This is a genomic window from Arthrobacter sp. OV608, from assembly GCA_900110595.1.
In the GTDB taxonomy this organism is placed as follows: Bacteria; Actinomycetota; Actinomycetes; order Actinomycetales; family Micrococcaceae; genus Arthrobacter.
Genome location: FOEZ01000002.1, coordinates 283,164 through 338,956, shown reverse-complemented (window position 1 = coordinate 338,956; position 55,793 = coordinate 283,164). Strand labels below are relative to the sequence as shown.

The window sequence follows — 55,793 nt, the reverse complement described above, 5'->3', positions numbered from 1 at the left end:
CGCCGCCGTCCTCACAGGCCGCGGGAACCATCCAGGACAAGCTCAACAAGGAGTAAGGCCCGACGCCGGACCGGCGGCTGTTCAGCAGCGGGCAGCCGTCCCCCGAGCGCTCTCCGCGGCGCTGAACCGCCCACCCGAAATTCCGGGAGCGCCGGCGTTTCGCGGCAGCGGCAGGCGGCCCCTCAGAGGCTGGTGTAGCCGCCGTCCACGAGGTAGTAGCCGCCGGTGGAGAACGATGCCTCATCCGAGAGCAGGAAGGCCACCATGTGGGCCACCTCCTCAGCGGTGCCCAGGCGGCCCAGCGGGTGCTTGGCGGCCAGGCCGTTCCTGGCTTCTTCGTCCAGGTTGTTCTCCAGCAGCGGTGTGGAAATGTATCCGGGGCCCACGCAGTTGATGCGCAGGCCCTGGGCACCGTACTCGGCCGCGGCGTTTTTGGTCAGTCCTACCACCCCGTGCTTGGCGGCTGTGTAGGCGCCACTCATTGGTGCGGCCACCATGCCGTGGATGGATGCCATGTTGACGATCGCGCTTTGCCGGGCACCGGCGTCGAGCATGGCCGGAATCTGGTACCGCATGCCGTAGAGGATTCCGCTGAGGTTGATGCTGATGACTTTGTCCCACTCGTCCAGGTCGAAGTCTCCGGCGGGGGCAGGCTTGCCGCCGATCCCGGCGTTGTTCACGGCGTAGTTGAGCTTGCCATAGGTGTCCATCGCGAACCGGACGGCCTTTTCGTTGTCTTCCTTGCTGGCCGTGTTGGCCTGGAACGCGGCCGCGGAGCCGCCTGCGCTGCCGATCTCGCCTGCCACGCGCTGCGCAGCCTCCAGGTTCAGGTCCACCACCACCACTTTGGCGCCCTTGGCTGCCAATTCCTTGGCCGTGGCCTCGCCGATCCCCGAGCCCCCGCCTGTGACCAGAGCTACCTTATCCGTGAACTGTGCCATGCTCATCCCTCGATCCAGAGCCAGGCGGTACCGTCTGGCTCGCTGGTAGTTGTTACGTGTTTGGTTCTAAGCGCCGGGGTATCGGGACACATACGCCCCGCCGGTTGTCTCGCGGGAGAGACACCGGCAGGGCGTGCGTGCTGTTACTGGTTCGGGTCCGGGCTGCGGACATCGCGCTCGCCGATGTCCGCTGCGCCGAGCACGTCGGCTGCCGGGCTGTGGACGGGCGCGTGCTCCCGGACGCTCAGCTCAGGATGGTGCAGATCCAGCGCCGGACGTTCGGAGCGGATCCGGGGCAGGGACGTGAAGTTGTGCCGCGGTGGCGGGCAGGACGTGGCCCACTCGAGCGAGGCGCCGAAGCCCCAGGGATCGTCCACGGTGACCTTCTTGCCCCTCCGCCAGGTGATGTAGACGTTCCAGAAGAACGGGATCAGTGACGCCCCGAGCAGGTAGGAGCCGATGGTGGAGAACTGGTTCATGAAGGTGAACTGGTCCTCGGGCATGTAGTCCGCGTAGCGCCGGGGCATGCCTTCAACGCCCAGCCAGTGCTGGATGAGGAAGGTGCCGTGGAAGCCGAGGAACAGCATCCAGAAGTGGATCTTGCCCAGGCGTTCGTTGAGCATGGTCCCGGTGAACTTGGGCCACCAGAAGTAGAAGCCGGCGAACATGGCGAACACCACGGTGCCGAACACCACGTAGTGGAAGTGCGCCACGACGAAGTAGGTGTCCGATACGTGGAAGTCCAGCGGCGGAGAGGCCAGGATGATGCCCGTGAGGCCGCCGAAAAGGAACGTAATCAGGAAGCCGAGGCTCCACAGCATGGGCGTTTCGAACGTCAGCGAACCGCCCCACAAAGTGCCGATCCAGTTGAAGAACTTCACGCCCGTGGGAACCGCGATGAGCATGGTCATAAACGCGAAGAACGGCAGCAGCACTGCGCCGGTGACGTACATGTGGTGGGCCCACACGGTCACGGACAGGGCGGCGATGGCGATCGTTGCGTAGACCAGGCCCTTGTACCCGAAGATTGGCTTGCGGCTGAAGACCGGGAAGATCTCCGAGACGATGCCGAAGAACGGCAGCGCGATGATGTACACCTCGGGGTGGCCGAAGAACCAGAACAGGTGCTGCCATAGGATGGCGCCGCCATTGGCCGGGTCATAGATGTGGGCGCCGAACTTCCGGTCAGCTCCCAAAGCGAACAGGGCGGCTGCCAGCGGCGGGAATGCCATCAGCACCAGAATGGATGTGACCAGGGCGTTCCACGTGAAGATCGGCATCCGCCACATGGTCAGCCCCGGGGCGCGCATGCAGACGATGGTGGTGATGAAGTTGACCGCACCGAGGATGGTGCCGAAACCGGACAGTGCCAGGCCGAACACCCACAGGTCCCCGCCGAGCCCGGGAGTGAAGGTGGTGTTGGAGAGCGGCGCGTAGGCAAACCAGCCGAAGGAGGCGGCGCCCTGCGGGGTGATGAAGCCGGACGTTGCAATGATGGAGCCGAAGAGGAAGAACCAGAATGCCAGCGCGTTCAGCCGCGGGAAGGCGACGTCCGGGGCGCCGATCTGCAGGGGCATGATCACATTCGTGAAGCCGGCGAACAGCGGGGTGGCGAACATCAGCAGCATCGCGGTGCCATGCATGGTGAAGAGCTGGTTGTACTGTTCCTTGGTCTGCAGGATCTGCAGGCCGGGCTCGAACAGCTCGGCACGGATCAGCAGCGCCATCACGCCCGCCAGGCAGAAGAACACAAACGAGACAATCAGGTACAGATAGCCGATCGTTTTATGGTCGGTGGTGGTGAGCCAGCTGACTACAATGCTGCCCTTGCCGCGTTTGACCGCCGCCGGTGCGGCAGTGGCCGACGTTGCGCCCATGTTCTGGCCGGTGGTGGTCATTACGGTTCCGTCCTTTGTTGTGCCTGTTCCAGGGCTGGCCTTGCCGGGTTCCGGTCGTATTCATCGCCCCGGATGCCGGTGTTGCCCTTGGCCCGCAGTTCGGAAATGCGGTTGTTGTATTCCTGCTCGGTCACCACCCGTACTTTGAAAAGCATTTCGGAGTGGTATTCGCCGCAGAGTTCGGCGCATTTGCCCGTGTACTCGCCGGTGCGGGTGGGAACGATGTCGATGTACCTGTTGTACTGGTTTTCGCCGGGGTACAAGTCCCGTTTCTGCATGAACTCGACCACCCAGAACGAATGCTGGACATCGCGGGAGTTCAGCTGCAGTTCCACCTTTTTGTTGACCGGCAGGTAGAGGGTGGGAAGCCGGTCCGGCGCGCCCCAGTTGCCGTCGAGGTGGGCCTGCACGCCCGGGTCCTCATGGACGTCTTCCTTGACGTAGTTGAAGTCCCACGCCCACTGTTTGCCGCGGACGTCGATCACTACGTCCGGGTTCTCGAAGCGGTCGTCCATGGCCCGCTGGTCCCGGTCGGTAAAGACGAACAGGACCATGATGATCATCAGCGGCACGGAGAGGTAGAAGACTTCCAACGGGAGGTTGTAGCTCATCTGCCGCGGGAAGCCCACCGTATTTTTGCGCCGGCGGTAGGCGATAATGCACCAGAGGATGAGTCCCCAGGTGATAGCGCCGATAATGATGGCGGCGATCCACGAGTTAACCCAGAGGTCCGTGACCAGGGGGGTGTGGTCTGTAGTGTCCCGTTCGCCTGGAAGCCAGCCCCTCTGGACCTCGGCGGAGCAGGAAGTCAACGCCAGCAGCGCTGGGACAGAGGACAAGGCGGCCCCGCGCCGCCATCTGGAAGTGTTGCGCCTAAGGGTGTTCACCGCGTGGTTCTCCTCCGGATCTGCTCCAGAGGCCCAACTGCATGAGCCCAAAGACCCATGGCATACGGCCTGTGGGTTGTGAGCCCAGATTAGCGCGGAAAGGAGCCGCAAGAAAGGGTTCCGGATCAGTACCCGGGGTAACCTTCACGCCCGGCCTCAGGCCGACTCGCTTCGAAGTTCCTCCGCGGCCATGGCCAGGAGGCTGCGCTGGAGGGAAGGGAGGGAAATCAGTCCCTCCACATAGGCCTGCACCTCATACTCTCCGGCCATGCCGCTCATGCTGAAGTACCGCAACCAGAGTTCAGCAACGGTGATGTCGGCTGCCAGCAGCATGTGGTTGAGCTGGCGGCGTTCCTCTTGCTCGTGCGGATCGTATCCCATGGCTGTCCCCTTGCCGTGGGCGGCCACCATCAGGCCACGGCGGGATAACTGTAAAGGATGTAGTCGGCGGCCGCGGCCCCGGTCATGTGCAGGTGGCAGTCGTTCGGATTCACGCCGCACCGGAGCATGCCGGCCCGGAAAGCCTGGTCCGATTTCGCCCGGAAGCCGTGCAGCGAGGCCCAACTGACATACAGGCCGTAGAGGCAATCAGGTCCAAGGGGATGATCCGCCGAAGGGTCGGTAGTGGTGGCTTCATTAAGGAACTGCTGGAAGTGGGTGGACGGCATTTCACGCTCTATCCGGTTCTGCACCATGTGCTACCGGCCTGCTCCAGCAGCTACTCCCGCAGCCTCCGCAGGAGGGCGGCAGGAGGACGGGAATGATCCCTGTCACACTTCCGAATTTACTCGCGGCGGGAGGGTATTTTCAAGCGCGCGGTCCGGTTGAGCCGGCTGCCGGCAGCCCGGGACGGAAAAGGATCCGCGGTTCGGAAACAAGGTCTTCCCACGGGTTGATAAGGGTGCTTATTATGTTCTTCATTCGGCGGCAAGCAGGGCCCGTCAGTGCGCAGCCCCTCTGGGCTGCGCCCTATGGGAACTGGCTGAAAGGTCTTTATGCCCCTGAAATCCATATGCACCCATGCCCAGCACTGTCCGCCCGATCGCCTTTCGGGCTGGCGCTATCCCGCAGTGTTGCGGGGCAGCGCGGAATCCAGCCCGACGGCGGGCGCGGCCTTTGGTGCCCGACGCCCCAGTTCCCGCTTGAGGCGCCAGGCGGCGCCGAGGCTGCAGTCGATTGAAAGTGAGCCCCTGCCATGCATGATCCCCTGATTGAGGCCATTCACGAGCACGAGCCCCTGAGTGATCCGTTGGAAGAGATCAACCTCCGGCTGGCCATAGCCGCCACGGACGTCGCGGAGTTGCGGGCCGAGATTGCCCGGCTGGACCGGGACCTGGAGGAGTCGCGCCGGCTGAACCGCAGGGCAGTGGAACTTCTGGGGTTCCTTTACAACCATCTGGAGGGCAATGATGACGGCGGCGCAAAGTTGAGCCTGTCAGCCGACTTGGGCCGGATCGCCAATCTGGAAGGCTGAACGGCGTGCGCGAGTCGCTCCCAAAGGATCCCTCTGCGCGCATGGAATGAAACATGGTCAGCGGCTCTGACGGCATCCGGGCCGCTCTAGCCTCATTTGCCGTGCCCCATCCCGCCGACGGGAAGGGGGCTCCGCACTCTGTACCAGCGGCGGCCATCCCGGTACCGTAAAACAAGTAAGTGTGCTTATCAATAGGGTTGGCGACTTGGGGAAGCCAAGGGAAGGAGAACAGCATGACCCACATCCGGTCCATGATTGACGCATATCCCAAGGACCTCGGCGATATTGATGTCGCCACCCTGTCCGAGTGCAATAGCGCCTGCTACGAATGCGCCCAGTCGTGCACTGGCTGCGCGGACGCCTGCCTCGGCGAGGACATGGTGGCGGAGCTGGCCAAGTGCATCCGGACAGACTTGGACTGCGCGGACATCTGCGCGACCACCGGAAAGGTGCTGTCACGGCTCACCGGGTCCGACCGCACCATCACCCGGGCGCTGGTGGAAGCCTGCCGGACCGCCTGCAAAGCCTGTGCGGAGGAATGCGAAAAGCACGCGGACATGCATGACCACTGCCAGATCTGCGCCGAAGCGTGCCGGCGCTGCGAACAGGCATGCGGCGCGCTGCTGGCCTCACTGACATGACGCTGTTGACCTGACATAAGGAGTTGAACACCCATGAACCATGTACCCGAGAACAATGTCCCGCAGCACAGCGAACTTCCCCTCCCGGACTACGACCACTTGCCGGCGGGAACGCTGCCGTCGCGCATTTCCGGCCTGGAGGAGGCAGACGTAGCGCAGCTGATCACGTACGAGAAGGCCCACGGAAACCGGCTGCCCATCATGCAGATCCTGGAGAAGAGGCTCCACGACCTGCAGGGCGGCGCAGAGCCCCGCGGCCCACGGACGCCCAGTACCCCTGAGGTCAACACCGGCCAGCCGGACACCCCGCAGACGGCCAACGTGCCGGGACCTCCCGTCAACCCGCCGTCCCAGGGGGTTCCCACCAACCCGGCCCAGCCACGGTAAACCGTGGAGCAGCACCACGGCTTGCGTGACCACGACGGCGGCCGGGAGCATCCCGACGAGGATCACGACGGCGGTTCGGACCTTCACGCCTTCGTCCGGTCGCGGCAGGGCGAGTTGGAAGGGCAGCTGGCGGAGTGGGTGCGCGTGCCCGGCGTGTTGGGAGTGCCGGAGCACGCGCAGGACCTGCTCCGATCGGCCAATTGGCTGGCGGCGGCGTTCCGTGGCGTCGGTTTCCCCACGGTGGAAGTGCTGCCCACCGGGGAGTCGCATGCTGTTTACGCGGAATGGTGCGAGGCGCCCGGAGCCCCCACGGTCCTGGTCTACAGCCATCACGACGTCCGCGCCGTTAAGGCGGAGAACTGGGAGCAAACGGCGCCGTTCGAACCCGTAGTGCGCGACGGCAGGCTGTACGGCCGCGGGAGCTCCGACGCCAAGGGCCAGGTCCTGGCCCACCTGTGGTCGGTGCGCGCCCACCTGCATCAACGCTCTATCACTTCTGGCCCCCAAAACCCGGACGCCCTCTCACTTAATGCGGCCAAAACCCAAACCCTCTCTCACTCCAACGCGGTTTCGACGGGCTCAACCACCGGGGCAGGCTCAACCACCGCGCCCGCCGTCAACCTGAAGTACCTGGTCGAGGGCGAGGAGGAAGGCGGCTCGCCGCATATGGCCAAGTTGCTGGAGGAGCAGGGGGACCGGTTGCAGGCGGACGTGGTGCTCTTCTCCGACACCCTGCTGTGGCGCGAGGACCATCCCGCCGTCTGCGTGAGCCTGCGCGGCATGCTCTCCGCCAGCCTGAAAGTGTTCGGGCCGGAGCGGGATGTCCACAGCGGCGCCGTGTCCGGGAACGCCCCCAATCCTGCCTTCGAGCTGGGCCGGCTGCTGGCGCTCCTGCACGATGGGGAAGGCCGCATTGCTGTTCCGGGTTTTTACGACGACGTCGAGCCGCCCCCGGAGGACCTGCGGCAGGCGCTCGCGGAGCTTCCCTTCAGCGAGGAGGACTGGCTGAAGCGGTCCGAATCCGGCGCGGTCACGGGCGAGCAGGGGTATACGGTGCTGGAACGGCTGTGGCTGCGTCCCGCCGTCGAGGTCACGTCCCTCATCGCCGGGGACCCTATCGGGGTTTCACGTGCGGCCGTGCCGGCCGTGGCCTCGGCGGACCTGAGCTTCCGGACCGTGCCCGGGCAGCGGGTGGAAAAGGTGGCGGAGCTGTTGCGGCAGTGGGTGGAGTCCACTATCGGGGACAGCTTCGGTCACACCTTCAGCGTGGACCTGGAGACAGGGCAGGAGGCGTACCGGACCCCGGACCATCCGGCGGTTTCCGCGCTGGAACGGGCCATGGGCCGGGGCTTCCAGTCCGCCGCCGTGGGCAGGATGGGCAACGCCGGCGGTGGTCCTGCCGAGCTGCTCGCCAGGGCCCTGGATGCTCCTGTCCTGTTTTTCGGCACCGGCCTGGTGGAGGACCACTGGCACGACAGCGACGAGAGCGCCAACCTTGCGGTCCTGGTGAACGGCGCAGTCACGCTTGCAGGTTTCTGGGACGAACTGGCCCGGATGGAATGACAGAAGGACGACGGCGATGGACGGCTCAGGAGCGGAAAGCACCCCGGCGGCAACTGACGGCAGCCGCGGAGGCGAGCGCCGCCGTCGTACGTTTGGCATGGAGGAGGAACTGCTGCTGGTAAGTCCGGAGACGGGGGAGCCCGTGCCTCTGGCCGCAGGGCTGCTGGAGGGCTACAAACGCCCGGCCGGTCCCGGCGGCGGACCCGTCCTCACGGCCGAATTCCAGCAGGAAATGATCGAGGTGGTCACCCCTCCACACGCCACCATGGCAACGCTCGAGGCGGACATCATCCTGGGGCGGGCCATGGCGGACGCAGAAGCGCGCAGGGTTGGGGTGCGCGCTGCGGCCCTGGGAACATCACCCCTGCCCACTGATCCCCATCCGGTGCAGCTGCGCCGTTTTATTGCCATGACCGAGGAGTACGGGCTGACCGCCAGGGAACAGCTCACCTGCGGCTGCCACATCCACGTCGCCGTGGACTCGGACGATGAGGGCGTGGCAGTGCTGGACCGCATCCGCACCTGGCTTCCGGTGCTCAGCGCGCTCAGCGCGAATTCGCCGTTCTGGCACGGGCAGGACAGCGGTTATGCCAGCTACCGGGCGCAGGTGTGGAGCCGGTGGCCGTCCGCCGGGCCGCTGGATATCCTCGGCTCGCCGGAGGCGTACCACCAGCTGGTGCATGACATGGTGAGCACCGGTGTCCTGCTGGACGAAGGCATGGTGTATTTCGACGCGCGGCTGTCCCGGCATTACCCGACCGTTGAGATCCGGATTGCCGATGTGTGCCTGCGCCCGCAGAACGCTGTGCTGCTGGCAGGAATTGCGCGCGGACTGGTGGAGACGGCCGCCCGGGAATGGCGGGCAGGCGTCCCGCCCGTGGCCGTACCGACAGGGCTCGTGCGGCTGGCCACCTGGAAAGCGAGCCGGTGGGGGCTGCGCGGGGAACTGCTGGACCCGCTGACTTTGCAACCCGCGTCCGCGCTCGCGGTGGTGAATGTGCTGCTGGATCACATCCGCGAGGCTTTGGAGGACATGGGGGACCTGGGCCGGGTGGAGGAACTGGTCGACGACGTGCTTGCCTTGGGCACAGGGGCGTCCCGGCAGCTGGAAGTGCTGCACCGCGCCGGGGAGCTTGAGGCCGTGGTTGCCGATGCTGCGGACTGCACGGTGTGGGTGGCGGCAGAGTAGGCCGGGCAAAGAAAAGCCCGGGTGGTTGAGCCTGTCGAAACCTCGACGGGCTCAACCACCGGGGTCTTGAAGGTCAGCTGTGTGAGTAGGTGAGGCAGTCGGCGTTGTCCGCCCCGGGGCCCACACGGACTTCAGGTGCGTTGCACATCAGGTGGTCGTTGTGGACGCATTCGCTTCGCTGGCAGGCTCCGACGTCGGCGAGCACCTTGGGCAGGCCGCCGTGCATGCCGGTGTCGATGAATGTTGCGCACTGGGCGTGGTTTTCGGCGCCGCTGACGGTAATGGCTGCGGCGTTGCAGTTGGTGTGGTCATTGAAGGAACAGTTGGTTACGCTGCAGTCTGCGACGTGCGTTGTCATCTTTAAGACCCTCCGTACTTCGGCAGCCCGGGTTGGCCGTCCTGTGTTTTCCCACGGTAGGCCCGCAGGCCTAGATCAAAAAGACCCAATTCTTTGACGTAATTGCGTTGTGGTGCGGGCCGGGGCCCGTCGGCGCAGAACGGGCATGCAGGGAGGTGCCGCCGGCTACGAGCGGGAGAGCCGGAGCTTCGCCGCCCGCTCCACAAGTACGGGGACGTAGTCCCGGATGTGCCCGCCGTCGAGCAGGCCGTGTTCCTCAGCCACAATGTCCTCAATAACCGAGCGCTGTTCGTCAGGAAAGCGCGCAGCGAGCCGGTTGACCACGGCGATGAGGGCTTCGGGTTCATTCGTCATTGCCAAAGTTTGGGGGCGGCGCGGTGGAGAGTCAAGAGCCCTCTCTCCCCCGCCCGCCAACTTGCCCAAGTAGATAGCAGTAAGTGTCGTTTTCAGCCCTGAAAACGACACTTACTGCTACCTACTTGGGTTCGGGGCCTGGCAGTATCCGGATGGCGCAGGCAGCCGTGAACTCGTCCGGCAGGCCAACCGTGGAAGGGTCCAGGTCTTCAAGCTGCCAGCGCCCCTGCAGGGGCGGTTCATCAAATAGGCGGGGGATCGGCCCGGCAACATCAACCCTGGCGGGATCCCGGGCCAGTCCGGTCCCGAGAGCCTTGAGGACGGCTTCCTTGCGGACCCAGAGCCGGGTCATCAAGGCAGGCCTCAGCGCGGGCGCCACGTGCCGGAGCTTCTCACGCTCGTTTTCGGTCATGGCCACGGACTGGACTCCGTCCAAACCAGCAGAAGATTCAGCTTCGAGGTCCACGCCGACGCCGGCCACCCCGTCATCGAGGCAGGCAGCCACGAGGCACCAATCCTCTGACCTGCTGAGGCTGACTCGCAGGGGACTGGTCCGCGAGGGGACGCGATAGCCCGGAATCCCGTGCCCCGGGATGTCCCGGTTCAGGCAGGACGGACAGCTGTAAAGCGCCTGCAGCGAGCCCGGACTGTCGCCGGTCAGCGCGCCGATGTGCAGCCTGAGCGCTATCCGGCCAGCCACGAACCTGTCCCGGAGCGCCTGGGAGCGGAACATGCCCGCCCGGGCCACCTCGTCGTCGTCGAGCACATGTTCCAAGCCAAGGTCGACGCCGGACAGCCGCACCGCCGCCAGCGAAAGTCCCTGAGGGGCTGCGGCAGGGGTCATGGCAGCGGAGGGAGTGCTTCCTCGTAGAGCCACGGCGTGAGGATGGCGCGGGCACTGAATCCCCGGACTTCCGCGCAGGTACGGTCCGCAGTGTCCATAAAGTCCGCTGTTGTGACCCCGCCATGGCGGAAGCTTTCCGTCCACCGTCGAAGGAGTTCGAAGAACAGCACGTCCCCGGCTGTCCGCCGCACCGCATGGAGGGCAAGGGCGCCGCGCTTGTAGACCCGGTCATCGAACATCAACTCCGGTGAGGGGTCACCCACCAGCAGGTCCTGGGCCTGGACAGCGAGTCCCTGCCAGGCCGCCGCGGCCCGCTGGGAAGCCGGAAGGTTCCCGGAGGCCTCGGACCAGATCCATTCGGCATAGCAGGCGAATCCTTCATGCAGCCAGATATCGGCCCATGTGGTGGCAGTGAGGGAGTTCCCGAACCACTGATGGGCCAGTTCGTGGGCGATGAGCCGCTGGTCGTTCCACTGCTGGTTGAGATGGTTGGGACCGAAAACGGAAAGGGACTGGGCTTCCAGCGGGATCTCGAGCGGATCGTCGGCCACCACCACGGTATAGCCGGCGAACGGGTACGGACCGAAGCAGGCCTCGAAGGTCTCCATCATCTGGCCCTGGCGGGCGAGGGCCGCCGTGGCGGAGGACATCAGGGCCGGTGGCGCCGCGACGTACTGCGGCACAGAAACACCCAAGCCGTCCGGGACACCCAAGCCGTCCGGGACGTCAGCCCGGTGGGAAGGGGAATGGACAGCGGGGTCCAGCTGCCGGAGGTCGTAGCGCCCGATCTGCACGGTGGCCAGATACGTAGCCATCGGTTCGGCTTGTTCAAACACCCAGGTTTCCCGGCTGGCCTTCGCATGGCGGGAGACCAGCACGCCGTTGCAGACCACCCGGTAATTGGAGTCGGTGGTGATGGTGAACCCGAAGCTGGCCTTATGACTGGGGTGGTCGTTGCAGGGAAACCACGACGGCGCGCCGGTGGGCTGCCCGGCTACCAGCACCCCGTCCGTGAGCTCTTCCCAGCCCACCTCGCCCCAGTTCCCGCGCAAGGGTCCGGGTGTGCCGTCGTAGCGGATGTCCAGGCTGAAGTCCGTGCCGCCGGGCAGCGGCCTGGCCGGGACGATGATCAACTGGTTGCCGCGCTGGCTGAACCGCTGGACCCGCTGCCCGTCCAGCTGGACTTTCAGCACCCGCAGCCCGGCAAGGTTCAGGACCACCCTGTCCAAAAAGACTGAGGAACGCGCCGCGATGGCCGCATGGCCGGACAAGCGGTTCGTGGAAACGCGGTAGTCCAGGTACAGCTCGTAGCGCGAAACCTGATACTCCGCGGACCCGTGCCCCGGGGTGTAGGGATCGGGCAGGGGACCGGAGGCAGGAGAGTCCCGAACTGCGTGTACCGGCTCGTGGTGTGCGGTCACTGTGGTTGGGCCTCCCGGGCAGGAACGGTGGTGGCAGGGGAAGTCCACGGGCTGACGGGATTACCTATCCAGAAGCTTGCGGCCGGAACGGTCTCACCCCGCATCACCAGGGATGCCGGCCCAACAGTTCCACCGGCGCCGATCCGGGCAGCTGGCAGGATAACCCCGTGCGGGCCCATGGTTGCCCCAGGTTCCAGCGTAACTGTATCGATGCTCATCACTCGGTCGTGGAAGAGGTGGGTCTGGATGACGCAGCCGCGGTTGACGGTGGAGTTGGCCCCGAGCGTGACCAGGTCCGCTTCCGGCAGCCAGTAGCTCTCGCACCACGCACCGGAACCAATCCTGGCGCCGAGGCCGCGCAGCCACCAGACCAGGGCAGGGGTGCCGGCAGCGGCACGGGCAAACCACGGCGCGGTGACCATCTCGATGAAGGTGTCCACCACCTCGTTGCGCCAGATGAATGAGCTCCACAAGGGGTGTTCGCCCGCCTTGATCCTGCCCACCAGCAGCCACTTCGCAGCTACGGAACTAGCGGCGGCCACGCCGCCTGCAGCGAGGAGCACGGGTGCCCCGAGAAGGGCAGCGGCGGCGTATCCGGCGGAGCCGGCCACCCAGTCGAGGACCACCAGGATGCCGATGGCTATGGCCGCGGTGAGGACCACGGGGACAGCCCGGCACAGTTCCCAGAGCGCGCGGTAGATCTTGAGCCGCAGCGGCGGGTGGAAGGTCAGGCTCTGATCCACGTCCATCCGCGCCCGGCGCAGCCGCACTGGCGGGCTGCCCAGCCAGGACGTCCCGGACTTGGCCTTCGCCGGCGTCGCGGACAGCACCGCAACCAGCGAGTTTTTCGGCACGCTCCGTCCGGCCCCGGTCATCCCCGAATTGCCAAGGAAGGCGCGCTTGCCGATCTTCGCCGGGGCGATCCTCATCCAGCCGCCGCCGAGTTCATAGGAGGCGATCATGGTGTCATCTGCCAGGAAGGCACCGTCCCCAACTGTGGTCATGGAGGGCAGCAGCAGCACCGTGGAGGCCTCGACGTTCCGGCCCACTTTTGCCCCGAGCAGCCGCAGCCACACAGGCGTGAACAGGCTCGCGTAGAGGGGGAAGAGCAGGTCGCGTGCCATGTCCAGGACCCGTTCGGTGGCCCAGACCCGCCAGCCGGTGAAGCTGCGCACCCGGTAGTGGCCTTCGCGGAGTCCAAGGCCCAGCAGGCGGGCGACGGCGGCCGTCAGGACCATGTTGGACAGGAACCAGAGTGCGGCCGCCAGGGGGACCGCCCACAGCAGAGCGGCACCCGCCGAGTACAGGGATTCCCGGCCCTGTACGGCGGCGATGACGGGCAGGGCGCCGATGACGGCGGAGACGAACGGAATCAGTGCCAGCAGCCCTGCGGCCAGAGCGTAGGCGGCAAACGCGAGTACTGTCTTCACGCCCGACGGCGGCCGCTCTGGCCAGTCCTGCTGGGCTTTGCCGAGGCGCTGGGCAGGAGAGCCCGCGAAACGCTGGTTTGCCTTGACCTTGCCCAGGACGGCCGAGCCCGGCGCCACTTCTGCGCCCGCACCGATGCGGGCACCCGGCATCAGGGTGCTCCGCGAACCCACCGTGGCACCCGGGCCCACACTGACGTGGCCGATGTGCACCAGGTCGCCGTCGATCCACCAGCCCGAAAGATCCACCTCCGGTTCAATGGAGCACCCGGAGCCCAGGCTCAGCATGCCGGTCACGGGCGGGACGGAATGAAGGTCAACGTCCTTGCCCACCTTGGCCCCGAGCGCCCGGGCGTAGTACGGGACCCAGGGGGCCCCGGCCAGGCTGACGGCCCCGGACAGATCCGCGATCTGTTCCGCGAGCCACAGCCTCAGGTGCACTTTCCCGGCCCGGGGATAGCTGCCGGGAGCGACCCCATGGAGCAGGACGCGCGCCGCCCCAACCGAGACGGCCATTCGGCCCAGCGGGTTCACAAAAACCAGCCAGGACGCCAGGACCCACCACCAGGACACGGTAGGGGCGCCGGTCAGCACACCCCAGATGGACAGGAGATTGTTGATGGCCATCAGGTAGGTCAGCCAGCGCATGGACACCAGCACGTGCAGCGGGAACCCGGCCAGGAACTGGAAGATCTGGGATCTGCGGGCGGTGGGACGCACATGGCGTTCCAGCTGCGGCGAAGCCTCCAGGCCGCCGTCGGGCGCTGAAAGCCTGGCATATTCGATCAAGGCGCCGATCCGCGGGCGCGCATAAACGTCCGCCACGGTAATGGTGGGATACCGCACCCGGAGCGCAGAGACGAGCCGGGCCGCGGCCAGGCTGCTGCCGCCGTAGGCAAAGAAATCTGCGTCCAAACTGTCCGGCGCAGTCCCCAGGACCCCTGCCCACTGCTCCACAATCCACGCCGAAGGCCCGTCCAGGTCCGGCAGCACGTGGTCATCGGTGGCAGGTGCCGCCAGCGGCCATGGCAGCGCATGGCGGTCCACCTTGCCGCTGGTTTTCACGGGGATTCCATCGATCACCGTGAGCAGGGGGATGAGGGCAGCGGGCAACTGGGCGGCCAGCAGCTCGCGTGCCCGGTCCAGGTCCGCGGAGGTCCCCGGCGCGGGCACGAGGTACCCCACGAGGATCTGGTTTCCGGCCGCGGTGTCCTGCACCGCGGCCGCCGCACCCTGGATGCCGGGCAGGGACTGCAGGGCGGCGTCGATCTCCCCGAGTTCGATCCGGCGCCCGCCCAGTTTCACCTGTTCATCGGCCCGGCCCACAAACACCAGGCCCTCGCTTTCGTAGCGGACCAGGTCCCCGCTGCGGTAGGCACGGTCCCAGCCTAGGGTCTCCATGGGCGCGTACTTCTCGGCATCCTTAGCCGGGTCCAGGTAGCGGGCAAGGCCCACGCCGCCGATGATCAGCTCTCCGGTCTCGCCTTCGCTGACCGGGATCCCGGCAGGATCGACGACGGCGAGGTCCCACCCGTCCAGCGGCAGTCCGATCCGCACGGGGCCGGTTCCGTCCATCCGGGCCGCGCAGGCAACCACCGTCGCCTCAGTGGGCCCGTAGGTGTTCCAGACTTCGCGTTCATCCACGGCGAGCCGGGCCGCCAGGTCCGGCGGGCAGGCTTCACCGCCGAAGATCAGCAGCCGGACCGCTTCCAGCGATTCGGCAGGCCACAGCCCTGCAAGCGTGGGGACCGTGGACACCACGGTGATTCCGTTCGTGATCAGCCATGGGCCCAGGTCCATGCCGGTCCGGACCAGGGACCGGGGAGCGGGTACCAGGCAGGCCCCGTTTCGCCAGGCGAGCCAGATTTCCTCGCACGAGGCGTCGAACGCCACGGACAGGCCGGCCAGGACCCGGTCCGTGGAGTTCACCGGATTCGCCGGGAGGAAAAGCCGGGCCTCGGCGTCCACGAACGCGGCAGCCGACCGGTGGGTCACGGCCACGCCCTTGGGTTTGCCCGTGGAACCGGAGGTGAAAATGACCCAGGCGTCATCGTCGACGCCGGGCTGCCGGGGTGAGGGGAACGGGTGGTCCCTGCCCGGAATCGTGGAAATTTCACCTGCCCGCAGGACGGCCGCTACGCCGGCTTCCGCAAAAACGAGGCTCGCCCGCTCCTCCGGGTCGTCGGCGTCGACGGGCACGTAGGCTGCGCCCACCAACAAGGTGGCGAGGATGGCGATGTAGAGTTCGTTGGTTCCGGACGGGATCCGGATGCCCACCTTGTGGCCCGCTCCGATGCCGCTCTTGTGCAGCCGCAGCGCGTACTTCTTGGCGGCGGCATGCAGCTCGGCATAGCTCAGGGAGGCCTTGCCGTCGTCGAGGGCGGACGCGTCAGGGAACCGCTGCGCCGTTTCCTCGAAAACCTGCACCAGGGTACGGGGCGGTGCTGCCTTTTCCGCGCCGGCCATTTGGGGGCGGTACGTAGCCACCTTCCCATTGTGTCCGGGCGGGTGCAGATCGTCGCCGTCATCAAGGACGTTAAAGCCATGGCGGGACGAATCGAAAGCATTCACCGGCGAAAGATACGTGGCCGCGATGAACGGATGGTGAACGGGCAGCGGGCTTGCAGCCCCCCGGCGGCTGCAAGCCCGCTGGTAATTAGTTCGCTGCCGCGGTGGCGGCGTTGGACGCGCGGGTCCACGGCCCCGTGATGGCCAGGGTGAAGCCGGGGGACTGGATGTTGGCGAAGAGCCACTTGCCGTCCTTGCTGAACGCCGGGCCACAGAATTCCGAGTCGTTGAACTCGTTGCGGGCCAGCGGGTAGGACATGCCCTGGTCGGTGACGCCGACAAGGTGGGAGACGCCGTTGCCGTCCTCTGCCAGAATCAGCCCGCCCTGCGGTGCCACCGTGATGTTGTCCGGGCCGTCGAAGGCGCCGTCCTGGTCCGGATCCTGGTTGACGCCGAAGATGGTGCTCAGCGTGATGGATTCGGTGGCGGGATCGTAATGCCACACCTGGCCGTCGTGTTCGTTGACGGAACCGTCGGTGAGGCGGGCGAAGCTGGACACGAAGTAGGCCCCGCCGTCGCCCCACCACTGGCCTTCAAGCTTCCGGGAGCGGGTGATCTCGTCGTTGGTGAACTGCTTGCGCACTGACGTGGTGCGGGCGTCGCGGTCCGGCACGTCCACCCATTCCACCTTGTACCGGGTGCCCACGGTGGTGGCTTCCGAAAGGTCCTTGATGTGGGTGGAGCCGCGGAAGGCCTTCATGGCCTGCAGCCGGCCTGCCACGTCGCCGCCCGCGGACTGTGCCAGGGCGTGGAGGCTGCCCTTGCCCGGAGTGAAGCCTGCCGGCGGGGTCCAGCGCAGGTACAGGCCGTTGGGGTTGCCGGCGTCCTCGGTGAGGTAGATCTGGGTGGTTTTGGGATCGACGGCGACTGCCTCATGGGAGTAGCGGCCCAGGAACTTCAGCGGGATGTTGGCGAACCCGACGTTGGCCTCACGGCTGGCGGGGTCCACCTCGAAGACGTATCCGTGGTCCTTGGTGTTCGTGCCGGACCCGGCGCGGGCTTCGGTTTCCTCGCAGGTAAGCCAGGTGCCCCAGGGTGAGATGCCGCCGGCGCAGTTGTTGTTGGTACCGGCCACTGAGGTGTACTGGCCCACGCGGTTTCCGTCGGCGTCCACGGTGAGGGTGGAGGTGCCGCCCTTTGCGCCGGGGTCGTAGGTGATGCCGTCCACCACGGGAACCGGGAAGGGCTCATTTCCGCTGTTTTCGTGGTTGCAGATCAGTACCGAACCGCCGTTGGGGCCGTCGAAGACGCCGATGCCGTCAGGATCGGAGGGGTGCACGCCCTCGGTGGTGGCGGTCTGCCCCGAACGGGCGAGCAGCTTGTAGGAGAAGCCCTCGGGAAGCGCGAGGATGCCGTTGGGGTCCGAAACCAGCGTCCCGTAGCCGAAGGCGTTGCGGGTGGCAGCGTTGGCGGGCCGGGCGAAGGGGGCCAGGCTGCCGGCGCCGGCGAAGGCGAAGCCCAGGGCAGCGGCGCTTGCTCCGGCGCCGAGGAAGTTGCGGCGGGAAACAGTGTTGGACATGGAAAATCTCCTGAAAATGGGCATCAGTATGTTCGGAACAACCCGAGCCTGCCCTGTACTGGTGAACGCAAGGCAACATTGGCGTGACAGGAAGCCGTTGGCCAGACCTGCGTATTGACACCATCCGCTGCCGGGCGCACTCTGATACCGCTGGGTGCCAGCGTTGGCACGGCACTGGTCCCCACCTGGGCCGGCCAACGAAGCCCGGGAGCGGTCTGGGCGCTCCGGATGAATAGTTCCAATAACTCCCTATCAGGAGAAGGAAATGGCCGGAGAAGCAGTAAAAACCCTGGAAGCGAAGTCATTCGACGATCCCGATGAGCGGCGCCGTCCGCCCAAGACCGCCGTCGATGTGGTTAACGTCGGGGACACCACCTTGGGCAGGTTTACCTTTGAACCCGGCTGGCGTTGGTCCGAGACCATCAAGACCGTGGTGCATACGGACAGCTGCCAGGTCAATCACGTAGGAATCTGTGCCTCGGGAACATTGACAGTGCGAATGGATGACGGAACACAAAGCACGGTTAGCGCCGGCCACGCGTACACCATTCCTGCCGGCCACGACGCCTGGGTGGAAGGCGACGAGCCGTTCGTGGCCTACGAAATCATGAGTGCTGCTGTGTTTGCCAAGCCTGCCTAGGCGCAATATATAGGTCGGATGGATCGGAAAGGCTCATGCGTCCACTTCCTCGAGAGGTTTCCAACCAGCCTGAAGCAGCCCGCGCCGGGGTGTCCAAAAAGCCCCGGCGCGGGCTGCGCCGTGCCGGGATCGCGGCCCTCGTCATCCTGGGACTGATCCTGCTTTCGACGGCGGTCAACCTGGTCCTGGAGCGGACCGAAAAGGCGAACACGCCGGCGTACGGCGAGCGCGTCGCCGTCGGAAGTGGTTCCCTGAACGTGTACCGGAACAGGCAGGAGGGCCAGCCGATCGTCCTCCTCAGTGGTCTGTCGACGCCGGCTCCTGCCCTCGATTTCCAGCCGCTGATCCGTGCGCTCAATGGCTTTGACGTGATCGTGGTGGAGGGGTTCGGGTACGGGTACAGCGACCCTGAAGCCAGCCCGCGGACTAACGAGAACATCAGCAATGAACTCCACGACGTGCTGGCCAAGCTCCAGGTGAAGCAGCCGTACGTGCTGGCCGGGCATTCGATCGCCGGTTTCTACATGCTTGATTACGCCAACCGGTACCGGGCGGAAGTGTCGGCCGTGGTGGGCATTGATGCCACCATTCCCAAGCCCGGCAATGAGCCGGTGCCGGAGCCGCAGCCCGAGTTTAACTGGCAACGGGCCCTGGCCGTCACGGGGGTCCTCCGCGCCGTGACCGCAGTGGCGCCCGGCATTACCGACCCGGACAGCAAGGCGTACACCGATGATGAGCTGCGGCGCATGCGGATGATGATGAACTGGAACTTCGGCAACCCGGCCATGGTGGATGAGACGGCCCGGATCGGGAACAACTCCCAGGCCCTCCGGGGAGTGACGTACCCGGATGACCTGCCGGTGCTGGCCTTCGTCGCTGATGAGAAGACCGAGCATTCAGCCGAAAAGGAAGCCGCGGCGGAAAACCTCCTGAAGAATGTCCAGCGCCACCAGATCGTCACCCTGGAAGGAAATCATTATCTGCACTGGACGCAGTCGCAGAGAATGGCAGAGACTATCCGAACGTTCTTAGGGGGCGGCGATGGATGATTCGGACCTGGACAAAGTCCGCAGCCTGTACGAGGGGTTGATCGCTGCCTGGAACCGGCGGGATGCCCGGGGAATGGCGAACCTCTTTACGCAGCGCGGGTTCCAGATCGGGTTTGATGGCAGTGCCGCCACCGGACCGGACCAGATCTTCGGGCACCTCGAGCCCGTCTTCAAGGACCATGCCACGGGCACGTACGTCACCAAGGTGCGTTCCGTGCGGCCGCTGGGACCCGGCGTCGTGCTGCTCACTGCCATCAGCGGGCTGGTTCCGCCGGGCCGGACGGACATCGCCCCGGCCACCAACGCGCATCAAACACTCGTGGCCTTGCTGGATGAGGGCGCCTGGGGCATCGAACTCTTCCAGAACACGCCCGCCCAGTTCCACGGCAGGCCAGAGCTGGTCAACGCGATGACCGCGGAGCTGGAGCAGGTGCTTCGGGAATAACCAGCCGCCCCGCCGGGTTGTGTCGTGGTTCCAACAAGAACATCCAGAGCAATAAAGGAGAATCAGTGGCAGTTGATTACGATGCCCCGCGGCAGTCTGCCGAGGAAGAGCTCAGCGAACCGCTTGATGAGCTCAAGTCGGACAAGGCTGCGCCCAAGGCCGGTGTGATCGACCTCGACGAAACCGAGCTGGCGGACAGTTTTGAACTGCCCGGAGCGGACCTTTCGGGCGAAGAGCTGCAGGTGCAGGTGGTCCCCGTCCAGTCCGATGAATTCACCTGTATGTCGTGCTTCCTCGTCCACCACCGCAGCCAGCTGGCGCGCGAAAAGGACGGGAAGAAATACTGCACGGAGTGCGAAGGCTAGGCACGAGAGCCGCTAGGCGGGCCGCACCTTCACTGCACCCAGGGTCCGGATCAGTGCGACGGCGGTGATCGAACCGGCCGCCATGATGGACGCCAACACCACCACCTGGAAGCGGCCGGCCTCGAACGGGGACGCGCCGCCGAAGATCGCTCCAACAAACGCACCGGGCAGGGTCACCAGGCCGGTGGTTTTGGTCTGGTCAGTGGACGGGATCAGGGCCGCGTGCACCGAGTTCCGCGCCTGGGTCAGTGTGGCCCGCCGGGCCGTGGCACCCAAGGCAAGCCAGCCTTCCACTTGGTCCCACTGTTCCCGGACGGCGTCGTAGAACCGGTGCCCGGCAAGGACGGCGATGGTCATGCAGTTGCCGATCACAATGCCGCCCACAGCCAGGACGTACCGAGGCTCCAGTGCCACCGCCCCGGTGCCGAACACGACGCCGAGCGTCACCGCAATCCCCAGGGCCATGGTCCCTGCCACCACCAAAAACCGCGGCCCCGACCAGCCCAGCCTGCGGGTTGCCGTCACGGCAGCCACGCTGAACATCACCACCAGCGCGGCCGCCACCCACAGCGGATCGGTGATGATGCCGCCCAGCACCAGGCTGATGAGGGACAGCTGGGCGGCCCCGCGGAGGATGGCCAGGGCGGGAGCCAAGTACTGCGGCGTGCGCGCGCCCCGGAGCACGGCCATGGTGAGCAGCATGAGGATGGCCACTGCCGCGAAGGTGGGTGCCAGGGCAGCGAGGAGGGCCATCAGCCCAGCCTACTCAGGGAGGGGCCGCTCAGGCAGGAATGCTCGGTGCCGGCGGAAGCGCCGCCCCTTCCGCCACCCCTTCCGCCCCCTGACACGCGGCTGTAAGATGTGCACCGGAGAGCCGGGAAGCCTGGTCGGCCCACGTGCGGAAGCGCACGCGGCATGCCCCTGGCAACCGCCTGGGTGTGATCGTTGCGACCCAGGAACGGACCCGGCCATGCACGCAGAATCATCCCCAGTAATCCACACCCGGCACCTCGTTAAAAGCTTCGGGCGTACTCCGGCGCTCACGGGCCTCGACCTCTCTGTGATGCCCGGCGAGGTCCACGGCTTCCTCGGTCCCAACGGTGCCGGAAAATCCACCACCCTGCGGATACTCCTGGGCCTGATCAAGCCCACCTCCGGAACCGCGCGCGTGTTTGGCATTGACCCCTGGGCCGAACCTGTGCGGGCACACCGGGATATCGCCTATGTCCCGGGGGACGTGACGCTCTGGCCCAACCTCACCGGCGGGGAGGTAGTGGACCTGCTCGCCGGCCTGCGCGGCGGAGCCGATGAAGGGCTTCGGCGGCAACTGATTGAGGAGTTGGATTTCGATCCGCGAAAAAAGGCGCGGACCTATTCCAAGGGCAACCGGCAGAAGGCAGCGCTGATTGCCGCCTTTTCCCGGCCCGCCCGGCTCTACCTCCTGGATGAACCCAGCTCCGGCCTTGACCCGGTCATGGACGACGTCTTCCGCCGGCATGTCCGCAGGGTCAGTGCGGATGGGGCCACGGTGCTGCTGTCCAGCCACATCCTGGCGGAGGTGGAACAGTTGTGTGACAGGGTCACCATCATCCGTTCTGGAGCGGCCGTGGAATCCGGCACCCTCGCCGACCTTCGGCATCTGACCAGGACCCGCTTCCGCGTCATCGCAGCGAACCCGGAAGTGGTGGCAACGGTGCAGGGTATCCATGACTTCCGCCGTGACGGGTCAACCATGGAGTTCGACGCCGATGCAGCGGACCTGGGGACGGTCCTGCAAGCATTGGCAACAGCCGGCGTCACGGCCTTCACTGCCTCGCCGCCTTCCCTTGAGGAATTGTTTATGCGCCACTACGGCGGGCAGGCCACAGGCTATGGAACCGGGCAGGCCAACAGGCAGCCAGACCAGGAGAGCCCCGCAACCCCAGCCACCCCCGTCACCAGGGAAAGCCAGGTCCGGTGATGGGCGCCGTCGTCCGCCTGGCCCGGCTCCAGGGACGCCGTGACTGTGGCGAGCTCGCGGCTTGGACCGTGGGCATCGCCGGGCTCGGATACGCCGCAGCCAGCGCCGTCACCACGGAATTCGCTGCGGACACGGAGCGGGCCGCCCTGATGGGAGTGGCCGCTGCGAGTCCGGCTTTCCTGTTCCTGCGCGGGCTTCCCGACGGGATCGGCTCCGGGGCAGTCACCTTCTTCCAGGGCTATTCGTTCACCGCCGTGCTGGCCGGCCTGATGAGCACGTTCCTGGTGGTGCGCCACACCCGTGCCGATGAGGACCAGGGCCGTGCGGAGCTGGTGGGCGCCGCCCCTGTGAACCGGACGGCATCCCTTGGCGCCACCCTGCTGCTGGGCGGTGGCGCCAACGCGGTCCTCGCCCTGGTGGTGGCGGCCGGGTTCACCGGCGCCGGCCTGCCGGTGACGGGTTCCTTGCTCGCCGGTGCGGCTGTGGGAGCAGTCGGGTTGTTCTTCACGGCCACGGCCGCCCTGGTGGCGCAGGCCATGCCATCCGCCCGGAGCGCCAACGGGGCGGCGGCTGCACTGGTGGGCGCGGCCTATCTGCTGCGCGGGGCGGGGGATGCGCTGGGCACCGCGGATTCCCCGCTGCATGTAGTGGCCGCCTGGCCTTCGCTGTTCTCACCCATCGGCTGGGGCCAGCGCGTCAGGCCGTTTACGGATGCCGACCCCCGTCCGCTTCTCGTCCTTGCCTCCGCAGCCCTTGTCCTGGCAACAACCGCGGTGCTGCTGAGGAACCGCAGGGACTTGGGGGCCAGCTACATCCCTGCGAACGAATCAGGGGCGGCGCGGGCGCGCCCCGGCCTGGCGTCGTTTTTTGGCCTGGCCTGGCGCCTGCAACGCGGAACCGTGGCCGGCTGGTGCCTTACCGCTGGGGTGCTGGGTGTGGTGGCCGGCGGCCTGGGCCCCGTAGTACGGGACGCCCTGGCCGGAAACCCGTCCGTGGCTGAACTGATCAGGCGCGTGGTGCCCGGCGAAGCAAGCATGGTGGATCTGTTCACCACCGCGATGCTGGGGCTGGCCGGGATCATGGCTGCCGCCGCGGGCATCCAGGCCGTGCTGCGGCTGCATGCGGAAGAGGCGGAAGGGCGGGCCGAGCTGCTCCTGGCCGTGCCGGCGTCGCGCGTCCGCTGGCTGGGCGGGTCACTTGCCATCGCAGCAATCTCGACGACGGCCGTCGCCGCCGCTGCCGGAGCCTCCGCCGGCCTGGTGCTCGCCTTGGTTCAGGCCGGGGGAAGCAACCCCGGAACTGTGTTTGCCGGCGCCTTGGCCCACGTGCCCGCGGCGCTCGTATTCCCTGCTTTGACAGCGCTGGTGTTCGCGATCCGGCCCCGATGGACCAGTGCTGTTGGTTGGGGCGCACTGGCAGTGGCGCTGGTCCTTGGACAGTTCGGCGAACTGTTGGGACTGCCCGCCTGGCTCCAGGACCTGAGCCCGTTCCGGCATTCTTCCGCCATGCCCGTTGAGGCCTTCAACCGGGACGGCGCCCTGATGATGGCCGCCGTCGTGCTTCTTGCTGCGGCCGCTGCGGCCCGCCTGGTGAAGGAGCGGGACATGACTGTTTGACGGCGCGGTCGAGGTGTCCCAAGTACCCTGCGCAGCAAACCACTGGTGCCCCCTTCTGCGCCGGCGGACAATTGAAGCCTGCAGTGGCCCGCATGAATCTTGTGCGAAAATCCTGGATGGAGCGCTGATGTTGAGAAAGCTGCTTTGCAAGGTGAATTTGGGGCACCACTGGCTGACGGTAGAAGAACCAAAGGGAACTTTTCGACGGCACTGTACCCGGTGCGGAAAAATTGCCCGCCGTGCCGACACTTGGTCTGGACACCTTGACCACGGGGACCGTCCACCGGAGCACGACAGCCGGAAGTACTTCCCGGGAACCTAGCTGCTGCGTGCGTTCCCGCCCAGTTACTTCTACGTACGGAACGGAACGGGCCATTGTTTTAGGCCTCGCGCCGCTTAGCCCAAGGAGGTAACTGGGAAGGAACGCACGACGGCGGCCCCTGCTGTTCGCTATCGGGTGGCGGCCAGGGGAGTGAGGACCATGTCGTCCGCCTTGGGCAGCGCATGCTTCAGGCGGTGCGCGGCCTCGCGGGTAACCTGTTCGGCCTCAGCCAGCGTGACGCCGTCATCCATCACCAACGTGGCTGCGCCCTGCAGCCGGTGACCGGACCAGCGCAGCTGGAGGCGCGGCACGGCCAGGACGCCCGGCGTTCCTTCAAGCGCCTTCTGTGCCGTGTCCACCAGGTCCGGCTCAATACGGTCCATAAGACGACGGCCGATGCTGCGTACGGTTCCCCACAACAGCACCAGGATGGCAGCGGATATCAGGAGGCCACCGATGGGGTCGGCCAGGGGGAAGCCGAGCATCACGCCGGCCGCGCCGAGCACCACCGCCAGGGACGTGAAACCGTCCGTGCGGGCGTGCACACCGTCGGCCACGAGGGCGGCGGAGCCGATCCGGCGGCCCACCCTGATGCGGTAGATGGCCACCGCCTCGTTGCCCGCGAAGCCGATCAGGCCGGCGGCGAAGACCCACCACAGGTTGGCCAGCGGCTGGGGGTTCAGCAGACGGTCCACGGACTGCCATGCCGCGACGACGGCGGACAGGGCCACAACGGCAACGATGAACAGGCCCGCCAGGTCCTCCGCCCGGCCAAAACCGTAGGTGTAGCGGCGGGTGGCGGCGCGGCGGCCCAGGATGAACGCGACCCAGAGCGGCACCGCGGTGAGGGCGTCCGAGAAGTTGTGGATGGTGTCGGCCAGAAGGGCCACGGAGCCGCTGACCAGCACCACCAGGAACTGCAGGATGGTGGTGGCGAGGAGCAGGAAGAGGCTGATCTTCAGCGCGCGGATACCTTCGACGCTGGCTTCCATGGCGTCGTCGATGGAGTCGGCGGCATCGTGGGTGTGGGGAACGAACAGCTCGAAGAGCCAGCCTTTGAATCCGCTGTGGTGGTGCCCATCGTGGTCATGGCTGTGCCCGTGCCCGTGGTCATGTCCATGGGTGTGGTCGTCATCGTGGCTGTGCCCGTGGTCATGGCCGTGATCATGGGGATGGGAGTGCCCGTGATCGTGGCTGTGCCCGTCGTCGTGGGAATGCCCGGCCTCTGCGTGCTGGTGAACGTGGTCCTGCCTGCTCATGATGCGGCCTTCCGTTCGCGGCGGTGGTGCGCCGGTTCTCCGCCGAGTGCGTGCTCGGCCTGGAAAATGGCATCCGCGACGAGCTGCCGCGCATGCTCGTTTTCCAGCCGGTACAAAACTTTGGTGCCGTCCTGGCGGGTGGAGACCATCCGGGCCAGGCGCATCTTGGCCAGGTGCTGGGAAACCGCGGCCGGTGATTTCCCCACCACGTCGGCCAGCGCACCCACCGCCATCTCGCCGTCGCGCAGGGCAAGGATGATGCGCACCCGCGTGGCGTCGGCCAGCATCGCGAACACTTCAACGGCCAGCTCCACGTACTGGCTGTCTGCGCTCAACGAGCAAGCACTATTATCTGCATTCATACGCATATTCTGACATAGCCGCGCAGTGGGATGACAAATCCACTGCAAACGCGGCCTCGGGCCCGGCAGTATGGCGCGCCACCCGTCTGGCCGTTGCTAAACCGGCCCGGTTTTTGGGGCAGTTGACCACGAAGCGGTGGGTGAAAATGCAGGCAGGCGTCAATAACCGGGCCAGCGTGGAACGGGTCGAACGGCTGAAGGCGTTAGGGAAGTCCGCCACGGACCGCGAGATGACATTTGACGGCAATCCCAGGGGCGGGGACTGCCGTGAACTGCCTTCTCGGCGGAGGTGGTTGGGCAGAAGAGGGCTACCCGATTGCGCATCCCGTCTTGCGCGACGGTCCGCCAGTGTGCCTACTATCTAATTAGTAACCCTACTTACTAATTGATCCGGCTGGGCTCAAACAGCCAGCAGGATCCAGTGGAAGCGAGTGACGATGTCCGAGAACCAGTGGCCTGAGCCCTCTGCCGGAAGCCCTCTCGACCAGTACGGGAACACCCCGGCCGATGCTTCAGCGGAGCCGGAAACCTATGTCACCAAGAAGGATGCAGCAAAGGAGGAGACGTCGAAGGTTGCCGGGCAGGCGGCCGGTGCGGCCCGCAATGTGGCCCAGACCGCCAGGCTTGAGGCCGCAAACGTCGCCACCGAGGCCAAGTCCAGCGCGCAGGGTCTGTTGCAGCAAGCGAAGGCGGGCGTCAGCAGCCAGGCTGGAGAGCAGCAACGGAAGGCGGCCGATGGAATCCGCAGCATCTCCAGCCAGCTGCACTCCATGGCGGATGCCCCGGCGGAACAGGGAGTGGCCAGTGACCTGGTCCGGCAGGCCGCCGGGAGGGCCACTTCGGTTGCCTCCTGGATTGAAAATAAGGAACCGTCGGCGTTGCTGGCTGACGTGCAGTCCTTCGCCCGCCGGAAACCCGGAACGTTCCTGCTCCTGGCTGCCGGCGCCGGGATCCTGGCCGGCCGCGTGGCCCGCGGTTTGCAGGCAGGGGCCCCGACAGCACAGGCCGGAGTCCAGTCCGTGGCTGGGCAGACGGCCGGAACAAAAGCTCCACCATGGGGCGCGGAACCGGTGTACCGGGACCAGGCTGCCACGCCCGCCACGCCCGCCACTTACGGCGAAACTATCTACGGCGAACCTGCCCGCCCCTCCTATTCCGGGACCGAAGCGGGCGGCGTGCCGCTGAAGGATCCGGACGATCCGTTCAGCGAGGTCCGGGCTTCAGAGCGACAGCCGTAAACAGCAAGGACAAAAACCAACAGCAAGAACAAAAACCAGGCCCCAACCAAAGGACCAGTCTTGTGAAGAAACTCCTGTTCGCCTTGCTCCCCACCATCATCAGCCGGATCATGCAGGCGCGGAAAAGCCAAGCAGATGCGCGCCGCCCAGTCCCGCCCTCCGCGTAACCGCTACTGACGCAGGGAACACCAGGGGCCAGTGCGTTCCTTCCCGGTTACTCCCGCAAGCCGGGCGCCAGAGCCGGGGACACGCCGTCGTCCGCGGCGCGGCGTCCGTAGGCCCGGAAAGTAACCGGGCGGGAATGCACGGCGGCGGCAACAGCGGACCGAGAGCGCCGGCGCTTCATCCGCTTCTCCACGAACCCCATGGCCCGCGTGGCCAGGATCCAGTAGAGGACCCCGCAAGCCAGGGAAGCCAGCACGGCCAGGCCCTTGCTGTAGGGGTCAACCAGCGGATACACCAGCCAGTGGGTCACGTAGATGTGCAGGGACGCGCTGGCCAGCAGGGCGGTGATCCGGTGCAGCCCGCGGGGAACGTGCAGGGTGGGCAGCCAGAGCAGGATGAGGCAGCCGGCCAGGATGGTGGCGCTGCGGTAGGGGTTGTCGAAGGACTCGGGAACCACCAGGAACGCCACCGCCGTCACGGCCGCCCTGTGCCATAGCGTGCGGGAAGTGGCAGCGGCCCAGCCCAGCCCGAACAGCCACAGCACAGGACCCTGGCCCGGATAGTGGCTGTCCACGAGGCCAAAAAACAGCGGCATATCAACCGCCACCAGGGCCATCCCGAAAGCCCACGGCCACCGGCGCACTGCCCGGTCAACGGCCGGGATGGCCAGCACCGCGGCCAGGCCCAGGAGGATGTGGACCAGGATCTCCACAAACCAGAAACGCGAGTAGTCGCTCCACCCCGGCGGGCCCAGCAGCGGGTTCAGCAGGAACACGTTGTACCAGGCGTATTTGTCCGTGATGGCGAACGCAAGGGCGATGACCGCCACACTGGGCACCACAATCCGCGCGATGCTGCGCAGGTGCCGCCGCAGCCGTGCCGTGCGCTCGCCGGACAACTGGAATCGGGCAAAGTTGTAGCCGGCCAGGGCCATGAGGACGTGTGCGGTGCCCGTCCAGTGGAAGAAACCGATGTGGGTGGAGACGATAAAGATGATGGCCACGGCGCGGAGCACGATCCCCGTCTCCATCGGCGCGAGCACCTTCCGCCGCCAGGCACTGAGTCCTCGTGGCTTCTCCGGACGATGAGTGCCCGACGGCGGCACCTGGCGGAGTGATGCGTGCGGCGCCGGGGCGAGCTCGCACACCGGCATCAGGTGCCAGCCCTGCGGAAGGTAGCCGAGCGCCTGCTCCAGCCGGAGGGACGCTGCCACGTAGGAGAGCGAGTCGCCGCCGAGGGACACGAACGTGTCGGTATCGGCGACGTCGTCCTGCTCCAGCACTTCGGCGAAGATGCGGCGCACATCAGTGGAGCCCGCGTCTGGGGCCGAGGGAGCGTCGTCGTCGTTCCCCCGTTCGGAGGCGAGGGCGGCGACGGCGGGGTAGTCCGGCTTCCCGTTGCTGAGCCGCGGGATGGCCTCCACGGGATGAAGTTCGACGGCGGCGCGCGGCAGGCCCAGGTCCTGCGCCAGGGTTTTGGCGATGAGGGCGAGGTTGTGGTCGCCTTCGATGGCGACCACGACAGCGTCGTCGGTGCCGGCAGCGGCAGCGGTCACGCCGAGATCGGCCAGGATCTTTTCCACCTGCCCCAGGTCCACCCGGAGGCCCACGATCTTCACGAACCGGCTGCGCCGGCCCACGATCTCGTAGAGGCCGCTGGCGCCGCGGCGGGCGAGGTCGCCGGTCTGAAGCTCGGTGACCACCCGGCCCAGGGCAAGGTCCTCGGGCCGCTCGGCGTACCCCAGCATCACGTTCGGCCCGGAGTACACCAGCTCTGAGGCGTCCAGTCCGGGGACGGGCTCCAGCCGGAAGGACCCGCCGGGCACGGGCACGCCGATGGCCTGCGGATTCTCAGCAGCCTGGTCCGGCGGGAGGTAGGCCATGCGCGCCGTCGCCTCGGTCTGGCCGTACATCACAAACAGGTCCCACCCCTGCTGTCGGCCCAGCTCGGCGTAGGAGCGCACGCGGTCCGGGGCCAGCCGTCCGCCGGCCTGCGTGATGTACCGCAGGCTCGGCACGTCCATGTCCGCAAAGCCCACCCGGTCCAGGAGGTCGAACGTGTAGGGCACCGCGGCGAAGGACGTCACCTTCTCAGCGCGGACGAGGTCCCAGAAGCAGGGGTCCACCACCGAAAGATCCGTCAGCGCCAGGGTGGCACCCACGAGGAAGTGGCTGTTGACCACGCTCATGCCGTAGCAGTAGGAGAGGGGGAGCGTGGTGGCGGCGGTGTCGCTGGGGCGCAGCTGCAGGTACTCGGCGATCGCGGCGGCGTTGGCCTGGATACTGCCGGCGGACAGGCGCGCCAGTTTGGGCGAGCCGGTGGACCCGGAGGTGCTGAGCAGCAGCGCCAGGTCCGGATGCAAATCGTGCGCGGTGTCCTCGCGGCGCACGTCCAGGACCGCTTCGCCGGAGGACGCCTGCACCACGATGTCCGGGTTGTAGGCCGCGATCAGGGCATCGGCAGCCGAGCCGCCGGAGGGCAGGACCAGCAGCGGGTTCCCGGCCGCGAGGGCGGCCAGGTAGGCCACGAGCGACGGCAGGCTGTTCTCGGCCTCAAGTGCAACCAGGCGCCGGCCTTGGCCGAATGAGTGGACCATGTCCTCCACCCGGCGGGCGAGCTCGCGGTAGCTCAATGAGCCGGTCTGGGTGCTGACGGCGGTGCGGTCTCCAAAGCGGGCCAGGGTGGCGGCAAAGGAGACGCCGGCGAGCTCTGTCTGTAACGTCACCGGTGCACCTTATAAGGGAACCCTAACCTAACTCAAATGGACGACGGATTAAGGCAAGCTCACGGACCCGCTGGCCGCACAACGATTGCCAAACCGCACTGGTTGATGACGGCGCCGGAGCTTGATGTTGCGCTGGCAGTTTTTGCACCGGTCGCGGCGGTATCGGTCAGCGGGAGGGCGTTGACCTCGATCGCCGCGTTCGATTTGGACGCGATGCCTGACGTCACGTCGCCAACCTCAGTAGTCCCTGCTGCCGGGGTGAAGGTGGTGGTAGCCGAGTTGGTGCCGTTCCTGACGCCATGTGCGGTCAGCAGCAGCGCCCCCGGCGTTACCGGCGTGATTGATGGGGCGCGGACACCCGGGTAGGCCACCCCACTGTTGGTGTCAGTGGTGGGCGCGACATCCAGCGGTGTCGTCTGGTTTGCGCCCTGTACGGCAACAGTGGACCAGGCAAAGCGGGAGGCGGGTTCAGGCACGCTCGGCGCTGTGTCGCCAGCCTGCATTACCCGGTACCAGACCGCCTGGTGGGCCGACGCGGATCCGGCGCTGGTGAAGTCGCCCACTGCCCGCGTCCATCCCGCGGGAGCCGTGGTGTTGGCCGAGGAGGACACCGTGACCTGCGAGAACAGGAACACTGTGTCGCCCGGCTGCCAGCCTGCAGGCAGGGCGGCGGTGTACGAGCCCGCAGCAGTCAACTCGCCGGCTCCGGTTGCCGATGACCGAACCGAGACGGCTGTCGGTGCCGGTGGAGGCGAGGTCGTGGTGGGCGGAGGCGAGGTCGTAGTGGGCGGAGGTGACGTTGTTGTCGGCGGCGACGTCGTTGTGGGAGGCGTCGTTGGCGTGGCCGTCGGGGTGGGCGTCGGCGTCGGTGTCGGCGTCGGGCTCGGGCTTGGCGGAGGCGCTGCCCGGGTGACGGTGAAATTGTCGGTGAAGGTTCCGCCCGAGGCCCTAACAAATGAACCGGTAAGGGCGGTGCTGGTCACCGATACTTTCAAGAAGCCGTACGTCGGGTTGTTGTTGGTGCCCATGAACCGCTGGAAGTACGGGGCCGTCGTCGTGTTGCTCTCGCTGTTGAGCGATCTGCCGCCCGAACCCACGGTGGCCAGGATGGTCCCGGTCCCGGCGGCGAACTGCCCGCTGGGGTTTGTGTCGGCGACGCAGTCGGGGTTAAAACTGCTGACGGGGATGGCCGTGCAGCTGCCCTTGAGTGCGAGCGGGTAGCTGCGCGCGTACGCATGGTCGTGGGCCTGCAGGTACAGATCCACCTTCTTCGCCACCAGCAGGTTCATCAGGTCAGGACTGGCCGCGCAGGGGTAGTTGACCATGGACAGGCAGTACATGTGCATTCCCACCACCACGAACGGAATTCCCGCTGCGTGTGCGGAGTCGATCGCCGACGACACGAACTTGTAGCCTTGGGTGCCCGACTTGTAGGACCAGTCCAGGCTGCTGCCGCTGTACGTCAGTTTCGGGGATGCCATGATGACGCGAACCAGGGGGCTGCCTGCCGGGTAGTCCGTGTAGAACTGCTGCGCGTAGTTTCCGATCGAGCCCAGCTGGTCCGGCAGGCACGAGGCAAAGCTGGACCATACGCCGTCAGGTCCGTTGTCCTCGTGGTTCCCGGACACGAACTCGTAGGGCATCGTCCCGGCATGCTGCTTGACGAACGAGCACCAGGACGATTCCGGGGTGATCTGGGAGTAGGACATGTCCCCGAGGTTGAACATCGCCCCGGCCCCCGCGGTGCGTGCTGCATCAATCACCTTGCCGGTCACCGTGTTGCCGCCGGTGTCACCGGCGAACCCCAGGCTCACGGAGGTTGCGGCGGTGGCCTGGGAATCCCGCGACGTGGCAAGGAAATAGACATTGGCGAGAACGAGTGCGGTGCCGAGCAGGACGGCGAGCGCCCGGCGCAGCGGGTGGCGCGTGTGCTGGTGGGCGGTCACTTGCAGCTCCATTCGGTGGCGCGGCGCAGCCCGTTGGCTGCGGCGGAGTACCCAATCACAACAGTGGTTCCGCCTTGCCGTGCCACAGAGCTGGCCGACCCGGAGACTCCGGTGAACTGGGCATCAGAGCCCGGTGGGAGGATCCGGGCGCTCTTGCCGGTCCACATCAGCGCCTGGGGCCGGGAACCGCGGAAGGACGGCGAACTGCCTTCACCCACTGTCGTTCCTGCAGTGCCTGACGCCGCGCTGGAGGAGGGGCCTGCGGCGGTTGAGCCGACGTCGGAAATCACGCCCAGGGCTCCCCAGGCCACCGCGTGGGTTCCTTCGGCCACGGCACTTTGGCCCAGCGCCTGCCCGGCAGAGTCGATGCCAAGCACCACACCGCCCTTCCCGATGAGAGTCGGCAGGGCCCTCGGGGCGCCCGTCGGTGACCACACGACCGGGGTGGCGTCGTCGCCAAGGGCCACCCCACCCGCCGTGCCGTCCGGTCCTACGGCGAAGGCATGACCGCCCCGCGCTCCGGCAGGCAACGCAAGTTCGCGGGGCGCCGCGGTCACGGCGGACCACACGGCGGGACGCTCGTCGTCGTCGGCACCCGGTCCGTCGGAGTGCTCCTCGTCGTCGATCACCGCACCCACAACAACGCCGCTGTCCGACACCATCGAGGGGAGTGCAATCTCACCGGGAGTGACCGGGAGGGGGTGGTACTGACCGTCTTGCCACCACCAGCCAACCAGCACCTCATTGGCGGCGTCATAGCCCGTTCCGACCACCACGCCGGCCGCATTCACAGACTCAGGAACCGCTGCATCGAGCGGGATCGCCAGCACCGTGGGCTGACCGTCCCGCCAGAGCACTGGAGCGGACCCGCCCGTGGCGGTATCGGCCAGGCCAACCACCAGCCCGTTGCTGGTCGCGGCGACGGCGTTGCTGCCCTGGCCACCTATGCCCGGGAGCAGCCGCGCAGAACAATTCGTGGAAACGGGCAAGTCCGGCCCGGCGGCGGTGGCAGCAACAGGCAGCATCACCAAGCCACCCTCAGCCGCAAGCACCAGTGCTGTCAGCAGTGCCCCGGGCTTTACGTCCCCGGATCTGCCGGGCCAGAACCACCTGCTGCCGGTGCCGGACAAACTTTTGTTGAAAAATCCTTGCTCAGACAATGTTGCTCCCCGGAGTTGAAACCCCATGCCCCAGCAGCATCTGCAGCGCAGTCGACCATGGCCTGGCCACACCGTTTTGCAAGCCTAGTTTTCAGGGCAAGCGGAAGTCACGAGTAGCTGGTACCTGCTTCGAAGCGTGGAATCGGGTTCCTGATACTTGGGTAGTACGCACCCGGGTACTTGGAAACGCTGATCACCTGTTGTCAGTTGGCCACCGTGAAGGGGATCACCGTGACGCCGGAGTTGGTCGATTCCAGCTTGTTGTCACGGCATGACGACCGGAGGTGCAGCTTATGGACGCCATTGGCCAGGGTCCTGGTGTCGATTGAGATGGGGGCGGCCCCAAAGGGCTCGGGTCCGTAGGGGCCTGCGGCGTCCCGGAGTACGGTTCCGGGGTTGGGCGGAACGGCGTGGAAGTCCGGGTCGATGGAGATGAATGAGTGGGTTGCCGGGACTGCACTATCGGGGTGGGTGGCCAGGCCCACCACCGGCGTCCAGATGCCTGATACTGGGCCATCGGGAATGGGAACGCTGCGGACCGATGCCTCGCAGTACCGGGCGTGGGTGTACCACCCCTTGCCACGCAGAAACGTGTACCTGGAGACGTTGGACACTGACTTTCCGTTTTGGATGTCGGTTTGCCAGTTAAGGCTGGCCCGCATTTCGTTGCCGTCCGGTTCCGGGACAAACGCGCGAAGATGGATCTCCTGAAGGCCCGCGTGCTTGAATGCCGAAATCGGGGGCGAGAACGTCAGCCAGCGCTCGCAGGTGCCGGTGCACACAAAGTCGCCCTTGCCTGAGTTGCCCGGGCCGGGGCAGGTGAAGTTTGATGCAGAAGCCCGCAGGTAGCACTTCTGGACGACGGTTTCGCTGTTGGAGGATATGAACACCATGGAGACGTAGTTGGCCGTGCCCGGGTTGTCGTGGAGGATCACCCGCACATTCACGGAGATGTTGTCCGAACTGATCGTTTCGCGTTCGGGGATGCACGCCCCCAGGTGGACGTGGCCAGTATTGGTGGTGGAGTTGTTGGGCTGGTCAACGTCCGGCATCCACCACGATTGGGTATCCACGAACTGCCGGGTTTCTGCGTATGCGGTGGTGTCGGCAGGAGGTGCACCGATGCAGGGGCCGGCCGCAGCCTGGGCAGTAGCAAAGTTCAGTGCAGGCGCCAGAGTGCAGGTCAGGGCAATCGCAATGGCCAGTGCCAGGAATCGTCTCATGGCCATCCATCCTCCAGGTTGCCATCCCATGCCGAGCATGATTGGCCGGTGTTTCATTGAGGCGTCGGTGCCTTCAGGGTCCGCGGCCGAGGGCGCGGTGTAATCGGAAGGGGCCGGGTGTATGTCGATACGAAAAACCTGCGCGTGGGTTCGCTCTGTCGCCGCTGATCCGGCGCCGAACCGGTGCTCCGATGTTATTTAGGCCGCTGGGGCTTGGCAAGCATATTCCCGAGATGAGGGGGAAACCAGGGTGGCCCCGGGGCAGCCGGAGTTGCTGGCCGGGAACGTACGACGGCGGCACGCACCTGTGTTGCACCCGGCCCTGGCGGAGCTGCTTCACGGCCCGCGCCGGCGGCCCACAACTACCGCCGGGTCAGCGGCAGCGCAAGCCTCATGGTGGTCCCCTCCGGCCCGGTCCTGGCTACCTCCATGGTGCCGCCCGCGGCAGAGGCAATCTCCCGGACCAGCGCAAGGCCGATCCCGAAGCTGCGCCTGCCGCCGGTTTCATCCCGCCTGGCCGTCCGAACAAAGCGGTCAAAGATCCGGTCCGGATCCACCCCGGTGATTCCGGAGCCCGTATCCTCCACCCGGATCACCGCCTGGCGGTCCTCAATTCCTACACTGATCGCGATGCTTCCACCGGGCCGGGTGTGGGCGAGCGCATTGTCCGCCAGGGCGAGCACGGCGCGCCGGAGGGAGCCGGGAGCGATCCGCGCGATCGGCTGCCCGCTGGCGGAGAACGAAAGGCGGATATCTTGGTGCTCCGCCAGTTCTTGCAGGCCCTCAGTCACTGACCCGGCCACGCTGGTTACATCCACCGGTTCCGCGGGCCCGGACGCATGCCCGGTCGCCGCCATCAGGAGCTCGGTGATGATGCCGGTCAGGGTGGCGGTATCCTCCCTGATCCTGGCTAAGGCCTGGCCTGTTTCGGAACCGGGCGCCACCTTGCGCTGGGCGAGCTGGATGCGGGCGTCCAGGATGGTGAGGGGCGTGCGCAGCTCGTGGCTCGCGTCCTGGACGAAGCGCCGCTGCAGGGCCAGCGCTTCGCCCAACGGCCGGATGGCGCTGCGGGCGCTGAGCCATCCCACGATGCCTGCCAGAAGGATGCCCCCCACTCCAGCCAGGATCATCCCCTCGATCAGGTCCTGGGAATCAAGGTACGTGTAGGCCCTCCCAGCCCCCGCAGCATCGGGCAGGTCCGGGTGGGCCAGTTTGTTCATGAGGTACGCGGTCGCGGCGGCGAGGAGTCCCAGGACCAGCACGGCGCAGGCAGCACTGATCCGGAGCGCTACTTTTAGCGACGCCCGGCGGAGAGTATCCCGGTCAGGCTCAACTGAAGTAGGACTTGACGTCATGCTGCGTCACCGATCTGATAGCCCACGCCGTGCACGGTGCGGATCACTGTTTTGGAGATTTTCCGGCGCAGATGGTGGACATAGGTATCGATCACGCCGGGCTGGTCCGTGGCGTGGAAATGGCTGGCGAGGAGCTCGTCGCGGGTAAATACCCTGCCGGGCTCGGAAGCCAGTGCCGCCAGCACAGCTGCCTCTTTGGCCGTGAGTGATACCAGGCCGCCGTACACAGAGCGGACAGAACGCGACGCCGGGTCGAGCTCCCAGGCGCCGAAGCTCACCGGACCGGCGGGCTGGGTGTAGGTACGGGTCAGGGCGCGCAGTCTCGCGGCCAGCTCGCCGGCGTCGAACGGCTTTGTCACGTAGTCGTTGGCACCCGCGTCCAGGCCCCTGACCTTTTCGTCCGTGTCGCCCAGTGCGGTGAGGACCAGGATCGGTGTGGAGATGCCCTTCGACCTCAGGGCCGTGATCAGGCTGATCCCGTCCATGACGGGCAGGCCGCGGTCTATCACCATCACGTCCCACGGCTGCGTCATCCCCAGGTGCAGGCCCTCCTGCCCGTTGGCCGCCAGCCGGACGCGGTAGTCCGGCTCCAACAGTTCGGCTGTCAGCGGGCCCAGGACCGGATCGTCCTCGACGAGCAGCAGGGAGGGTCCCTCGGCACGTGTCATACGGCCTATTCTTCCGCAGCGGTTTTCGGGCCGGATGAAGCTTCTCCCGCCGGCTCAGTCCGGCGATTGCTGCGGCGCCGCTTGAGGAACTCGATTGCCCAGGGCACCACCGAAACGAGGACCATCACCACTGCGATGACGTCGATGTTCCTGGCGATAATCTCGTAGTGTCCCAGCCAGCTGCCCAGCAGGGTTACCGACGTCGCCCATGCCAAAGCGCCCACCACGTTCCAGAGCGTGAAAGCCTTGTACCCGTAGCGGGCAGTCCCGGCGGTGAGCGGCGCGAAAGTCCTGATAATCGGCACAAAGCGGGCCAGTACGACGGCGGCCCCTCCATGGCGGCGGAAGAAGTCTTCCGTGGCGGTCAAGTGGGCGGTCTTCAGCACGCGGGCGTCATCCTTGAACCACCGGCGCCCGAACTTGCGTCCGAGCATGTAGCCCACCTGGTCGCCGGCAATGGCAGCTGCAGTGATCACGCCGATCAGGATGGGGAGGGTCAGTTGCAGCTGCTGATGCAGCAGGCCGGCCGTGAAGAGCAGGGAGTCTCCGGGCAGGAACGGGAACAGCACACCGGATTCGATGAACACCATTGCGGCGATGACTCCGAGGGCTGCGGGGCCCAGACCTTCGAGGAGGCTGGCAGGGTCCAGCAGGGAGGGGGACCCCGTTCCGGCCAGTGCCGGGACCAATCCCGAGGCGAGGATGCTATGCATGGTCAGGTCCTTGGGGATCGGCTTGATGGGTGGAATGAGGCGGGCAAGCGGCGCGCCAGCCTGGGTGCGAACCGGTTCCAAAGTCCCGCGAGCAGCACCACTGCAGCGCTCGCGGCCAGGAACGAGGCAGCAACATCGGTGGGGTAGTGGACTCCAACATAGAGCCGTGACCAAGCCACGATGACGGCCATCACTGCGCCGGCTGCCGCCACTGCCTTGGCCCAAGGGGTTCCGCGGGCCAGGAAATACAATGCGTATGCCAGGGCGACGGCGAAGCAGGTGTGGCCGCTGGGGAAGCTGTTCGATCCTGTCTCCGGTGAAAGTGGGTCGAAGAGCAGCACGGGGTCGGGCCGCTGCCGGGCAAGGATGAGCTTGAAGACCTCGCTGGCCACCCAGCCCGAGCACGCCACCAGGGCAAAGGCGGCAGCCCTGGCAAGGTCGCGGCGGACCAGCAAGATGCCGAGGGCAGTGAGGCCGATCATCACCATCCCGGCCACCGGACCAAACAGCAGGTTGATCGTCATGGCCACAGCGGTCAGTGCGGCGGTATGGTGCAGGCTGAGGCCTTGGTCCACGCCCAGTTCCGCCGCCGTCTCGCCGGGCAGCAGCCCCACAGACAGGCCAAGCACGACGACGGCCGCGCACAGCAGTGCCCCAAGCAGCAGCCAGTGGCGGGGCTGGGGGAGTACCAAAAACCGCGTGCCGGCCGCCGGACGAGCCGGCGGTGGACTTTGAGCTTGAGGTCCGTCGTCAGGAGCTGGGCCGTCCATGATGTCCTTCGGGGAGGGGCAGAGCGCTGCTGCGCCCATGGGTCTACCCTCCCGCAGCGTGAGTAAGAAAGGCTTAAGAACTTCTGTATCGGGACTGTGGCCCCCTGGGCAACAGAAGGCTCAGGTCAGCCCTCTACGGCAGCTGCAATGATTTCCTTCATCTTGTCCCGCAGGAGCTTCTGCCCGGAGGCGCTGGGATGTTCACCGTCAGGTCCCAGCAGGACGTCGGCACGGCTGCCGAGCCATTGGTCGGCAATGGGATCGATGAAGTGCACCCCGCGGTTCTCTGCTGCGGAGGCGGCGGAGTCACGCACGCCGGCCAGCACCGGATCAGGCTCTTCGCTGCCGGACAGCGGACCCACCGCCACGAGGACTGCCTGCGGGGCCCGGGTTGAAGCCGCGGCGAACGTTGAGGCCGCGGCCTCCCTCAGCTCCTCAGGGTCTGCTCCCGCATCGTTGTCGGATCCGAAGAAGACCACTACGTCCGCGTCCGGGCCTACGGCGTACTCGACTTCCGTGCCGAAGGTGTTCCCGCCCTCCCCGGCCACCAGGTAGCCGCTGCCGTTCTCTGACGCATTGGTGACCTGTACCGGGCGCTTCTGGGTCAGGTGCGCGTGCTGCAGGAGCTTCGGCCACGCCTGGTCCGGCGAAGTCCCGTAGCCGGTGCTCAGCGAGTCGCCGATTACAACAACCCGGACCGGAGGGGTCCCGGACGCATGGTGCTTGACGCCGGCCGGAGTGCACCCCGTGGCCACAACAGTCAGGAGGGCAGCAAGGGAGGCAGTCTTGGCAACTGCGCGAAGCGACCTTCCGCCCACGATTTCCTCCAACTTCCCGGAAGCCAGGAACTGCCGTAGAACAACACATGGTATCTGGACTTCTTTAGGACAGGTGGCGCTCCAGGGAACATTTGTGGAAAACCTGAGCGAGCGTGTGGACTCCAGGTCCGGTGGTCAGAGAACGTTGGCCTTGGCTACGGTGCGGGGCGCGTCCCCGAATCCGTGCTTGAACCGGACGTGGGGACGAAGTTCCAGTCGAAAGACCCGTCCGCCCGCAGTGTCAGCCGCAGGAACCCGTGGGTGTCGCTGAACCGTTTCTCGATGTACGGCGGACTGCTGGTGAAGGGGCGAAGAGTCGCACCTCCTGTGGAAACCTGAAACGCCGTCATCCCGTCGCCGACGCACTGATCGGCGTTGTTCACCGGGCATGAGCGCTCGTAGTTGTGCTGTGACCCGGACAGGGTCAGCCGGACGCGGTACTTCCACATCACGTCGATCCACGGCTTGTGCTCAGCCGCCCGTCCGTGTTTGTTCGTGTTTGAGGTGAAGTACGGTTCGTGGTACACCACTGCCAGATGCTTGCCCGCCGCCTTGGCTGTAGCGAGGTCATTGTCCAGCCAGGTTGTCAATAACTGGGCCTGCACGTGGTTATAGCGCCAGTACGCTGACGACAGGAACGCGAAGTGCCAGTTCCCGAAGTCCTTCGAGTAGGGTTGCCCGTTCCCGATGAACCCGCGCTGCTGGTTGATCGCAGCCTTTTCCGAAGCTCCCGGGCATTGGCCGTCCATGAAGTCGTCGAGATCCTCGTTGCGGCCCGGTTGCCAGTCGTGATTTGGGGCTGATATCCAGTACAGCTTTGGCTTCGTACCACCCCACAGCCTCGTCCAGTACTTCACGTAGTCCTCGCAATGCGGGGTGGAATACTGGAAGTCCCCAAGCCCGAGGAACGCATCAATCTCGTTGTCCCGCTCAAGCTGGGTGATCGCCGCCCCGTTCCGGCCGGACGGACTATTCGGCGCACTGTTCTTGACGCGGTTCATGTCACCCACCGCAGCAATTCGGACAGTTGCTGGGAACTGCTGGTCAGGCGGCTCCGGGGGACTGGTGCAGCCCGCGACAGCCACCACCAGAAGCGCGGCCGCGGCAAAGGCCACACGCCGGAGGAACCTGGAACGAGGTGGCGCTGACGGCATCCGACAACCCTTCGAGGGGCCGGACCACTGGCCGGCATCCAATCGACATCCTGGCCCCAGCGGCTTCTCCGATAGTCCGCGGGACGGGTAGCGGTGTCAAGCCCGCCGCCAGCATCGCGCCGAAACGTAACGCTTGGGAATTAGCGCACAAGAACTTTGCTTAATTTTCGGTATTGGGTAATCTTCTTTTTAGGTCAGCCTAACTCGCCCCCGCGAGCCAGGATGCAATGCCGCACGGTTTGGATATCGGGCGGCCGCGCGCTGGGTGCGGACCACCTTTGGGCTTCCTGCATTGCTCCCTGAACCATCCCGGTTCTCTCACTCATACCCGCTTAAGGATTTTTGATGCTTCGTGCTGCCACGGCCCTTCTGGCCGCCCCTCTTCTCCTCGCTGCGCTCACCTGTTGTGGCGCCCAGGCCGCCGCAAAGGAGGAAGGCTTCACCGTTCCGGCCGGCGTCCAGAAGCAGTACGAGGTGCTCGCCGAGGAACTTGCCGAAAAGGGCAAGACGGTGGAGTCCGGGGACTGGACAGTCAACCTGATCACCGAAGCGGCCGAACCGTGGTTCGACGAGCACGCCACGCACTTCCGTGCACCGGAGGCCGGTGAAACCCACCACATCGAAATCATCCCCACCGAGACTTCCACAGGCAGGATCGTTCCCGAGGTGCCGATCACCGTTGAAGTGGTGGATGCCCAGGGCAAGGTGGTCCAGGAAATGGAGTTGAAGTTCTACTACTCCACCTTCTACCACTACGCCAACAACTTCACCGTGCCTGAAGCAGGCACGTACACACTGCGCGCCACCCTTGGGGTTCCCACTTTCAACCGCCACGGCGAGGAATCAGAAACGCCGGCCCTGGCCAAGGGAGCAACAGTGGAGTTCAAGGACGTGGAGCTGACGAAAGAGTAGCCACCGCCGGGCGGGATCGATCGATTTCGCGCCGCCCCATAATTCGGTTAATTCGGTCGAGGCGCACGGCGCCTCGGCCGAAAATTTCCCCAGCTTTAATTTGCCGGAAATCGCCAACTTCCTTCCCCCAAGGATCCCCATGACTTCTTTCATGTCCCTTTTGCGCTTCCCGGCAGGGCAGCATCAAGCCGCCGGGTCCGCCCAGTGACGGCCGAGGCCCAGGTCCGTCCCGACCCCTCGCAACCCGATACATCACGGGCGGAGCTGGCTGTGCGCCCGGAACCGCTGACGCGCCGCCAAATCCAACGGCTGCTCCTGCTGGGTCTGCTGTGCACGGCCGGATGGCTGGCTTCGGTGCTCGTCGGGCACCACGTGGACTGCGGACCTGTATTGCACCGGTTTGGGCTCGCGGGCCATATCCTGGCGCTCGTCCTGTCCTTTGGCACCATCCTCGTGGTCGATTGGCTGGGGTTGCTGTGGCTGCTCGGCAAGGTGGAAATGCACGCTTCCGGGAAGCTCGAGGCTGCTGCCAAACCGCTGATCTGGGGCGGCCTGGCCCTGTTGCTCGCGTCCGGCGCCCTGATCGACCCGGACCTGACCAACCCGGTCACCGTGGTCAAACTCGTCTGCGTGCTGGTCCTGATGCTCAATGGCCTCAGCATCGCACCGGCCATGCACCGGCTGCTGGCGCTCCCGCCCCACACGCGCTTCAGCGAGTTGACCCGCGGCCTACGCCTTCGGCTCATGGTTGCCCTCACCGTCTCCCAGGCCCGCTGGTGGACCGCAGTCCTGATCGGCCTGATCAACAGCACGCTGCGCCGCTGGACCGGCGCCTGAACGGTGCGGCGTGCCCGGGAGCCGACTCATCGTGTTCCTGACGGGGCGGGGCCAACGCCCCGGGGACCTGATGCACTACGGTCGTGTTTGGGGGCGGAACCATCGTGACGAGGACCAATGCACAACATCGAGATCACTGACAAAGGCACCCTTGAGCTCGCTGACGGGATCCTCCGGCTTCGCTGGAAGTCCGGACACGCCATTGGGCCGGAGGATGCGCATCGGGCCAACGCCGCGATCGAGGCGCTAAGTCAGGGACGCAGTCTTCCCCTGCTCGTCGATGTTGAAGGGGTCACGTTCACCCGCCCTGCCCGAAAAGTGCCCCCTTCACCAAGCGTTTCAAAGATCGCGCTTTTAGGTTCTTCCCCGGTCGATTACGTCATCGCACTGTTTGTTCTGCGAATTAGCCCGTTGCCATGTCCGGTGGCTTATTTCACCTCCATCAGGAAAGCCATGAGCTGGCTTCGTCGCAGCAGCAATCGCGCCAAGGATAACTAGCCGCGCCCTGGGCGCGCCGGCTGCCAGCCCTCCTGCTCCCGGATGGCCCGCTGGATCCGCACGCTGATTTCGTGCAGCTGACCGCGTTGGGCTTTGGTGAGAGGCTCAAGGACCAATTTGGTGACCGTGTGACTCTGCACGGGAGTGGCCTCTTCCAACATGTCCAGCCCGGCCTCGGTCAGGGTGGCCAAGGTGGACCGCCCGTCCTTGGGGTCGCGAGTGCGTATCACCAACCCGCGAGCCTCAATCCGCGAAACGGCCCGGGACAGCCGCGAGAGCGAGGAATTGGAATAGGCGGCCAAAACGGTCATCCTCAGCGCGCGGTCCGGCGCGTCAGCCAGCGCGAACAGGACGCCGTACTCGAAGTGAGTGAGGTCGAAATCGCGGACCAGCGGCGCATCGAGGGCAGGCGGCAACCACTCCAGTACCGTCGCAAGGGCCGCCCACGTGGCGAGATCATCACCTGCAAGATGCGCGGGGGCACCGGAATCACTCATTCGTACAGACTACAAGGTTGCTTGACTGGGCAAGTAATTTGGCATTAGTTTTACTTGCCTGAGCAAGTAAAAACGAGAGGTTCTTACCGCCATGGATATGCAATTGACAAACAAACGCGCCTTCATCAGCGGCTCAACGCAAGGGATCGGATATTCGATCGCGAAGGCGCTGCTCCGGGAGGGTGTCGCCGTGGTTGTCAACGGCCGCGACGAAAGCCGGGTCAAGCAAGCAGTGAAGAACCTCCAAGCCGAAGTGCCCGGCGGAGAGGTGGCGGGTATGGCGGCGGACTTCGCGGACGCCGCCCAGGTGCAGCGGCTGCTCGCGTCGCTCGGCGGCGTCGACATCCTCATTAACAACGTCGGACTCTTTGAACTGAAGCCCTTCGCGGAAATACCCGATGAGGACTGGTTGCGCTATTTTCACGTCAACCTGATGAGTGGAGTCCGGCTGTCGCGGGAGCTGCTGCCCGGAATGCTCCGCGCCGGCTGGGGCCGGATCGTCTTCGTAGGAAGCGAATCAGGGGTAAATATACCCGCTGACATGGCGCACTATGGCGTGACCAAAGCGGGCATGCTCGCATTGAGTAACGGGCTCGCCAAACTCACCCGCGGGACCGGCGTAACGGTCAACACCATCCTTGGCGGCCCGACCTACTCCGACGGCGTGGCCAGCACCGTGGGCAGCATCGCCCAGGCGCAGCAACTATTGATGGAAGATCTGAAGGCTGCGATCATCGCCGAGAACCGGACGTCTCTGCTCGAGCGCTTCATCGAGCCGGACGAAATCGCGAACCTCGCCGTCTACCTTTCGAGCCCGCTGTCCTCTGCGACGAACGGAGCCGCAGTACGTGCTGACGGGGGAGTGCTGACCGCCATCCTCTGATTCGGTGATGGGGCGTTCCGGGAAAGGGGCCCAGGTGATGTGGCGTTCCCGAAAAGGCAGCCAGACGTGAGCGCGCGTCTGGGAGGGGGCGGAGCTCGGGAAAGTAGGCAGCGCCAAGTGTCGTTTTGACGGCTCATAATGACTGTGACTCTTATCGTGGCTGGTCTGGGACAACCTGGCAGTGTTGCTGCCAGTTGTTCTGCCCGTCGCGTGACTCGAAAAACAAAAAGGCCGAGTTCAGTGGTGCCCTGTCTCAGCGGCGGGCCGGGCGGAACATTGATCAGGGACGGCGGGCGATGTGGCTCGCAACATTGATGGTGCGGCCACTCGGGTCGCGCAGGAAGAACCGCCGAATCCCCCAAGGCTCATCCCGCAGTTCGCGCACGATATCCAACCCGTCGGTCACGGCCCGCTTGTGCGCGTCGTCGACGTCAGCAACCTCGATTGACACGTCGACCCCAAGCAGTTCAGGGTCGACCGCAGATGAGCTTTCCAAGGCGAGGATGATCTGCGTCGTTGGCGTGCTCGTGGATGCGAGCATGAGCATGCCGTCTTCGTCCATCACGACACGGAAACCAAGGAAGCCCTCGTAAAACGCCCGGGCCTGGGCCGGGTCGCCTGTCTTGATCACAGGCATCGCCCGACGAATTTCCATGCTGCCTATGTACCACATTCGCCCGCGCAACGCCCTGCGCGGCTCATGACACATACGAGACCCGCCGCGTCTTCCTGCCCCGGGGGGAGGGTCCCGTACAGTGCCTTGCAGCGTGGGCAAGGATGGAGGACGCTCTCCTGCAGACACCGAGGAGCAGTGCTAGCCAGAACTCCACAATCCGCTGGGGAAGCCATGTAGGTGGGGAACGGTTGGCCTTACCCTATTGTCGGCCCTACCCAGGCACTGTAGTCGCCCCGTGTCCCTTCGCCCCGTTGATCGTCATCCTTGCCGCATCGGCGACAGCGTCTATAAACGCCGCCGTCTTCGGCATGTTCGAGATGCCATTCGTGCCGAATGTTCAGCTTGCACAGCAGGGCCTGGATCATGGCAGCCTCCGATTCAAATCGCAGCGCTCTGTACCTCTAATGATGGCCTCCGCCCCCATGCCGGGGAAGTGGCAGAACAACCTGCTGCCTAGACGACATCGAGCCAACTCGAAAAGATGGACTCGTCCGGGCAACGAGTCCTGACGCATCCACGACAAGGCAGGAACCAGGAAGTGGAGAAATTGGAATCCGAGGCGGCCTCAGGCCAGGACCCCGATGTGGTTCCTCGCCGTGGTTGGGACGATCAGCTCTATGCATATGCTCGCTTTGTCACCGAGCATAACCGGCTTCCTTCCCAGTACGCCGATGACCCGGGCGAGCGAGTGCTGGTCTTCTGGCTCCGGCATCAGAAGGCCAGCTTGCGGAACGGGCTACTCCTGCCGGAAAGGTTTGAGAAGTTGGAAAGGGCGCTGCCCGGGTGGAGCTCGCCCTACAGGCTGCGTCCCGGCTGGGATCAGATGCTTGCCCGTGTCGTTCAATTCAAGACCGGTCACGGCAGGTGGCCATCGAGCGAGTCTCCCGACTTTGCCGAGCGAAGCCTGGCTAACTGGCTGTACCGGCAAGCTGCAAGCCGGGACCGCCAGCATGAGGAACGCCTAGCCAAGTTGAACAACGCGTTGCCTGGCTGGCGCCAGCGCCCCTCTGGTGACACCGAAGGTTGGAACAGCCGGTTGGAACAAATCGTCGGCCACCTGCAGACGTACGGCAGGCTTCCAATCATGGGGGCATTTGCATCATCTGAGGAATACGCGCTGGGCAAGTGGCTAGCAGTTCAGCGGTACGCCCTGAAGAAGGGAACGCTGTACCCGGAACGTCTGGTGAGGTTGGATGAGCTGCTGCCAGGGTGGAGGCCAGCGGCTGCCCCCTAGACAGAGACTCCGCCGGCAGGGAGTCTGATCAGCCGCTGGTTCCCAGCATCAGCTCATCCAGTGCAAAGCCGAGAGCTTCCGTGTCAAACCAGGCGGCCGGCAGCGCACCATGAATAATGGCATCGAACTCGAAGGGATGACAGCGGCCCCCGTTGTTCCAGTACAGGATCCAGACATCGATCAGAGCCACAGACCTCTCCTGGAGCAGAATTCTGGCTGCCAGTCGCGCGTCCCTCATAACCAATCCTTGCTTCTGCTCCCCAAATCCGGCAAGACCATCAAGTGAGCCCAGGCCGAATCAGGATCAGCTTCTACAGTCGCCCGTGCACCCTGTCTCAGGGACTCCTCGCAAAACTGGTCGGGCCTTTGCTCTTGTCGAAAGCGCTCAGGTAAAGAAGTATCTGCAGTAGCGGTGTTCTACCTCGCTGGGGAGAGGTTCTTTTTAGCCTTCACCGGGGGCTCCGCAAGGGGCTGGCTCTTGGTCTCAGGAACGCTTCAGGAGCCAGCCCTGCCTCCGCTGCCGTCCGGGTGCCAGCAATGTGGGCAGTGCGCCGCGGCCAACGCAGGCGTGGCACCACATCGTTGATGACGTGCGGTGGAGATGGGAATTGAGCCCTTTGCGCTGCCGGTCGGTCGGGGTGTTCGCCCAACATATTAGTAAGTACACTTATCAATATGGCTTGTAACGGCGAACGGCAATTCCGCTCAGGGATGCCGGGCTAGGAGGTGGTCAGTGTGGATGAAGAGGCCGAGCGCCGACGACGGGAACTTGCTCTCATGGTTCTTGCTGGTCTGGACCCCGCAATTGCCTGGCCGGCTTATTTCGGGCGGCGTCAGTTTTCGGAGTTTGAATTGTCCGCCTACCTCCATGGGGCCCTATCCCTGCCGGAGCCTGAACATCACGTCGATATCGGCGCGGGGGCCGATGGATTCGACAAGGGCAGTAGCCCGACAGTTGCAACCGGGACGAGCCGGGGCAATGCCGGACATTCCTCCGATACTCAAGAGGTGGACGACGAAGATATTTTGGCGGCGCTGGGAGCCGCCGGACGGACTCTGCTCAGCCCTGAGCGGGCAGAGCAGGAACGGCTGCAGTCGCTGCACGAGACGGGTCTGATGGACTCGGGGGCGGAGGAGATCTATGACAGGGTGGTCGTCGCCGCTAAGGAATTCTTTGGCGTGAGCACGGCGTCCCTGTCGCTCATCGCAAAAGACACCCAGTTCCTGAAGTCAGCGGTGGGCCCTTTACGGGAGGAAACGCCCCGGGAGATCGCGCTCTGCACTCGGACGGTCGAGGGGAATGCGATGCTTGTCATCAACGACACGCACGCCGATGACCGGTTCGCTTCAAACCCGCTTGTGGTCGGTGAGCCCTTTATCCGTTTCTACGCTGGCTTTCCCTTACACGGTCCGCGCGGCTGGAACATCGGAAGCCTGTGCATCATCGACCAGGAGCCCCGGGAATTTCCTGTCTCCGAACAACAGGTACTCAAGGCTCTTGCCGCCGTCGTCCAGAGCCGCATTGACGTACGACGCTAGAGAGCATTTCGGAACCCAGGTCCGTGGCTCGCGCGCCAGCGTGCATGTAACTGCCCGGCCGCGCCCGTTTCCAGCCGTCTGGCAGACATAGGAGCGTCCCTTCGCGCTGCCTACTTGGGCTGGTGAAACTGGTGTGACGCTTGACGGGCTTCTGCGCTTCCGCATATCCTGAACGAACGGTCGGTAAATAATTCGGCACGTCCCAGAAGGTCTTTGCATAGGAGCAACCATGGCAGCGCAGAACTTGCAGTCAGTGCCAGCTGAGCTATCCCCGGAAGATGAGGCGGCTGGCCAGGCCAACTTTGACCGCGTCATGGCCGAGGATTCACGCATCGAGCCCAAGGACTGGATGCCGGCGGCCTACCGCAAGACGCTGCTTCGCCAGATCTCCCAGCACGCGCACTCTGAAATCATCGGCATGCAGCCGGAGGCCAACTGGATCTCCCGCGCCCCCAGCCTGAAGCGCAAGGCCATCCTTATGGCCAAGGTCCAGGACGAGGCCGGCCACGGGCTCTACCTCTACAGCGCCGCCGAAACCCTTGGACAAACAAGGGACAAGATGATGGAAGACCTCATCGCCGGCAAGGCCCGCTACTCGTCCATCTTCAACTACCCCGCGCTGACCTGGGCGGACATGGGTGCCATCGGCTGGCTGGTGGACGGCGCCGCCATCTGCAACCAGGTCCCACTGTGCCGCGCCTCCTACGGCCCCTACGGCCGCGCCATGGTGCGCATCTGCAAGGAAGAATCCTTCCACCAGCGCCAGGGCTTCGAGATCCTCCTCGAACTCTCCAACGGCACCCCCGAGCAGAAACAGATGGCCCAGGACGCCGTGAACCGCTGGTACGCCCCGGCCCTGATGATGTTCGGCCCGCCGGATGACGATTCGCCCAACTCCAAGCAGTCCATGGCCTGGAACATCAAGCGCTTCAGCAACGATGAACTCCGCAGCCGCTTCGTGGGCATGATGGTGGAGCAGGTCCGGGTCCTGGGCCTCACCCTCCCTGACGACCAGGTCCGCTTCAACGAGGACACCAGGAAGTGGGAGCACGGCCCGCTGGACTGGCACGAGTTCCAGGAAGTCCTCGCCGGCCGCGGCCCCTGCAACGCCCAGCGCCTTGAGCGCCGGAGGGAAGCGCACGACGACGGTGCCTGGGTCCGCGAGGCAGCCGCCGCTTACGCAGCAAAACAGCAGGCAAAGCAGTCAATGACGACGAAGGAATATGCAGCATGAGCCCCCACGGCAACCCGGAAGTCCCCGCAAGTTCGGCCAGTGAAGTGATCCGCGGCGCGGAGCAGGTTCCGTCCGGCGCCCCCACCCCGGAGGCGGCCGCCACCGAGACCAAGGCCGCCGCAACAACCCCGGCCTCGGAGAACCAGGTTCCCTCGATCCAGCCCGCCGTCAACCACGCAGACCGCGGCGCGTGGGGCTTGTGGGAGGTCTTCGTCCGGTCGAGCCGCGGCCTGAGCCACGTGCACGCCGGCAGCCTGCACGCACCCGACGCCGCCATGGCCTTGCGCAACGCCCGCGACCTTTACACCCGCCGCAACGAGGGCGTCTCCATTTGGGTGGTTCCGGCCGACGCCATCGCCGCCAGTGATCCCGATGCCAAGGGCTCGTTCTTCGAGTCGCCCCAGGGCAAGGACTACCGGCATGCCACGTATTACACCAAGAGCGAAGGGGTAAAGCACCTGTGAGCCCCGAAACCACAACAGGCCACGGCGACATCTCCACCGGAGTGGCCGGCGGCGACTCGAACGCCTCCGCCACCCGCATCACCCCCGGCAACGCGCTGCGCCCCGAGGACATCGCACTTGAGGTCCGCACCGGCCTGGCCAAACCTACCGAAGACGTCGCCGAGTACGCACTCCGGCTCGGCGATGACGCACTGGTCCTCGCCCAGCGCCTGGGCCACTGGATCTCCCGCGCGCCTGAGCTGGAGGAGGACGTGGCCCTGGGCAACATCGCCCTGGACCAGCTGGGCCACGCCCGGAGCTTCCTCAGCTACGCCGGCGGCGCCTGGGAAAAGAGTGAGGATGACCTCGCCTACTTCCGCCGCGAGCACGAGTTCCGCAGCGTCCAGCTGTTCGAGCAGCCCAACGGTGACTTCGCGGTGACCATCGCCCGCCAGTTCATCGTGAGCTACTACCAGTTCGAGCTGTACCGCCGGCTGACGGAATCAAGCGATGAAACACTGGCCGCCATCGCCGCCAAGGCCGTGAAGGAAGTGGACTACCACCGGGACCACAGCGCCCAGTGGATCCTCCGCCTGGCCGGCGGCACCGACGAGTCGCGCACCAGGATGATCCACGGCCTGCGCCTGATGTGGCCGTACGTCAACGAACTGTTCCAGGACGATGACCTGACGCAGCGCCTCGCCGAGGCGGGTGCCGCCGTCGCGCCGTCCAGCCTGCGCGAGGACTTCGACCGGCTCACCGGCGACGTCCTCCAAGAAGCCGAGCTCGAGGTGCCGGACGTGCCCGCAGCGCCGGGTGGTGGCAGAAGGGGCAAGCACTCCGAGCACCTGGGCTACCTCCTGGCCGAGATGCAGGTGCTGGCCCGCGAGCATCCCGGAGCAAGCTGGTGACCGCGGCCATGTACATCTCGGACTTCGAAACCCGGACCCTGACGCCGCGGCAGAAGGCGTGGGATATCGCCGCCACCGTGTGCGATCCGGAGATCCCGGTGCTCACCATCGAGGACCTGGGCATCCTGAGGAATGTGCAGGTAACGGAAACAGGAAAAGTCACCGTCACCATCACCCCCACCTACTCGGGCTGCCCGGCCATGGACGCAATCCGCGACGACCTCAAAGCAGCCTTCGCCAAAGAGGGCTACGAGGACGTCGAGGTCAACATGGTCCTCGCCCCGGCCTGGACTACGGACTGGATGACCGAGGCAGGCAAGGCGAAGCTGCAGGAGTACGGCATCGCCCCGCCGTCGGGCATGTCCACGGCGCAAAGGCACGCCGGCCCCATCCGCCTGACGATGGCGGTCAAGTGCCCGCAGTGCGCCAGCCTGAACACCAAAGAGCTCACCCGCTTCGGCTCCACCTCCTGCAAGGCGCTCTATGTGTGCCAGGACTGCAAGGAACCGTTCGACTACTTCAAAGTGCTGTAAGGAAGTCCCATGCCTGTTGTCCGCCAGACCGCCGCCGAATCGGCGCAGGCCACCGGCCGCCGTCGTCCGTCCTTCCACACGCTCGCCGTGAAGGAGGTGCGCCGGCTCACCGAGGACGCCATCGAGGTGGCCTTCCACGTGCCTCAAGAGTTGGCCGGCCAGTTCGACTACCTGCCCGGCCAGTACGTGGCCCTGCGCACCAAGCTCCCGGATGAGACCGGTGAACTGCACGAGGTGCGCCGCAGCTACTCCATCTGCGCCGAGCCGCGCAGCTTCGCGGACGGCAGCAGCGAGATCCGCGTGGCCGTGAAGAAGGACCTGGGCGGGCTGTTCTCCACCTGGGCCAACGCCGAGCTGAAGGCCGGGGACACGCTGGACGTGATGAGCCCCATGGGCGCGTTTGTGTCCAGGCACGGCAAGGACGGCCAGGCCGTGGAGCAGAACCGGATGAACTCCATGAACAACCCGGAGGAGCTGGCCGGGGACGTCGCCGGGCAGGGGGAAGCGAACTTTGTGGCCATCGCCGCCGGCAGCGGGATCACCCCGGTGATCGCCATCGCCCGGACACTGCTGGCCGCCAACCCGCAGTGCCGGTTCGATCTCATCTACGCCAACAAGGCCGCCATGGACGTGATGTTCCTGGAGGAGCTGGCGGACCTGAAGGACAAGTACCCGCAGCGGCTGGCCATCCACCACGTGCTGTCCCGCGAGCAGCGGATCGCGCCGCTGCTCAGCGGCAGGATCGACGCCGAGAAGCTCCAGCAGCTGCTGGGCACCGCCATCCATGCGGACGATGTGGACGAGTGGTTCCTGTGCGGGCCGTTCGAGCTGGTGCAGCTGTGCCGGGACACCCTGGCCGAGCGCGGCGTGAAGCCGGAGAATATCCGGTTCGAGCTGTTCACCTCGGGCAAGCCGGACAAGCCGGAGGGGCATGCGGGCCGGCCCGTGGTGGTGGACGAGTCCAAGGAGACGTACAAGATCACGTTCAAGCTGGACGGCCTGCAGGGCGAGGTGGCCAGCCCCACCCACGCCCGCGAGTCCATCCTCAACGCCGCGCTGCGGGTCCGCCCGGACGTGCCGTTCGCGTGCGCCGGGGGAGTGTGCGGCACGTGCCGGGCCAAGGTGGTCACCGGCAGCGTGACCATGGACGAAAACTACGCGCTGGAGCAGGATGAGCTGGACAAGGGCTACGTCCTGACCTGCCAGAGCCACCCCACCAGCAAGGAAGTCACCGTCGACTTCGACGTGTAATTTCTACTAACAATTGAGTCCGGGTACACGCCCGCAGGGTTCCCTGGCCGAGCTTGCGAGGTTAGGGTGCGGGTGGGGACACGGACGAACCAAGGAGCCCCATGATTTCCCTCTCCATCAGCAACAACGTCGCCGAAGTGGTCCTGGACGCCCCGCACAAGCTGAACTCGCTGGATGAGCAGGCGCTGGCAGAGCTGTCCCAGGCGTACGACGACGCTGCTGCCGCCGCCTCACGCGGTGAGGTGCGGGCGTTGCTGCTCAGGGGAGAGGGCCGCGCCTTCTGCGCGGGCCGGGACATCCAGGGCGTAAACCCGGAAAATGACGACGCCGCGACGTACCTGAGCGGGCTGGTGGAGCCGCTGCTGAAGAAGATGAGCGCGTTCCCGGCTCCGACGTTCGCTGCCGCCCACGGCGCCTGCCTGGGCGTGGGGCTGGGGCTGCTGCTGGCCACGGACGTCGTGTACGTGGCGGAGAACGCGAAGTTCGGCTCGCCGTTCGCCAAGCTGGGCGCCACGCTGGATTCGGGCGGGCACTGGTACTTCACCGAGCGGCTGGGCATGCACCGGACGCTGGACCTGATCTACACGGCCGAGCTGATCAGCGGCAACGAGGCCGTGGCCCAGGGGCTGTTCAGTCGTGCCATGCCGGCAGACGAACTGTTGGAGAACACCCGGGCGATCGTGGGCAAGGTGGCCCGCGGCGCCACCGGTGCCTTCACCGCCAGCAAGGAGCTGGTGGCGCACATCCGCGACCAGCGGCTGGGCCTGTGGGAAGCCATGGCCGAGGAAAACACCGAGCAGGCACGCCTCTGCAAAACCGACGACTACGCCGAGGGCATCCGGGCGTTCCAGGAGAAGCGCGAGCCGCAGTTCGGTGGTTGAGGCGGGCCCACGCCCGCGGGGTTCCCTGGCCGAGCTTGCGAGGCGAGGGTGCGGGTGGGGAGCGAAACCAAAGCAGGCGGGGGTAGCGACCAGCGACTACCCCCGCCCACCCTAAAGACCCAAAACAGCTTCAGGACGCGACTGCCGCAGGGGTGCGCAGCTGCGCGACGATCGCGTCGGCCGTCGACTCGATTCCTTCCTGCGTTGACACAGTTAGTCCTGCCTCGTCCGCTTCAAGGGGCTCCAGCGTCTCCAGCTGGGAGGTCAGCAGTGAAGCGGGCATGAAGTGTCCGGGCCGCTTGGCAACACGCTCTTGCAGGAGCGGAAGCTCCACCTGGAGTTGAACGAACAGTGCCGAGGGAGCCTTGGCCCTGATGGCATCCCGGTAGTCGCGCTTCAGGGCGGAACAGGCAACAACAATCCCGTCAGCGTGGTCTGAAGCCAGCTCAGCCCCCACCAGATCGAGCCAGGGCCACCGGTCCTCGTCCGTCAGCGGCGTCCCGGCAGCCATCTTCTCGACGTTCGCCTGCGGGTGCAGCGAATCGGAGTCGACGAATGCAGCGCCAAGGCGTTCCGCAAGCGCGGCGCCCACTGTTGATTTTCCTGCTCCGCACACACCCATAACAACAATGACGGGCTTCATCACAGAGTGCCCTGATGCGCTGTTCCCGCGGGGATCTGCGCGAGCCGGGTGACCTCAACGGGTCCCTGCAGGAGGCCTTCGAGGGACGCGTTCAGGCGCTTGACGGGTTCCCCTGCGCCGTGGGCGTCCAGCAGTTCCGCGGATTCCCACTTTTCGATCATGACGATCTGGCCGTTGGGTGCCTCATGGATGGCATAAAGCTCGCAGCCGGGCTCGTCATGTACTTCGGCAATAGCGGGGGAGAGGGCGGCCACCACGTCGTCGAACGCCCCGTCTTTGGGGGTGAAGATGGCGGTAACAATAACAGTCATGGTGTTTCCTTATCGGCTGGGTGTCAGGAGGAGCGGGGAGCAGCTGCTGCGCGGGACAAAGTCTGCGTTGACCTCGATGACGCGCGGGGTGGAAGGGAGTTTGCCCTGCATGCGTCCCAGGACCAGTTCCAGTGAATGGACTGCGAGCATGTCGATGGGCTGGCGGAGCACGCTGAGCGGGGGAGTGGTCAGCTCGGTCCATGGATTGTCGTCAAAGACTATGACCGAGAGATCCTCCGGTATTTGCACGCCTGTCTGGATGAGGCGCCGAACGGAGCTCTGCACCTGGGCGGTGTTGGCCACGATGAGGCCGGTGGGACGCTCAGGGAGGGCCAGGAGGGACCCTACCGCGTCACCTCCACCCTCTCCCCGGAACGGCACATCGCGTATCAGCTGGGGATCCATACTGACCGAGTAGGTCTCGTGGGCGCTCTGGTACCCCTCGATCCTTGCCCGCCCCGTGGATGTGGTGACGGGCCCGGAAATAAGGCCGATGCGCTTGTGCCCCAGGCTGAGCAGGTATTCGGTGGCCCGCCGGGCAGAGTCGACGTTTGCAATGCTTACGACGTCGACGTTCCCCAGTTCGGGGATGGTGCGGTCCACAAAGACCACGTCCACGCCCATGGATTGCAGGCGCGCCCACTTTTCAATGTTCGCGCCCGTGGGCGTGGCGATGACTCCGGCCACGGAGCGATCCAGGAGCGTGTCAAGCGAATCGGCCTCGAGGTGGGGGTCCTCCTGCGTGGTCATGACCATCACCTGCACGCCGTGGCTGCGGGCCTCCCACACGATGCGGTCCGCAAGCTGGGCAAAGAACGGGTTGGCGAGGTCCGCCACCACCAGACCCACCGTGGGTGTGCTGCCCACGCTCAACTCGCGGGCGGCGGCGCGCGGCCGGTACGCCAGTTCCTCGATGACTCTCAGCACCGTTTCGCGCTTTGCCGGAGCTACCGGCCCCGACTCCGGGTTCAGGACGCGGGATACGACGGAGACTGAGACGCCCGCCGCCGCTGCGACATCGCGAATTGTTGGGGGCTTCTTCATTGCTCCTCCTCTTTCAAATCGTGTAGCGGTCCCCGCATCTGCTCCGGTCCGCCGTATCCGGCAGACCTTTTGGCCCTGCGAAGTGATTGTTGACACAGCCTAACACCGACTGGTACAAATGTGGAACCGGTTCCACTCCGGTTCGAGAATTCCAGTTAGCGACGAAGAAGTTGCTCCGCCAACTCCCGGTGGAGGATGCTTCCGCGCTGAACGCAAGCAGAGAGATCCCCATGAACCTTCACAAGCTTCTGAGCGACCGTGAGCAAGATGGCCGCCCCATCCGCGTCGGACTTATTGGAGCCGGCCGCTACGGCACCATGTACCTGGCCCAGGCGAACAACATCCCCGGAATCCATGTGGTGGCGATCGCCGATATCAACGTCAAGCGTGCAGAAGGCGCCTTTGACCTGGTGGGATGGCCGAAGAACCAGATTGCTCCGGACATCGCCACCGCGATGAGGGACCGCTCAACGGCCATCATCGCCAACGCCGATGAGCTGTTCGATGTGGACATCGACATCATTGTCGAGGCGACAGGCAACCCGATCGTCGGCGTGAAGCACGCCCTGCGCGCCATCGACACCAAAAAGCACATCATCATGGTCACCGTCGAGGCGGACGCGCTGGCCGGCCCGGCCCTGGCCCGGCGCGCTGAAGCAGCCGGCGTCGTCTACTCCATGGCCTACGGCGACCAGCCGGCACTGATCATGGAACTGGTGGACTGGGCACGCACCAGCGGCTTCGACGTCGTCTGTGCCGGCAAGGGCGCCAAGTTCCTTGAGCACTACCACGAGATGAACCCGGACAACGTGTGGGAGAACTGGGAGTTCTCCAAGGAACTGACCGATTCCGGGCAGCTGAACCCCAACATGCACACCTCCTTCCGTGACGGCACCAAGGCCTCCATCGAAATGGCGGCCGTGGCCAACGGCGCCGGACTGGTACCTTCTGACTCCGGGCTGACCTTCACTCCGGGGGACGTCGAGGAGATCGCCACCATCTGCCGCCCGGCCGACGTCGGGGGAGTCCTCGCCCACGAAGGCAGCGTTGAGGTCATGTCCAGCGTCAAGCGCGACGGCACCTGGATCCCCCACAACACCCAGGAAGGCGTGTTCGTCGTCGTCAAGGCCACCAACGACTACGTCTCCGGCTGCTTCAACGAGTACCCCTGGCACCCGGACCCCACCGGCTTGTACGCGGCGCTCTACCGTCCCTACCACTACGTGGGCCTGGAACTGAACATGTCCATCGCCAACGCGGTCCTCCGCGGAGTTGCCACCGGTGCCCCCATCGGGTTCTTCGGCGACGTCGTTGCCACCGCCAAGAAGGACCTCAAAGCCGGCGAGTTCCTCGACGGCGAAGGCGGGTACACGGTCTGGGGCCAGCTGGTGTCCGCGAAGCACTCTGTGGCAACAGGTGCGCTCCCGGTGGCCTTGGCCCACCACGTGGAACTGCGCAACGACGTCCCCAAGGGCGGCATCGTCGGCTGGGACGATGTCATCATGGATGACTCCCTGGCCCAGGCCCTTGAGCTCCGCCGGGAAACCGAAGCCCTCGTCTCGGAAACCGCAGTCACCGCCTAACCATCCACGCACTGCCCCCGGGCGCGGCAATGGACCTCACAGCGTTCACGCCTCCGGAACAAGACTCCTTCCAAAGAAGAAAGGCTTCACATGAATTCCAAGACCCGCGCCCTCACCGGGGTGCTCGCCTGCACCCTGGCAGCCTCAGTCCTCGCCGGCTGCGCCTCCGGAGCTCCCGCCGGCGGGACTGGCGCTCCGCCCGCCAAAATCCAGCTCTCCATCCCGGACCCGCTCACCTCCTCGGTGGGCGTCTCCGCACAGCACTTTGCCGACCAGGTCAAGAAGTCGTCCAATGGTTCCGTGACCGTCACGGTGGTTCCCAATGGAACCAGCTTCAGCGGCGACCAGAACGCCGCCGTCACCCGCCTGCAGGGAGGGTCCCTGGACGCCCTGATCCTCTCGACGTCGGTGTACGCCTCGGTGGTGCCGGAGATGAACGCGATCAGTATCCCCTACCTC

At 65.7% G+C, this 55,793-nt stretch carries 56 protein-coding genes (1 of these 56 only partly in view); 26 read left to right on the top strand and 30 right to left on the bottom strand.

All coding sequences use genetic code 11. The features are described 5' to 3' along the window. Positions 1-182: 182 nt before the first annotated feature. The 5 genes from BMX78_RS04300 to BMX78_RS04280 all read right to left on the bottom strand — a co-directional run bounded on the left by BMX78_RS04300 (position 183) and on the right by BMX78_RS04280 (position 4,421). On the bottom strand, positions 183-941 hold the full coding sequence (locus tag BMX78_RS04300; RefSeq protein ID WP_091417125.1) for an SDR family NAD(P)-dependent oxidoreductase: 759 nt from the start codon (positions 939-941) through the stop codon (positions 183-185). A 143-nt stretch (positions 942-1,084) separates the two neighbouring features. Continuing rightward, positions 1,085-2,839 carry an aa3-type cytochrome oxidase subunit I gene (ctaD, locus tag BMX78_RS04295; RefSeq protein WP_370455787.1) on the bottom strand — a complete coding sequence of 585 codons (1,755 nt, stop codon included), beginning with the start codon at positions 2,837-2,839 and terminating at the stop codon, positions 1,085-1,087. Beyond that, positions 2,839-3,678 (bottom strand): aa3-type cytochrome oxidase subunit II, encoded by an 840-nt coding sequence (gene ctaC / locus BMX78_RS04290; protein WP_255470663.1) that lies wholly within the window; start codon positions 3,676-3,678, stop codon positions 2,839-2,841. The genes ctaD and ctaC overlap by 1 nt, the downstream gene beginning before the upstream one ends. A gap of 204 nt (positions 3,679-3,882) precedes the next feature. Next, positions 3,883-4,107 carry a hypothetical protein gene (locus BMX78_RS04285; RefSeq protein ID WP_139204881.1) on the bottom strand — a complete coding sequence of 75 codons (225 nt, stop codon included), beginning with the start codon at positions 4,105-4,107 and terminating at the stop codon, positions 3,883-3,885. Positions 4,108-4,136: 29 nt separating this feature from the next. Next, entirely contained in the window at positions 4,137-4,421 is a 285-nt protein-coding gene (locus BMX78_RS04280; RefSeq protein WP_286138777.1) for a hypothetical protein, read from the bottom strand. Between the two features lie 500 nt (positions 4,422-4,921). Between BMX78_RS04280 and BMX78_RS04275 the strand changes: the two genes are divergently transcribed. From BMX78_RS04275 to BMX78_RS04255, 5 genes are all read left to right on the top strand, one after another. Beyond that, positions 4,922-5,200, top strand: a complete 279-nt coding sequence (locus BMX78_RS04275) for a hypothetical protein (protein WP_091416793.1) — start codon at positions 4,922-4,924, stop codon at positions 5,198-5,200. Positions 5,201-5,433: 233 nt separating this feature from the next. Next, the gene (locus BMX78_RS04270) at positions 5,434-5,841 is read left to right on the top strand and encodes a four-helix bundle copper-binding protein (RefSeq protein WP_091416790.1); all 408 of its coding nucleotides are present in this window, start codon (positions 5,434-5,436) and stop codon (positions 5,839-5,841) included. Between the two features lie 33 nt (positions 5,842-5,874). Then, positions 5,875-6,228 carry a DUF8129 domain-containing protein gene (locus tag BMX78_RS04265; RefSeq protein ID WP_091416787.1) on the top strand — a complete coding sequence of 118 codons (354 nt, stop codon included), beginning with the start codon at positions 5,875-5,877 and terminating at the stop codon, positions 6,226-6,228. Positions 6,229-6,231: 3 nt separating this feature from the next. Continuing rightward, the gene (locus tag BMX78_RS04260) at positions 6,232-7,791 is read left to right on the top strand and encodes a M20/M25/M40 family metallo-hydrolase (RefSeq protein WP_286138776.1); all 1,560 of its coding nucleotides are present in this window, start codon (positions 6,232-6,234) and stop codon (positions 7,789-7,791) included. A 16-nt stretch (positions 7,792-7,807) separates the two neighbouring features. Next, on the top strand, positions 7,808-8,980 hold the full coding sequence (locus BMX78_RS04255) for a carboxylate-amine ligase (RefSeq protein ID WP_091416785.1): 1,173 nt from the start codon (positions 7,808-7,810) through the stop codon (positions 8,978-8,980). 73 nt (positions 8,981-9,053) lie between these two features. On the opposite strand, the gene BMX78_RS04250 is transcribed toward BMX78_RS04255, so the two are convergent. From BMX78_RS04250 to BMX78_RS04225, 6 genes are all read right to left on the bottom strand, one after another. Then, positions 9,054-9,338 carry a DUF1540 domain-containing protein gene (locus tag BMX78_RS04250; protein ID WP_091416783.1) on the bottom strand — a complete coding sequence of 95 codons (285 nt, stop codon included), beginning with the start codon at positions 9,336-9,338 and terminating at the stop codon, positions 9,054-9,056. A gap of 165 nt (positions 9,339-9,503) precedes the next feature. Then, positions 9,504-9,692 carry a three-helix bundle dimerization domain-containing protein gene (locus BMX78_RS04245; protein WP_091416780.1) on the bottom strand — a complete coding sequence of 63 codons (189 nt, stop codon included), beginning with the start codon at positions 9,690-9,692 and terminating at the stop codon, positions 9,504-9,506. A gap of 121 nt (positions 9,693-9,813) precedes the next feature. Further along, a complete protein-coding gene (locus BMX78_RS04240; RefSeq protein WP_091416778.1) occupies positions 9,814-10,536 on the bottom strand; it encodes a 4'-phosphopantetheinyl transferase family protein in 723 nt (240 codons plus the stop codon). Further along, on the bottom strand, positions 10,533-11,957 hold the full coding sequence (locus BMX78_RS04235) for a M1 family metallopeptidase (RefSeq protein WP_170850682.1): 1,425 nt from the start codon (positions 11,955-11,957) through the stop codon (positions 10,533-10,535). Before BMX78_RS04235 ends, BMX78_RS04240 begins: the two co-directional genes overlap by 4 nt. Further along, positions 11,954-15,850, bottom strand: a complete 3,897-nt coding sequence (locus BMX78_RS04230) for a Pls/PosA family non-ribosomal peptide synthetase (protein WP_091416776.1) — start codon at positions 15,848-15,850, stop codon at positions 11,954-11,956. The genes BMX78_RS04235 and BMX78_RS04230 overlap by 4 nt, the downstream gene beginning before the upstream one ends. Positions 15,851-16,040: 190 nt before the next feature. Continuing rightward, positions 16,041-17,471 carry an alkaline phosphatase PhoX gene (locus tag BMX78_RS04225; protein WP_091416773.1) on the bottom strand — a complete coding sequence of 477 codons (1,431 nt, stop codon included), beginning with the start codon at positions 17,469-17,471 and terminating at the stop codon, positions 16,041-16,043. 265 nt (positions 17,472-17,736) lie between these two features. On the opposite strand from BMX78_RS04225, the gene BMX78_RS04220 reads away from it, so the two are divergent. From BMX78_RS04220 to BMX78_RS04205, 4 genes are all read left to right on the top strand, one after another. Beyond that, on the top strand, positions 17,737-18,111 hold the full coding sequence (locus tag BMX78_RS04220) for a cupin domain-containing protein (protein WP_091416772.1): 375 nt from the start codon (positions 17,737-17,739) through the stop codon (positions 18,109-18,111). 35 nt (positions 18,112-18,146) lie between these two features. Then, positions 18,147-19,160, top strand: coding sequence for an alpha/beta fold hydrolase (locus tag BMX78_RS04215; RefSeq protein ID WP_091416769.1), 1,014 nt, complete (start codon positions 18,147-18,149; stop codon positions 19,158-19,160). After that, entirely contained in the window at positions 19,153-19,605 is a 453-nt protein-coding gene (locus BMX78_RS04210) for an SgcJ/EcaC family oxidoreductase (RefSeq protein ID WP_091416766.1), read from the top strand. The genes BMX78_RS04215 and BMX78_RS04210 overlap by 8 nt, the downstream gene beginning before the upstream one ends. 65 nt (positions 19,606-19,670) lie before the next feature. Continuing rightward, positions 19,671-19,970, top strand: coding sequence for a DUF4193 domain-containing protein (locus BMX78_RS04205; protein ID WP_091416764.1), 300 nt, complete (start codon positions 19,671-19,673; stop codon positions 19,968-19,970). A gap of 12 nt (positions 19,971-19,982) precedes the next feature. Here the strand turns inward: BMX78_RS04205 and BMX78_RS04200 are convergent, their stop codons facing one another. Further along, positions 19,983-20,723, bottom strand: a complete 741-nt coding sequence (locus BMX78_RS04200; protein ID WP_091416761.1) for an ABC transporter permease — start codon at positions 20,721-20,723, stop codon at positions 19,983-19,985. 217 nt (positions 20,724-20,940) lie between these two features. Here BMX78_RS04200 and BMX78_RS04195 point away from each other — a divergent pair, with 217 nt between their 5' ends. Together BMX78_RS04195 and BMX78_RS04190 are read left to right on the top strand one after the other, a co-directional pair. Then, complete coding sequence (locus tag BMX78_RS04195; protein ID WP_091416759.1) at positions 20,941-21,930, top strand: ABC transporter ATP-binding protein; 990 nt, start codon at positions 20,941-20,943, stop codon at positions 21,928-21,930. Continuing rightward, positions 21,930-23,546, top strand: a complete 1,617-nt coding sequence (locus tag BMX78_RS04190; RefSeq protein WP_091416756.1) for an ABC transporter permease — start codon at positions 21,930-21,932, stop codon at positions 23,544-23,546. The genes BMX78_RS04195 and BMX78_RS04190 overlap by 1 nt, the downstream gene beginning before the upstream one ends. A 450-nt stretch (positions 23,547-23,996) precedes the next feature. On the opposite strand, the gene BMX78_RS04185 is transcribed toward BMX78_RS04190, so the two are convergent. Both BMX78_RS04185 and BMX78_RS04180 read right to left on the bottom strand, forming a co-directional pair. After that, positions 23,997-25,127 carry a cation diffusion facilitator family transporter gene (locus BMX78_RS04185; protein ID WP_091416753.1) on the bottom strand — a complete coding sequence of 377 codons (1,131 nt, stop codon included), beginning with the start codon at positions 25,125-25,127 and terminating at the stop codon, positions 23,997-23,999. Next, positions 25,124-25,489, bottom strand: coding sequence for an ArsR/SmtB family transcription factor (locus BMX78_RS04180; protein WP_091416751.1), 366 nt, complete (start codon positions 25,487-25,489; stop codon positions 25,124-25,126). The genes BMX78_RS04185 and BMX78_RS04180 overlap by 4 nt, the downstream gene beginning before the upstream one ends. A gap of 437 nt (positions 25,490-25,926) precedes the next feature. On the opposite strand from BMX78_RS04180, the gene BMX78_RS23255 reads away from it, so the two are divergent. Next, positions 25,927-26,727: a hypothetical protein gene (locus BMX78_RS23255; RefSeq protein WP_211482543.1), complete on the top strand. Its 801-nt coding sequence runs from the start codon at positions 25,927-25,929 to the stop codon at positions 26,725-26,727. Positions 26,728-26,941: 214 nt separating this feature from the next. On the opposite strand, the gene BMX78_RS04170 is transcribed toward BMX78_RS23255, so the two are convergent. The 10 genes from BMX78_RS04170 to BMX78_RS04125 all read right to left on the bottom strand — a co-directional run bounded on the left by BMX78_RS04170 (position 26,942) and on the right by BMX78_RS04125 (position 39,424). Further along, positions 26,942-29,617: an AMP-binding protein gene (locus BMX78_RS04170; RefSeq protein ID WP_091416748.1), complete on the bottom strand. Its 2,676-nt coding sequence runs from the start codon at positions 29,615-29,617 to the stop codon at positions 26,942-26,944. Positions 29,618-29,676: 59 nt separating this feature from the next. Beyond that, positions 29,677-31,563 (bottom strand): hypothetical protein, encoded by a 1,887-nt coding sequence (locus BMX78_RS23250; RefSeq protein ID WP_091416746.1) that lies wholly within the window; start codon positions 31,561-31,563, stop codon positions 29,677-29,679. Further along, on the bottom strand, positions 31,560-32,591 hold the full coding sequence (locus BMX78_RS04160) for a hypothetical protein (RefSeq protein ID WP_139204880.1): 1,032 nt from the start codon (positions 32,589-32,591) through the stop codon (positions 31,560-31,562). Before BMX78_RS04160 ends, BMX78_RS23250 begins: the two co-directional genes overlap by 4 nt. Positions 32,592-32,926: 335 nt before the next feature. Next, positions 32,927-33,946, bottom strand: a complete 1,020-nt coding sequence (locus BMX78_RS04155) for a hypothetical protein (RefSeq protein WP_139204879.1) — start codon at positions 33,944-33,946, stop codon at positions 32,927-32,929. A 362-nt stretch (positions 33,947-34,308) separates the two neighbouring features. Then, entirely contained in the window at positions 34,309-35,301 is a 993-nt protein-coding gene (locus BMX78_RS04150; RefSeq protein WP_091416739.1) for a sensor histidine kinase, read from the bottom strand. Beyond that, positions 35,298-35,969 carry a response regulator transcription factor gene (locus BMX78_RS04145; RefSeq protein ID WP_091416736.1) on the bottom strand — a complete coding sequence of 224 codons (672 nt, stop codon included), beginning with the start codon at positions 35,967-35,969 and terminating at the stop codon, positions 35,298-35,300. Before BMX78_RS04145 ends, BMX78_RS04150 begins: the two co-directional genes overlap by 4 nt. A 5-nt stretch (positions 35,970-35,974) precedes the next feature. Then, positions 35,975-36,682 (bottom strand): DedA family protein, encoded by a 708-nt coding sequence (locus BMX78_RS04140; RefSeq protein WP_091416733.1) that lies wholly within the window; start codon positions 36,680-36,682, stop codon positions 35,975-35,977. Positions 36,683-36,684: 2 nt separating this feature from the next. Next, positions 36,685-37,491 carry a phosphatase PAP2 family protein gene (locus tag BMX78_RS04135; RefSeq protein ID WP_286138774.1) on the bottom strand — a complete coding sequence of 269 codons (807 nt, stop codon included), beginning with the start codon at positions 37,489-37,491 and terminating at the stop codon, positions 36,685-36,687. Between the two features lie 86 nt (positions 37,492-37,577). Further along, complete coding sequence (locus BMX78_RS04130) at positions 37,578-38,270, bottom strand: SGNH/GDSL hydrolase family protein (RefSeq protein ID WP_170850681.1); 693 nt, start codon at positions 38,268-38,270, stop codon at positions 37,578-37,580. Between the two features lie 155 nt (positions 38,271-38,425). Further along, complete coding sequence (locus BMX78_RS04125) at positions 38,426-39,424, bottom strand: metallophosphoesterase family protein (protein WP_091416728.1); 999 nt, start codon at positions 39,422-39,424, stop codon at positions 38,426-38,428. Between the two features lie 345 nt (positions 39,425-39,769). Here BMX78_RS04125 and BMX78_RS04120 point away from each other — a divergent pair, with 345 nt between their 5' ends. From BMX78_RS04120 to BMX78_RS04110, 3 genes are all read left to right on the top strand, one after another. After that, positions 39,770-40,336: an iron transporter gene (locus tag BMX78_RS04120; RefSeq protein ID WP_091416727.1), complete on the top strand. Its 567-nt coding sequence runs from the start codon at positions 39,770-39,772 to the stop codon at positions 40,334-40,336. 270 nt (positions 40,337-40,606) lie between these two features. Further along, the gene (locus BMX78_RS04115) at positions 40,607-41,173 is read left to right on the top strand and encodes a hypothetical protein (RefSeq protein WP_286138773.1); all 567 of its coding nucleotides are present in this window, start codon (positions 40,607-40,609) and stop codon (positions 41,171-41,173) included. 117 nt (positions 41,174-41,290) lie between these two features. Next, a complete protein-coding gene (locus BMX78_RS04110; protein WP_091416724.1) occupies positions 41,291-41,671 on the top strand; it encodes a DUF7793 family protein in 381 nt (126 codons plus the stop codon). On the opposite strand, the gene BMX78_RS04105 is transcribed toward BMX78_RS04110, so the two are convergent. Next, complete coding sequence (locus BMX78_RS04105; protein WP_091416721.1) at positions 41,668-42,168, bottom strand: MarR family winged helix-turn-helix transcriptional regulator; 501 nt, start codon at positions 42,166-42,168, stop codon at positions 41,668-41,670. The two genes, BMX78_RS04110 and BMX78_RS04105, sit on opposite strands and share 4 nt — an antisense overlap. A gap of 97 nt (positions 42,169-42,265) precedes the next feature. Between BMX78_RS04105 and BMX78_RS04100 the strand changes: the two genes are divergently transcribed. After that, a complete protein-coding gene (locus BMX78_RS04100; protein ID WP_286138791.1) occupies positions 42,266-43,051 on the top strand; it encodes an SDR family NAD(P)-dependent oxidoreductase in 786 nt (261 codons plus the stop codon). 280 nt (positions 43,052-43,331) lie between these two features. Here BMX78_RS04100 and BMX78_RS04095 read toward each other — a convergent pair whose 3' ends face one another. Continuing rightward, positions 43,332-43,706 carry a VOC family protein gene (locus tag BMX78_RS04095; protein WP_091417106.1) on the bottom strand — a complete coding sequence of 125 codons (375 nt, stop codon included), beginning with the start codon at positions 43,704-43,706 and terminating at the stop codon, positions 43,332-43,334. Positions 43,707-44,265: 559 nt separating this feature from the next. Here BMX78_RS04095 and BMX78_RS23845 point away from each other — a divergent pair. Next, on the top strand, positions 44,266-44,961 hold the full coding sequence (locus BMX78_RS23845) for a helicase associated domain-containing protein (protein ID WP_091416716.1): 696 nt from the start codon (positions 44,266-44,268) through the stop codon (positions 44,959-44,961). A 28-nt stretch (positions 44,962-44,989) separates the two neighbouring features. Here BMX78_RS23845 and BMX78_RS23000 read toward each other — a convergent pair whose 3' ends face one another. After that, entirely contained in the window at positions 44,990-45,151 is a 162-nt protein-coding gene (locus BMX78_RS23000; RefSeq protein WP_170850680.1) for a hypothetical protein, read from the bottom strand. A 545-nt stretch (positions 45,152-45,696) separates the two neighbouring features. On the opposite strand from BMX78_RS23000, the gene BMX78_RS04080 reads away from it, so the two are divergent. From BMX78_RS04080 to BMX78_RS04050, 7 genes are all read left to right on the top strand, one after another. After that, entirely contained in the window at positions 45,697-46,500 is an 804-nt protein-coding gene (locus BMX78_RS04080; protein ID WP_286138771.1) for a GAF domain-containing protein, read from the top strand. Between the two features lie 229 nt (positions 46,501-46,729). Next, on the top strand, positions 46,730-47,734 hold the full coding sequence (gene paaA / locus BMX78_RS04075; RefSeq protein WP_091416712.1) for a 1,2-phenylacetyl-CoA epoxidase subunit PaaA: 1,005 nt from the start codon (positions 46,730-46,732) through the stop codon (positions 47,732-47,734). Continuing rightward, positions 47,731-48,198, top strand: a complete 468-nt coding sequence (gene paaB, locus BMX78_RS04070; RefSeq protein WP_091416709.1) for a 1,2-phenylacetyl-CoA epoxidase subunit PaaB — start codon at positions 47,731-47,733, stop codon at positions 48,196-48,198. Before paaA ends, paaB begins: the two co-directional genes overlap by 4 nt. Further along, positions 48,195-49,088: a 1,2-phenylacetyl-CoA epoxidase subunit PaaC gene (gene paaC, locus BMX78_RS04065; RefSeq protein ID WP_091416707.1), complete on the top strand. Its 894-nt coding sequence runs from the start codon at positions 48,195-48,197 to the stop codon at positions 49,086-49,088. Before paaB ends, paaC begins: the two co-directional genes overlap by 4 nt. Positions 49,089-49,096: 8 nt before the next feature. Further along, entirely contained in the window at positions 49,097-49,621 is a 525-nt protein-coding gene (gene paaD / locus BMX78_RS04060) for a 1,2-phenylacetyl-CoA epoxidase subunit PaaD (protein ID WP_091417101.1), read from the top strand. A 9-nt stretch (positions 49,622-49,630) separates the two neighbouring features. Next, the gene (paaE, locus tag BMX78_RS04055) at positions 49,631-50,872 is read left to right on the top strand and encodes a 1,2-phenylacetyl-CoA epoxidase subunit PaaE (protein ID WP_091416705.1); all 1,242 of its coding nucleotides are present in this window, start codon (positions 49,631-49,633) and stop codon (positions 50,870-50,872) included. A 101-nt stretch (positions 50,873-50,973) separates the two neighbouring features. Then, positions 50,974-51,753, top strand: coding sequence for an enoyl-CoA hydratase/isomerase family protein (locus BMX78_RS04050; protein WP_091416702.1), 780 nt, complete (start codon positions 50,974-50,976; stop codon positions 51,751-51,753). Positions 51,754-51,883: 130 nt separating this feature from the next. Here BMX78_RS04050 and BMX78_RS04045 read toward each other — a convergent pair whose 3' ends face one another. The 3 genes from BMX78_RS04045 to BMX78_RS04035 are packed head-to-tail and all read right to left on the bottom strand — an operon-like array spanning position 51,884 to position 53,751. Further along, complete coding sequence (locus BMX78_RS04045) at positions 51,884-52,396, bottom strand: gluconokinase (RefSeq protein ID WP_170850679.1); 513 nt, start codon at positions 52,394-52,396, stop codon at positions 51,884-51,886. Beyond that, positions 52,396-52,707, bottom strand: coding sequence for a putative quinol monooxygenase (locus BMX78_RS04040; RefSeq protein ID WP_091416696.1), 312 nt, complete (start codon positions 52,705-52,707; stop codon positions 52,396-52,398). The genes BMX78_RS04045 and BMX78_RS04040 overlap by 1 nt, the downstream gene beginning before the upstream one ends. Before the next feature lie 9 nt (positions 52,708-52,716). Further along, positions 52,717-53,751: a LacI family DNA-binding transcriptional regulator gene (locus BMX78_RS04035; protein WP_091416693.1), complete on the bottom strand. Its 1,035-nt coding sequence runs from the start codon at positions 53,749-53,751 to the stop codon at positions 52,717-52,719. 230 nt (positions 53,752-53,981) lie between these two features. Here BMX78_RS04035 and BMX78_RS04030 point away from each other — a divergent pair, with 230 nt between their 5' ends. After that, positions 53,982-55,334 carry an NAD(P)H-dependent oxidoreductase gene (locus BMX78_RS04030; RefSeq protein ID WP_091417099.1) on the top strand — a complete coding sequence of 451 codons (1,353 nt, stop codon included), beginning with the start codon at positions 53,982-53,984 and terminating at the stop codon, positions 55,332-55,334. Positions 55,335-55,424: 90 nt separating this feature from the next. After that, positions 55,425-55,793: the 5' end (the start) of a DctP family TRAP transporter solute-binding subunit gene (locus BMX78_RS04025; RefSeq protein WP_091416689.1), read on the top strand. 666 nt of this gene lie beyond the right edge of the window; 369 of the gene's 1,035 nt are visible here — the first part of the coding sequence; its start codon is at positions 55,425-55,427; its stop codon lies beyond the right edge, outside the window.

Coding starts and splice junctions, on each gene's coding strand:
- BMX78_RS04180 (WP_091416751.1), bottom strand. CDS start 25,489: ATGAATGCAGATAATAGTGCTTGCTCGTTGAGCGCAGACAGCCAGTAC.
- paaA (WP_091416712.1), top strand. CDS start 46,730: ATGGCAGCGCAGAACTTGCAGTCAGTGCCAGCTGAGCTATCCCCGGAA.
- BMX78_RS04050 (WP_091416702.1), top strand. CDS start 50,974: ATGATTTCCCTCTCCATCAGCAACAACGTCGCCGAAGTGGTCCTGGAC.
- BMX78_RS04275 (WP_091416793.1), top strand. CDS start 4,922: ATGCATGATCCCCTGATTGAGGCCATTCACGAGCACGAGCCCCTGAGT.
- BMX78_RS04220 (WP_091416772.1), top strand. CDS start 17,737: ATGGCCGGAGAAGCAGTAAAAACCCTGGAAGCGAAGTCATTCGACGAT.
- BMX78_RS04230 (WP_091416776.1), bottom strand. CDS start 15,850: ATGGCCGGCGCGGAAAAGGCAGCACCGCCCCGTACCCTGGTGCAGGTT.
- BMX78_RS04215 (WP_091416769.1), top strand. CDS start 18,147: ATGCGTCCACTTCCTCGAGAGGTTTCCAACCAGCCTGAAGCAGCCCGC.
- BMX78_RS04270 (WP_091416790.1), top strand. CDS start 5,434: ATGACCCACATCCGGTCCATGATTGACGCATATCCCAAGGACCTCGGC.
- BMX78_RS04195 (WP_091416759.1), top strand. CDS start 20,941: ATGCACGCAGAATCATCCCCAGTAATCCACACCCGGCACCTCGTTAAA.
- BMX78_RS04120 (WP_091416727.1), top strand. CDS start 39,770: ATGCTTCGTGCTGCCACGGCCCTTCTGGCCGCCCCTCTTCTCCTCGCT.
- BMX78_RS04110 (WP_091416724.1), top strand. CDS start 41,291: ATGCACAACATCGAGATCACTGACAAAGGCACCCTTGAGCTCGCTGAC.
- BMX78_RS04125 (WP_091416728.1), bottom strand. CDS start 39,424: ATGCCGTCAGCGCCACCTCGTTCCAGGTTCCTCCGGCGTGTGGCCTTT.
- BMX78_RS04030 (WP_091417099.1), top strand. CDS start 53,982: ATGAACCTTCACAAGCTTCTGAGCGACCGTGAGCAAGATGGCCGCCCC.
- BMX78_RS04190 (WP_091416756.1), top strand. CDS start 21,930: ATGGGCGCCGTCGTCCGCCTGGCCCGGCTCCAGGGACGCCGTGACTGT.
- BMX78_RS04200 (WP_091416761.1), bottom strand. CDS start 20,723: ATGGCCCTCCTCGCTGCCCTGGCACCCACCTTCGCGGCAGTGGCCATC.
- BMX78_RS04150 (WP_091416739.1), bottom strand. CDS start 35,301: ATGACGTCAAGTCCTACTTCAGTTGAGCCTGACCGGGATACTCTCCGC.
- BMX78_RS23255 (WP_211482543.1), top strand. CDS start 25,927: ATGTCCGAGAACCAGTGGCCTGAGCCCTCTGCCGGAAGCCCTCTCGAC.
- paaD (WP_091417101.1), top strand. CDS start 49,097: ATGTACATCTCGGACTTCGAAACCCGGACCCTGACGCCGCGGCAGAAG.
- BMX78_RS04035 (WP_091416693.1), bottom strand. CDS start 53,751: ATGAAGAAGCCCCCAACAATTCGCGATGTCGCAGCGGCGGCGGGCGTC.
- ctaD (WP_370455787.1), bottom strand. CDS start 2,839: ATGACCACCACCGGCCAGAACATGGGCGCAACGTCGGCCACTGCCGCA.
- paaE (WP_091416705.1), top strand. CDS start 49,631: ATGCCTGTTGTCCGCCAGACCGCCGCCGAATCGGCGCAGGCCACCGGC.
- paaB (WP_091416709.1), top strand. CDS start 47,731: ATGAGCCCCCACGGCAACCCGGAAGTCCCCGCAAGTTCGGCCAGTGAA.
- BMX78_RS04245 (WP_091416780.1), bottom strand. CDS start 9,692: ATGACGAATGAACCCGAAGCCCTCATCGCCGTGGTCAACCGGCTCGCT.
- BMX78_RS04240 (WP_091416778.1), bottom strand. CDS start 10,536: ATGACCCCTGCCGCAGCCCCTCAGGGACTTTCGCTGGCGGCGGTGCGG.
- BMX78_RS04095 (WP_091417106.1), bottom strand. CDS start 43,706: ATGGAAATTCGTCGGGCGATGCCTGTGATCAAGACAGGCGACCCGGCC.
- BMX78_RS04045 (WP_170850679.1), bottom strand. CDS start 52,396: ATGAAGCCCGTCATTGTTGTTATGGGTGTGTGCGGAGCAGGAAAATCA.
- BMX78_RS04100 (WP_286138791.1), top strand. CDS start 42,266: ATGCAATTGACAAACAAACGCGCCTTCATCAGCGGCTCAACGCAAGGG.
- BMX78_RS04255 (WP_091416785.1), top strand. CDS start 7,808: ATGGACGGCTCAGGAGCGGAAAGCACCCCGGCGGCAACTGACGGCAGC.
- BMX78_RS04185 (WP_091416753.1), bottom strand. CDS start 25,127: ATGAGCAGGCAGGACCACGTTCACCAGCACGCAGAGGCCGGGCATTCC.
- BMX78_RS04225 (WP_091416773.1), bottom strand. CDS start 17,471: ATGTCCAACACTGTTTCCCGCCGCAACTTCCTCGGCGCCGGAGCAAGC.
- BMX78_RS04135 (WP_286138774.1), bottom strand. CDS start 37,491: ATGGGCGCAGCAGCGCTCTGCCCCTCCCCGAAGGACATCATGGACGGC.
- BMX78_RS04105 (WP_091416721.1), bottom strand. CDS start 42,168: ATGAGTGATTCCGGTGCCCCCGCGCATCTTGCAGGTGATGATCTCGCC.
- BMX78_RS04140 (WP_091416733.1), bottom strand. CDS start 36,682: ATGCATAGCATCCTCGCCTCGGGATTGGTCCCGGCACTGGCCGGAACG.
- BMX78_RS04280 (WP_286138777.1), bottom strand. CDS start 4,421: ATGGTGCAGAACCGGATAGAGCGTGAAATGCCGTCCACCCACTTCCAG.
- BMX78_RS04145 (WP_091416736.1), bottom strand. CDS start 35,969: ATGACACGTGCCGAGGGACCCTCCCTGCTGCTCGTCGAGGACGATCCG.
- BMX78_RS04300 (WP_091417125.1), bottom strand. CDS start 941: ATGGCACAGTTCACGGATAAGGTAGCTCTGGTCACAGGCGGGGGCTCG.
- BMX78_RS04265 (WP_091416787.1), top strand. CDS start 5,875: ATGAACCATGTACCCGAGAACAATGTCCCGCAGCACAGCGAACTTCCC.
- BMX78_RS04210 (WP_091416766.1), top strand. CDS start 19,153: ATGGATGATTCGGACCTGGACAAAGTCCGCAGCCTGTACGAGGGGTTG.
- BMX78_RS04250 (WP_091416783.1), bottom strand. CDS start 9,338: ATGACAACGCACGTCGCAGACTGCAGCGTAACCAACTGTTCCTTCAAT.
- BMX78_RS04040 (WP_091416696.1), bottom strand. CDS start 52,707: ATGACTGTTATTGTTACCGCCATCTTCACCCCCAAAGACGGGGCGTTC.
- BMX78_RS04285 (WP_139204881.1), bottom strand. CDS start 4,107: ATGGGATACGATCCGCACGAGCAAGAGGAACGCCGCCAGCTCAACCAC.
- BMX78_RS04155 (WP_139204879.1), bottom strand. CDS start 33,946: ATGAGACGATTCCTGGCACTGGCCATTGCGATTGCCCTGACCTGCACT.